General features: G+C 61.9%; 46 protein-coding genes and 2 riboswitches (1 of these 48 running past the window's edge). Of the genes, 19 read left to right on the top strand and 27 right to left on the bottom strand.

What is annotated here, in order from left to right; translation table 11 throughout:
- Nucleotides 1–213 carry the 3' end of a LodA/GoxA family CTQ-dependent oxidase gene (locus tag EKH80_RS04745; RefSeq protein WP_230473425.1) on the top strand. Its footprint begins 2,952 nt before the window's first position, so 213 of the gene's 3,165 nt are visible here — the last part of the coding sequence; its start codon lies beyond the left edge, outside the window; its stop codon occupies nt 211–213.
- Between the two features lie 4 nt (nt 214–217).
- Entirely contained in the window at nt 218–1,348 is a 1,131-nt protein-coding gene (locus EKH80_RS04740) for an NAD(P)/FAD-dependent oxidoreductase (RefSeq protein ID WP_126683595.1), read from the top strand.
- Between the two features lie 318 nt (nt 1,349–1,666).
- Here EKH80_RS04740 and EKH80_RS04735 read toward each other — a convergent pair whose 3' ends face one another.
- From EKH80_RS04735 to EKH80_RS04705, 7 genes are all read right to left on the bottom strand, one after another.
- Nucleotides 1,667–1,900: a formate dehydrogenase subunit delta gene (locus tag EKH80_RS04735; RefSeq protein WP_126683594.1), complete on the bottom strand. Its 234-nt coding sequence runs from the start codon at nt 1,898–1,900 to the stop codon at nt 1,667–1,669.
- Nucleotides 1,897–2,748: a formate dehydrogenase accessory sulfurtransferase FdhD gene (fdhD, locus tag EKH80_RS04730; RefSeq protein ID WP_126683593.1), complete on the bottom strand. Its 852-nt coding sequence runs from the start codon at nt 2,746–2,748 to the stop codon at nt 1,897–1,899. The genes EKH80_RS04735 and fdhD overlap by 4 nt, the downstream gene beginning before the upstream one ends.
- Nucleotides 2,729–5,608, bottom strand: a complete 2,880-nt coding sequence (gene fdhF, locus EKH80_RS04725; RefSeq protein WP_196240340.1) for a formate dehydrogenase subunit alpha — start codon at nt 5,606–5,608, stop codon at nt 2,729–2,731. Before fdhF ends, fdhD begins: the two co-directional genes overlap by 20 nt.
- A 73-nt stretch (nt 5,609–5,681) precedes the next feature.
- On the bottom strand, nt 5,682–7,229 hold the full coding sequence (locus EKH80_RS04720) for a formate dehydrogenase beta subunit (protein ID WP_126683591.1): 1,548 nt from the start codon (nt 7,227–7,229) through the stop codon (nt 5,682–5,684).
- Nucleotides 7,226–7,726: a formate dehydrogenase subunit gamma gene (locus EKH80_RS04715; protein ID WP_126683590.1), complete on the bottom strand. Its 501-nt coding sequence runs from the start codon at nt 7,724–7,726 to the stop codon at nt 7,226–7,228. Before EKH80_RS04715 ends, EKH80_RS04720 begins: the two co-directional genes overlap by 4 nt.
- 12 nt (nt 7,727–7,738) lie before the next feature.
- Nucleotides 7,739–8,053 carry an MFS transporter small subunit gene (locus EKH80_RS04710; protein WP_126683589.1) on the bottom strand — a complete coding sequence of 105 codons (315 nt, stop codon included), beginning with the start codon at nt 8,051–8,053 and terminating at the stop codon, nt 7,739–7,741.
- A 346-nt stretch (nt 8,054–8,399) separates the two neighbouring features.
- Complete coding sequence (locus EKH80_RS04705; RefSeq protein WP_268991828.1) at nt 8,400–9,095, bottom strand: alpha/beta hydrolase; 696 nt, start codon at nt 9,093–9,095, stop codon at nt 8,400–8,402.
- Between the two features lie 712 nt (nt 9,096–9,807).
- On the opposite strand from EKH80_RS04705, the gene EKH80_RS04700 reads away from it, so the two are divergent.
- Nucleotides 9,808–12,096: a hypothetical protein gene (locus tag EKH80_RS04700; RefSeq protein WP_126683587.1), complete on the top strand. Its 2,289-nt coding sequence runs from the start codon at nt 9,808–9,810 to the stop codon at nt 12,094–12,096.
- A gap of 163 nt (nt 12,097–12,259) precedes the next feature.
- On the opposite strand, the gene EKH80_RS04695 is transcribed toward EKH80_RS04700, so the two are convergent.
- Together EKH80_RS04695 and phbB are read right to left on the bottom strand one after the other, a co-directional pair.
- Entirely contained in the window at nt 12,260–12,520 is a 261-nt protein-coding gene (locus EKH80_RS04695; protein ID WP_126683586.1) for a hypothetical protein, read from the bottom strand.
- 28 nt (nt 12,521–12,548) lie between these two features.
- On the bottom strand, nt 12,549–13,298 hold the full coding sequence (gene phbB, locus EKH80_RS04690) for an acetoacetyl-CoA reductase (protein WP_126683585.1): 750 nt from the start codon (nt 13,296–13,298) through the stop codon (nt 12,549–12,551).
- A 376-nt stretch (nt 13,299–13,674) separates the two neighbouring features.
- Between phbB and EKH80_RS04685 the strand changes: the two genes are divergently transcribed.
- The 3 genes from EKH80_RS04685 (at nt 13,675) to EKH80_RS04675 (ending at nt 16,747) form a co-directional block, all read left to right on the top strand.
- Nucleotides 13,675–14,166, top strand: coding sequence for an Ig-like domain-containing protein (locus tag EKH80_RS04685; protein WP_329955470.1), 492 nt, complete (start codon nt 13,675–13,677; stop codon nt 14,164–14,166).
- 440 nt (nt 14,167–14,606) lie between these two features.
- A complete protein-coding gene (locus EKH80_RS04680) occupies nt 14,607–15,956 on the top strand; it encodes a hypothetical protein (RefSeq protein WP_126683583.1) in 1,350 nt (449 codons plus the stop codon).
- On the top strand, nt 15,953–16,747 hold the full coding sequence (locus EKH80_RS04675; protein ID WP_230473424.1) for an alpha/beta hydrolase family protein: 795 nt from the start codon (nt 15,953–15,955) through the stop codon (nt 16,745–16,747). The genes EKH80_RS04680 and EKH80_RS04675 overlap by 4 nt, the downstream gene beginning before the upstream one ends.
- 349 nt (nt 16,748–17,096) lie before the next feature.
- Here the strand turns inward: EKH80_RS04675 and EKH80_RS04670 are convergent, their stop codons facing one another.
- Nucleotides 17,097–20,246 (bottom strand): VPS10 domain-containing protein, encoded by a 3,150-nt coding sequence (locus tag EKH80_RS04670; protein ID WP_158628746.1) that lies wholly within the window; start codon nt 20,244–20,246, stop codon nt 17,097–17,099.
- 144 nt (nt 20,247–20,390) lie between these two features.
- A complete protein-coding gene (locus EKH80_RS04665; protein ID WP_126683581.1) occupies nt 20,391–22,559 on the bottom strand; it encodes a TonB-dependent receptor family protein in 2,169 nt (722 codons plus the stop codon).
- 225 nt (nt 22,560–22,784) lie between these two features.
- On the opposite strand from EKH80_RS04665, the gene EKH80_RS04660 reads away from it, so the two are divergent.
- Nucleotides 22,785–25,901: a WD40/YVTN/BNR-like repeat-containing protein gene (locus EKH80_RS04660; RefSeq protein ID WP_126683580.1), complete on the top strand. Its 3,117-nt coding sequence runs from the start codon at nt 22,785–22,787 to the stop codon at nt 25,899–25,901.
- Between the two features lie 125 nt (nt 25,902–26,026).
- Here EKH80_RS04660 and EKH80_RS04655 read toward each other — a convergent pair whose 3' ends face one another.
- On the bottom strand, nt 26,027–27,031 hold the full coding sequence (locus EKH80_RS04655; protein ID WP_126683579.1) for a hypothetical protein: 1,005 nt from the start codon (nt 27,029–27,031) through the stop codon (nt 26,027–26,029).
- Between the two features lie 427 nt (nt 27,032–27,458).
- A complete protein-coding gene (locus EKH80_RS04650; protein ID WP_126683578.1) occupies nt 27,459–27,878 on the bottom strand; it encodes a VOC family protein in 420 nt (139 codons plus the stop codon).
- 88 nt (nt 27,879–27,966) lie between these two features.
- Nucleotides 27,967–28,052, top strand: a riboswitch (glycine riboswitch).
- A 3-nt stretch (nt 28,053–28,055) separates the two neighbouring features.
- Nucleotides 28,056–28,150: riboswitch (glycine riboswitch) on the top strand.
- A gap of 47 nt (nt 28,151–28,197) precedes the next feature.
- On the opposite strand from EKH80_RS04650, the gene gcvP reads away from it, so the two are divergent.
- The gene (gcvP, locus tag EKH80_RS04645; RefSeq protein ID WP_126683577.1) at nt 28,198–31,068 is read left to right on the top strand and encodes an aminomethyl-transferring glycine dehydrogenase; all 2,871 of its coding nucleotides are present in this window, start codon (nt 28,198–28,200) and stop codon (nt 31,066–31,068) included.
- 229 nt (nt 31,069–31,297) lie between these two features.
- Here the strand turns inward: gcvP and EKH80_RS04640 are convergent, their stop codons facing one another.
- Both EKH80_RS04640 and EKH80_RS04635 read right to left on the bottom strand, forming a co-directional pair.
- Nucleotides 31,298–33,232, bottom strand: coding sequence for a M48 family metallopeptidase (locus EKH80_RS04640; protein ID WP_126683576.1), 1,935 nt, complete (start codon nt 33,230–33,232; stop codon nt 31,298–31,300).
- Between the two features lie 51 nt (nt 33,233–33,283).
- Nucleotides 33,284–33,871 (bottom strand): LemA family protein, encoded by a 588-nt coding sequence (locus tag EKH80_RS04635; RefSeq protein WP_126683575.1) that lies wholly within the window; start codon nt 33,869–33,871, stop codon nt 33,284–33,286.
- Nucleotides 33,872–34,496: 625 nt separating this feature from the next.
- Here EKH80_RS04635 and EKH80_RS04630 point away from each other — a divergent pair.
- The 4 genes from EKH80_RS04630 to EKH80_RS04615 are packed head-to-tail and all read left to right on the top strand — an operon-like array spanning nt 34,497 to nt 37,298.
- Nucleotides 34,497–35,387, top strand: coding sequence for a DUF6662 family protein (locus EKH80_RS04630; protein WP_196240339.1), 891 nt, complete (start codon nt 34,497–34,499; stop codon nt 35,385–35,387).
- 12 nt (nt 35,388–35,399) lie between these two features.
- The gene (locus EKH80_RS04625; RefSeq protein WP_126683573.1) at nt 35,400–35,927 is read left to right on the top strand and encodes an FMN-binding protein; all 528 of its coding nucleotides are present in this window, start codon (nt 35,400–35,402) and stop codon (nt 35,925–35,927) included.
- Nucleotides 35,902–36,798 carry an FAD:protein FMN transferase gene (locus tag EKH80_RS04620; protein WP_158628745.1) on the top strand — a complete coding sequence of 299 codons (897 nt, stop codon included), beginning with the start codon at nt 35,902–35,904 and terminating at the stop codon, nt 36,796–36,798. Before EKH80_RS04625 ends, EKH80_RS04620 begins: the two co-directional genes overlap by 26 nt.
- Nucleotides 36,795–37,298, top strand: a complete 504-nt coding sequence (locus EKH80_RS04615) for a cytochrome b family protein (protein WP_126683571.1) — start codon at nt 36,795–36,797, stop codon at nt 37,296–37,298. Before EKH80_RS04620 ends, EKH80_RS04615 begins: the two co-directional genes overlap by 4 nt.
- Before the next feature lies 1 nt (nt 37,299).
- Here EKH80_RS04615 and EKH80_RS04610 read toward each other — a convergent pair whose 3' ends face one another.
- From EKH80_RS04610 to miaA, 9 genes are all read right to left on the bottom strand, one after another.
- Nucleotides 37,300–37,689, bottom strand: a complete 390-nt coding sequence (locus EKH80_RS04610) for a hypothetical protein (protein WP_126683570.1) — start codon at nt 37,687–37,689, stop codon at nt 37,300–37,302.
- 105 nt (nt 37,690–37,794) lie between these two features.
- On the bottom strand, nt 37,795–38,496 hold the full coding sequence (locus tag EKH80_RS04605; RefSeq protein ID WP_126683569.1) for an SDR family NAD(P)-dependent oxidoreductase: 702 nt from the start codon (nt 38,494–38,496) through the stop codon (nt 37,795–37,797).
- Nucleotides 38,497–38,704: 208 nt separating this feature from the next.
- Nucleotides 38,705–39,997 (bottom strand): adenylosuccinate synthase, encoded by a 1,293-nt coding sequence (locus tag EKH80_RS04600; RefSeq protein WP_126683568.1) that lies wholly within the window; start codon nt 39,995–39,997, stop codon nt 38,705–38,707.
- Between the two features lie 89 nt (nt 39,998–40,086).
- Nucleotides 40,087–40,272, bottom strand: a complete 186-nt coding sequence (locus EKH80_RS04595; protein ID WP_126683567.1) for a DUF2065 domain-containing protein — start codon at nt 40,270–40,272, stop codon at nt 40,087–40,089.
- Nucleotides 40,273–40,282: 10 nt separating this feature from the next.
- Nucleotides 40,283–41,158 (bottom strand): protease modulator HflC, encoded by an 876-nt coding sequence (gene hflC, locus EKH80_RS04590; RefSeq protein WP_126683566.1) that lies wholly within the window; start codon nt 41,156–41,158, stop codon nt 40,283–40,285.
- A complete protein-coding gene (gene hflK / locus EKH80_RS04585) occupies nt 41,155–42,255 on the bottom strand; it encodes an FtsH protease activity modulator HflK (RefSeq protein WP_126683565.1) in 1,101 nt (366 codons plus the stop codon). Before hflK ends, hflC begins: the two co-directional genes overlap by 4 nt.
- Nucleotides 42,256–42,505: 250 nt before the next feature.
- Nucleotides 42,506–43,816 carry a ribosome rescue GTPase HflX gene (hflX, locus tag EKH80_RS04580; RefSeq protein ID WP_126683564.1) on the bottom strand — a complete coding sequence of 437 codons (1,311 nt, stop codon included), beginning with the start codon at nt 43,814–43,816 and terminating at the stop codon, nt 42,506–42,508.
- A 6-nt stretch (nt 43,817–43,822) separates the two neighbouring features.
- Nucleotides 43,823–44,104 carry an RNA chaperone Hfq gene (gene hfq / locus EKH80_RS04575; protein WP_126683563.1) on the bottom strand — a complete coding sequence of 94 codons (282 nt, stop codon included), beginning with the start codon at nt 44,102–44,104 and terminating at the stop codon, nt 43,823–43,825.
- 164 nt (nt 44,105–44,268) lie between these two features.
- On the bottom strand, nt 44,269–45,216 hold the full coding sequence (gene miaA / locus EKH80_RS04570) for a tRNA (adenosine(37)-N6)-dimethylallyltransferase MiaA (RefSeq protein WP_126683562.1): 948 nt from the start codon (nt 45,214–45,216) through the stop codon (nt 44,269–44,271).
- Nucleotides 45,217–45,361: 145 nt separating this feature from the next.
- On the opposite strand from miaA, the gene tdh reads away from it, so the two are divergent.
- The 6 genes from tdh (at nt 45,362) to kbl (ending at nt 54,858) form a co-directional block, all read left to right on the top strand.
- A complete protein-coding gene (gene tdh, locus EKH80_RS04565) occupies nt 45,362–46,384 on the top strand; it encodes an L-threonine 3-dehydrogenase (protein WP_126683850.1) in 1,023 nt (340 codons plus the stop codon).
- Between the two features lie 179 nt (nt 46,385–46,563).
- The gene (locus EKH80_RS04560; RefSeq protein WP_126683561.1) at nt 46,564–50,223 is read left to right on the top strand and encodes a DUF748 domain-containing protein; all 3,660 of its coding nucleotides are present in this window, start codon (nt 46,564–46,566) and stop codon (nt 50,221–50,223) included.
- Between the two features lie 307 nt (nt 50,224–50,530).
- A complete protein-coding gene (locus EKH80_RS04555) occupies nt 50,531–51,358 on the top strand; it encodes an SAM-dependent methyltransferase (RefSeq protein ID WP_126683560.1) in 828 nt (275 codons plus the stop codon).
- Between the two features lie 64 nt (nt 51,359–51,422).
- Entirely contained in the window at nt 51,423–51,719 is a 297-nt protein-coding gene (locus EKH80_RS04550; RefSeq protein WP_196240338.1) for a hypothetical protein, read from the top strand.
- A gap of 77 nt (nt 51,720–51,796) precedes the next feature.
- Entirely contained in the window at nt 51,797–53,530 is a 1,734-nt protein-coding gene (locus EKH80_RS04545) for a tetratricopeptide repeat-containing diguanylate cyclase (protein WP_230473423.1), read from the top strand.
- A gap of 128 nt (nt 53,531–53,658) precedes the next feature.
- Complete coding sequence (gene kbl, locus EKH80_RS04540) at nt 53,659–54,858, top strand: glycine C-acetyltransferase (protein WP_126683559.1); 1,200 nt, start codon at nt 53,659–53,661, stop codon at nt 54,856–54,858.
- Nucleotides 54,859–54,915: 57 nt separating this feature from the next.
- Here the strand turns inward: kbl and EKH80_RS04535 are convergent, their stop codons facing one another.
- The gene (locus EKH80_RS04535; RefSeq protein ID WP_126683558.1) at nt 54,916–55,641 is read right to left on the bottom strand and encodes a hypothetical protein; all 726 of its coding nucleotides are present in this window, start codon (nt 55,639–55,641) and stop codon (nt 54,916–54,918) included.
- 118 nt (nt 55,642–55,759) lie between these two features.
- On the opposite strand from EKH80_RS04535, the gene EKH80_RS04530 reads away from it, so the two are divergent.
- Nucleotides 55,760–56,638 carry a LysR family transcriptional regulator gene (locus EKH80_RS04530; protein ID WP_126683557.1) on the top strand — a complete coding sequence of 293 codons (879 nt, stop codon included), beginning with the start codon at nt 55,760–55,762 and terminating at the stop codon, nt 56,636–56,638.
- Here the strand turns inward: EKH80_RS04530 and EKH80_RS04525 are convergent.
- The gene (locus EKH80_RS04525) at nt 56,553–57,410 is read right to left on the bottom strand and encodes a pseudouridine synthase (RefSeq protein WP_126683556.1); all 858 of its coding nucleotides are present in this window, start codon (nt 57,408–57,410) and stop codon (nt 56,553–56,555) included. The genes EKH80_RS04530 and EKH80_RS04525 overlap by 86 nt on opposite strands.
- A gap of 68 nt (nt 57,411–57,478) precedes the next feature.
- Nucleotides 57,479–57,671: OmpA family protein (locus EKH80_RS04520; protein ID WP_148110420.1), on the bottom strand; the 193-nt coding region annotated here is incomplete at its 5' end.

The following is a 57,671-nucleotide window of genomic DNA, read 5'->3' as shown; positions in this document are numbered from 1 at the left end:
CATGAGGAAGCCCAGACGGCACCACTGCCAGTGTGGCACGGCAAGCTCCCCATGGGCAAAGCCAGAGCGGGCACGCCACAGAACGTAACTGCCGGCAAATTGCCGGAGGCTCATCCCAAAGCACGAATGCTGTCCGGAACGGCTAACTTTGCATCCGACGAAGAAGCACAGGCAGCGCCATTGCCGGTAAGGCACGGCAAACCCCGCCACTGAGTCGATGGGGTCACAACGCTACGACGTAGCGATCGCCGGCGGCGGCCCAGCAGGGGCCGCCGCCGCGATCATGCTTGCCCGCAGCGGCCTGCGCGTGGTGGTCGCCGATGCGCGTCGCAAGCGGGAAACATCCCGGGGTCACGGCTTTCAGGTCGGCGAAGGTCTGCCGCCTTCGGCGCGCCATTTACTGCGGGCGCTCAACGTGCACGATCAAGTGCTGCACGACGGGCATCGCGCAAGCCCTGGCACCATCGCCTTCTGGGGCAACCCAGTAGCGCATTGCAACGATTTCATCCATCAACTGCATGGCCCCGGCCTGCAACTGGATCGCATGCGATTCGACATGTCGCTGCGCGAAGCCGCCCGCAGCGCAGGAGCAACGCTGTTCGAATCCACCCGCGTGCAAGTCGATGATGCGACGAGCCGGCACACTTCCCATGCCCCGTACTCGCTGCAGCTGTGCACTAACGGCAGCCGTACACGCAGCATTGAAGCCGACTGGGTGCTAGACGCGAGCGGACGCGCTGCCTCCCTCGCACGTGCGCTCGGATCATCGCGCGTCCGCCACGACTGCTTGATCGCCCTGTATCAGCGCCTGCGCAGCAACCAGCATTCCGACCAGGATGGCCGCACCTGGATCGAGGCCGTCGAGGACGGCTGGTGGTACAGCGTGCTGCTGCCTTCGGGCGAACGATTGATCGCCTTCCTCTGCGACGCCGATGGCGGACCAGATCCATCTCTAAAGGAGCCTACCTCATTTTGGAACAGCCTCAAGCGCGCATCCAATCTCCATGCGTTGTGCGTGCAACATCAATATGTCCCGGTCGGCCGACCGAGGGGGGCGGATGCAAGCAGCAGCAGCCTCGATGTCGCGGCCGGTCCGGGCTGGCTGGCTGTCGGCGACGCGGCACTCGCCTTCGACCCACTGTCGTCCAAAGGCATTTCCAACGCGCTCTACACGGGCCTGCAGGCGGCACATACCATCATTGCGGCAAACCTCGGCGACCGCGGCGCGGTCGAGCGCTATGCCGCGCACTTGCACGGCATCCATGAGGCGTATCGCCTGCACCTGTCGCAGTTCTATGCCATGGAAACGCGCTGGCCCCAGGCAACGTTCTGGCGGCGGCGACGCTGATCGCTGCATCGAAATTCCGCCGAAAGCCCGTTGCTTTCTGGCGAAGATTGAGCGTTTGATCGCGCGACCTCACGGTGCCTCGTCGTCATTCCGGCGCAGGCCGGAATCCAGTTCAAATACATCGTGCGAAGCACTCAACATCAAGATGTTGTGTCCTTTGGACGCGTATTTAAACTGGATTCCGGCCTGCGCCGGAATGACGATGAGGTACTACAAGGCCCCGTGATCAAGTGTCGAAATTCTCCGGGCCGCAGCGGGCCTGCGCCGGAATGACGACAGGTACGGACATGCATCGCAGCAAGCCATGAAAGCTGTGCTTCAAGCCCGCAACTTGCTGTCGATCTCCATCAGCCGCTCAACTCCTTTCTTCGCCAGCGGCTCCATTCCTTCCCCGCCTGTCGCAAGATGCGCCACGATCTGCTTGCGCATTCCAGGTTCCCAGAACCGCTTCAGGTGATCGGCAATACCGATCGCCCCCGCTACCGGATCCGGCTCGGCCGCGAAGTAGCGGCTGATGTCATTGGCCATCGCCACCAGGCGTTCGATATTCATGAAGTAGTTCCTGCAGCGTGCAGCAAGCGCTGCGGATGAGTGTAGACGACGAAACTGCCCGGCCGCGCAAAGCCGACCAAGGTCACCTGCGTACTTTCGGCCAAATGGATGGCCAGCGCGGTAGGGGCGGAAATCGCAGCCATCAGGCTGATGCCGGCGCTGGCGGCCTTGGTCACCATTTCGTAGCTGGCGCGGCTGGTGACGAGCAGAAAACCCTGCTGCGGATCGACGCGTGCTTTCACCATCGCGCCAATCAGCTTATCAAGCGCATTATGCCGGCCGACGTCTTCGCGTACCGTCACGATCCTGCCGTCGACATCGATCCAAGCCGCGGCATGCACGGCCCCGGTGGCACGGTTCACGGGCTGTGCGGCCCGCAGCGCCTCAAGCGCGCGTTCCAGCGCAGCGGCTTGAATGCGTATTCCATCGCCTACGGGGGCGGGATGACGCACCGCGTCCTCCAGCATGCGCGCGCCGCAAAGGCCACAACCACTTCGCCCAGGCAGCAGGCGCTCACCGCTGCCGCCGGCGCGTTGTTCGAGACTGGCAGAAGCCACCCCCATCGCCAGTTCGATACCTTCCAGGCGATAACGCACTTCGATCGAATGCAGGTCTTCGGGCTTGGCCACCAGGCCTTCGCTGAGCGAGAAGCCCAACGCGAAATCCTCCAGGTCCAGAGGCGTCACCATCATCACGGCGAAGGGGGTTTCGTTGTACAGCATCGCCACCGGCACTTCTTCGGTAATGGCGTCGCTCACCTGCTCATGCCTGCCCTGGCGATAACGATCCACCTGGCGAATCGCGTAGCCGCGGTTGGCGTGCGCTGGATCAGGGCGTTTCGGCTGCATCCAGCAACGCCTGCTGAGCTTGGGAAAAAGCCTGGTAACGCTTCTGCCATTGCGAAGGTTGGTTGACGCGCGTCACCTGTACGGCCGTCACCTTGTATTCGGGGCAATTGGTGGCCCAGTCCGAGTTCTCGGTGGTGATGACATTGGCACCGGAGCCGGGGAAATGGAACGTGGTGTAAACCACGCCCGGTTGCATGCGCTCGGAAATGCTCGCGCGCAGAACGGTCTGCCCCGCGCGGCTCTCAATGCCTACCCAGTCGCCTTCACTGATGCCTCGCTCCTCCGCGTCGTGCGGATGGATTTCCAGGCGATCCTCGTCGTGCCACATCACATTGGCGGTACGGCGCGTCTGTGCACCCACGTTGTACTGGCTCAGGATGCGGCCGGTGGTGAGGATCAGAGGATAGGCCGAATTGACCTTCTCCGAGGTGGGCACGTATTCGGTGAGCATGAATCGGCCCTTGCCGCGCACGAATTCATCCACATGCATCACCGGCGTGCCTGCCGGATGCTCTTCATTGCAAGGCCACTGGATCGAGCCGAGGCGATCGATCTTGTCAAAGCTGACACCGCGGAAAGTGGGTGTGAGCCGGGCGATCTCGTCCATGATTTCGGACGGATGCCGGTAGTTCATGGGGTAGCCCATGGCGTTGGCCAGCCGTTGCGTTACTTCCCAATCCGCATGGCCGCTCCTGGGCTCCATGACCTTGCGCACACGGGAGACACGTCGCTCGGCATTGGTGAAGGTCCCGTCCTTTTCAAGGAAGGAGCAGCCAGGCAGGAACACGTGCGCGTATTTCGCGGTTTCGTTGAGGAAAAGGTCCTGCACCACCACGCATTCCATCGCCTCGAGCGCCGCCGTGACGTGCTGGGTGTTCGGGTCGGATTGGGCGATGTCCTCGCCTTCGATGTACAGGCCCTTGAACTGGCCGTCGATGGCGGCTTCGAACATGTTGGGAATGCGCAGGCCCGGCTCATCGTGCAGAGGCACTCCCCAGGCTTGCTCGAACGATGCGCGCACCGTGGCGTCACTCACGTGGCGATAGCCGGGAAACTCGTGCGGGAACGAGCCCATGTCGCACGAGCCTTGCACGTTGTTCTGCCCGCGCAGCGGATTCACGCCCACGCCTTCGCGGCCGATATTGCCGGTGGCCATGGCGAGGTTGGCAATCGCCATCACGGCGGTGGAGCCTTGCGAATGCTCAGTGACACCCAGGCCGTAGTAGATGGCCGCGTTGCCGCCGGTCGCGTACAAGCGGGCCGCGCCGCGGATCATGGCGGCGGGCACGCCGGTTTCCTCCTCCATCGCTTCGGGGCTGTGCTTTTCCTGCGCCACGAAAGCGCGCCACTTCTCGAAGGCAGGCTGCTCGCACCGCGAGGCCACGAAAGCTTCGTTCACCCATCCCTCGGTGACGATCACGTGCGCCAGCGCGTCGAGCACCGCCACATTGGTGCCAGGCCGGAGTTTGAGGTGATAGTCCGCCTTGACATGCGGCGTGCGCACCAGGTCGATGCGGCGTGGATCGACCACGATCAGCTTTGCGCCCGCGCGCAGGCGCCGCTTCATCTGCGAACCGAACACCGGGTGGGCGTCGGTGGGATTGGCGCCGATCACCAGCATGACATCGGTGTATTCGACGGAATCGAAATCCTGCGTGCCGGCCGATTCGCCCAGGGTGGCCTTCAAGCCGTAACCCGTGGGCGAGTGACAGACGCGTGCGCAGGTATCCACGTTGTTGTTGCCGAAGCCGGCGCGCACCAGCTTCTGCACCAGATAGGTTTCTTCGTTGGTGCAGCGGGAAGAAGTAATACCACCGACGGAGAACTTGCCGTACTGCTGCTGCAGCCGCTTGAACTCGCTGGCGACGTGCGCAATGGCCTCATCCCAGCTCGCGATCCGCCAGGGATCGGTGATCTTCTGGCGTATCATCGGCGTGTGAATGCGATCCGGATGCGTGGCGTAGCCGATGGCGAAACGCCCTTTCACGCAGGAATGGCCGTGATTGGCCTGCCCATCCTTGTTCGGCACCATGCGCACGATTTCTTCGCCCTGCATTTCGGCACGGAAGCTGCAGCCTACGCCGCAATAGGCGCAGGTGGTGACCACGCTGTGCTCGGCCTGACCGCGCTCGATCAGCGATTTCTCCGATAGCGTTGCAGTGGGACAAGCCTGCACGCAGGCGCCGCAGGATACGCACTCGGAGTCGAGGAACGGGTTGTCCTGGCTAGCGGCAACCTTTGAGTCAAAACCGCGGCCCTGGATGGTCAGCGCGAACGTGCCCTGCACTTCGTCGCAAGCGCGCACGCAGCGCGAGCAGACGATGCACTTGGAGGGATCGAAGGTGAAGTACGGATTGGATTCGTCCTTGGCCGAAAAATGCGGGTTGTCGGTGCCCGTCCTGGTTTTGGCGAGCACGTGGTTTGCGCCATCGTAGCCATAGCGCACCTCGCGCAGGCCTACCACGCCCGCCATGTCCTGCAGTTCGCAATGACCGTTGGCCGGACAGGTCAGGCAATCCAGCGGATGATCGGAGATATACAGCTCCATCACGCCACGGCGGATCTCGGCCAGCTTTGGCGTTTGCGTGCTGACTTTCATCCCTTCTGCGACCGACGTGGTGCAGGAAGCCGGATAACCCTTGCGCCCTTCGATCTCGACCAGGCACAGGCGGCAGGAGCCGAAGGCATCCAGCATGTCGGTGGCGCATAGCTTGGGGATATTGACGCCGGCCTGCGACGCGGCGCGCATCACGGATGTGCCTTCCGGCACGCGGATACTGCGGCCATCGATTTCCAGCGTGACCTGCCTGTCCGATAGGACCGCGGGCGTACCGCGGTCGATTTCGACGATGGACAGCATGATGAACTACCTCCTCAAACTTTCGTGCTCCCTCCCCCGCTTGACGGGGGAGGAACAGAGCTCATGGCGCAGCCTATTGCTTTGCACCTTCAAAATCCTCATGAAAATGATCCAGCGCGCTCAACACCGGAAACGGCGCCATGCCGCCCAGCGCACACAGCGAACCTGCAACCATCGTCTGGCACAGATCGCGCAGCAACACCTCGTTGCGGGCCTTCTCGGCCGCATCGCCGGCGACCATACGATCGATCACTTCCACGCCGCGCGTGGAACCAATGCGGCAAGGCGTGCACTTGCCGCACGACTCGATCGCACAGAACTCCATCGCAAAACGCGCCTGCGCAGCCATGTCGACCGTGTCGTCGAACACCACCACGCCGCCATGCCCCAGCATGCCGCCGATGGCGGCGAAGGCTTCATAGTCGATCGGCGTATCGAGCTGCGATGCGGGAATGTAGGCGCCCAGCGGACCACCCACCTGCACCGCGCGCACCGGCCGCCCGCTGGCAGTACCGCCGCCGTATGTCTCGATCAGCTCGCGCAGCGTTAGACCAAACGCCCGCTCCACCAGTCCGGGCCGTTTGACGTTGCCGGCCAGCTGCAGCGGCAGTGTTCCGCGCGATTTGCCCACGCCGTAATCCCGATAGTATGCCGCGCCACGATCCAGGATGATCGGCACCGTCGCCAGCGTGACCACGTTGTTGATCACCGTGGGCTTGCCAAACAAGCCCTGTATGGCCGGCAGCGGCGGTTTGAAGCGCACCTGCCCACGCTTGCCCTCCAGGCTTTCCAGCAGCGAGGTCTCCTCGCCGCAGATATAGGCGCCGGCCGCCATGCGCACTTCCAGATGGAAGGCCCTGCCGCTACCGCAGAGATTGTCGCCCAGGTAGCCGCGCGCCTTGGCCGCTTCGATCGCCGCCTCCAGCGCACGCTGCGCATGCGGGTATTCGATGCGCAAATAAATGTAGCCGCGCGTTGCGCCGACCGCCAGGCCTGCAATGGCCATGCCTTCGATCAGCACGAAGGGATCGCCTTCCATGATCATGCGATCGGAAAAGGTGCCCGAATCGCCTTCGTCCGCATTGCAGACGATGTATTTCTGATTCGCCGTGGCCTCCAGGCAGGTTTTCCACTTGATGCCGGCTGGAAACGCCGCGCCACCGCGGCCACGCAGTCCGGATTCGGTCACCGCCTGCACGATCGTCGCCGGCTCCATCTTCAATGCCCCAGCCAGCCCGCGAAAACCGGCATGCGCCAGATAGTCATCCAGGCTGCGTGGATCGACGACACCCGCACGCGCGAACGTCAGCCGTTGCTGGCTTTTCAGCCACGCAATCTCCTCTGCTAGACCCAGCTTGAGCACATCATCGCCGCCATGCAGGAACCCGGCGTCGAACAAACCCGGCACGTCGGCAGGCTGCACAGGGCCGTAAGCCACGCGTCCTTCCGGCGTTTCCACTTCAACCAGGGGTTCCAGCCAGTACAGACCACGCGAACCGTTGCGCACCGTATGCACATCGACGTGGCGCGAAACCGCCTCGGCTTCAATAGCCTTGGCGACTGCGTCCGCACCCAGCGACAAGGCGCTGGCATCGCGAGGCACGTAAACGGTGATGCTCATGGCGCCTCCGACAGCAGCCACGCATCGAAGCTCTCCGGCGTCACGCGGCCTTTCAACTCATCATCCACCAGCATGGCCGGCGAGCAGGCGCAATTGCCGAGGCAATAGACCGGTTCCAACGTCCAAGCGCCGTCGGTGGTGGTCTGGTGGAAATCCACGCCCAACCGCTGCTTGATGTGCAGTTCCAGTTTTGCCGCACCCATCGCCTGGCAGGACTCCGCGCGGCACAGGTAGATGGTGCGCTTGCCGGTCGGATGCATGCGAAAGTAGTGATAGAACGTCACCACGCCATGCACATCCGCGCGCGACAGATTCATCTCTTTTGCGATCAGTGCAATAGCGGCCTCGGGCACGTACCCCAAGGCTGCCTGCACGCCATGCAGAACAGGCAGCAATGCGCCAGGCTGATCCTTCAGCCGGCCAGCCACGTCGAGCACGGCGCCACGGATCTTATCGTCGATCGGCGGCAGTGGCGCGACGCTTTTCGCGGATTTCATAAGGGTTATTCCTCAAAACAACGCAGCAGCCTTACTCAGCGCAATCCACACGCCGATCAGGAACGGAATGCCGACCAGGGCCCACGCGGCCACGCCCACGATGTCGAAGCTGCCGCGCGCCGCCTGATCGGCGTTGGCCACGACATGAGGCGCCTCAAGCTGCAGCGAACGCTCGCGCGCGAGTCCCTCTTCGGTCATAGGGTGCTCTTCCTTGATCGGCCTGACCATTAAATTGGCGATAAGGCCAATCAGCAGGGTGCGTTCCCTGGCCAACCAATCCGACGCCACTCCCCTCGACGTCGTTACAGCAGTAGATGCCACCGTCATGCTCGTCTCCCATCGTCAGCTCGGCCACAAGAGCGGCACCCAGAAACCGCTGCGACTCTAGCAGAATGCTGAGAAAGGGCCTTCCTGCCCTTTCTCAACGCGCCAAGTCCGGCACAGGTCCGTACTTGGCTACACTTAAATCAAGCCCTTACAGCGCTTGATTCGCGGCGGGCCATCCATGGCCCGCGCTATCAGGCTGTTTCTCAACAGCCTGATAGCTCAAATACATCAGGAGAACGACTACAAACGTGAAAGTCGCAGAAAGTTGCTGCTTCGCAACATGTTTTTTGCATTCATCACGCGATTTTAGGCATTCCATGGCGCTTTGCTAATGCTTGCGACGTGCTCATCCACCGCGCAGATGAGCAGCAAAAAATTGCAGCACTTTCCTTTGATAGGCGTCACCTGCATAGCGGCATAAATCGACATGCTCGGCACTACGCACGATCCACAATTCCTTCGGTGCTCGCGCCGCCTGAACCATCGCGTAGGATTCGGCAAGCGTCGTGTGGCGGTCGCGATCGCCGACGATAAGTAGTTTGGGGCTGAGCAGACTGCCTATATGGTCGATCGGACGCAACTGCTCAGGATAAATATCCAGGTGGCCGTGCAGCGTTGCGAGCAGGACGGGCGCCAGCCACCGCCCCACCGTCCCCAACCGGATCGCCAGGCGATCCTCCAGCGCCTGCCGAATCGTCGGATACACCTGCTCCAGGACGATGGCGTCGGCTTGTGCATCAGGCCCGGCAAGAATCGTCGCAGCGCCGCCCATTGAAGTACCGATCACGCCTATGCGTTCGCCCGGCAGCTGATGACGCAAGTAGCGCAATGCTGCCTTGACGTCATCCGCTTCGCGATAACCGAAGGTAATAGCATCGCCCGGGCTTTGACCCGACGCCTGAAAGTCGATCAGCAGGACGGCATAACCTGCCGTGTGCAGAAACCTGGCGCGATCGACCATGCTCAACCGGTTGGCGCGTACGCCGTGCAAGAGCAACACGGCGCCCTGGTGTTCGACGCCAGGCACGAACCAGCCACCCATGGGATGGCCCGATGCGTCGAAAATCATCACAGACCGTGCAGGCAAGTCCGAAGGCGGTGCACCCACATCGCGCATGACCGGATGGACCAGTGCCCAACCCAAGATCCAAATGGCGAGAAAGAACAGGATGGGAAGCGACAGCAGCCATGGCAACCACGCTAATCGGCGACGGGCACGCATAATGGAGATTCCCTGCACGGCTGCCGCGCGACGCGGCCAAGCGAAATCATGCGCTGACGGGCGGCAGTTCAAATGGCCTGCCGAGGAACTCAAATGCCAATGCTGAGGCAGGAACGGGGCACAAGGACTGCGCCGCTGATCAGCATGCGCAAAGACGCAGCCCGACTACTCTGGTCGACACCTGTCGGCGAGTCGGCCCAAGCTGCCTTCAATCTGCCACTTTTGCATTTCAAGCTTCCATCCGCTGATCACAAGATGGAATGGCCAACAGGGGGACGCAATACGAATCAGGCATGGATTGAATCGACGACGCAGGGCACGCACGAGAGCGAACCGGCCTGAGCCACGATCTGCATGGTGACGACATCCCTGACCTTGTCGCTTGGGAAAGCAAAGGTCTTCCCGACCGAATAACAATCGATGGACCAATAACCTCCGAAGACCGTTGGTATCGTCTGGTGTTGATCCATATCAGCGGGGTTTGAAAGGTAATCGCAAGCGATGCCGTCAAATACGGTATGGCTCTTGCCTGGTGCGTGAAATTGGATCAGAGCATCGCTGGGCACATTCTCGCCACGCAACCTGCGTCATTCATCAGGCTGGTCTTGCTAACGGGCACATAAGCCATGGAACATATCCAATGCTTGCTTTGAGATCGCATGACCTGGGCAAGACTATCGAAAAAAAGGGGACCTTCTTGAAACTTACGCAACGATTGCCCTGGCCCTTTGCGCTGGCGGCACGCATAGTCTGCTACTCCATTGCGCTGGCGATCATCTTTTACCAGTTGCACGGCTACGCATCCTTCCAGCTTATGCAGCATACGAACGAGTGCCGCATGCACTCGTATTCAGGATCCCCGCTGACTGAGGTGAAAGGCTTTGATGCGTGCCTCGCCGAAAAAAGCGGTTTGCTTGACCGCTTCCTTCTCACACGCTTCCATAAGGCCGTGGCCGCGCTGCCCAATGCCCCCAGCCGTTTCGTCGGAAGCTGGACGTCGACGCAACCCCATTGCACTTATCGGTTTACGCTTGCGCAGACAGGCGAATTCGAGGCCGATCCAATTGCCTGCAACATCAGCTCGCAACACTACTCAGGCCTTTGGGGCGTCGACGCAGACAAGATGATTTGGATTGCCGGAGTGAACGGCCGCCTCGACTTGACGCCGGACGTCAATCCCATCGAGTCGGCTACGGACAACTCCTTTATCCTGGTTGAACAGGACGGCAGTCGCACGAAATTCGTGAGGGATGCTTCAGAGCCTTCTGCCGTGGGCAAAGATGCTTCGAATGCGGCGCCCGGCAAAAACATGCGCCTGGACGTTTGGAAGCTGCGCGAGGAGGTTGCTGCGCTGGAGGCAATCGAAGCAACCGACAATACGGATCCATGCTATCCGGAGACAGATGATTCGGCGCAAGGTCCCACGCCCAAGGAAACCGAGGAATATGAAAAGAAGGCAGCGGCTTGCGTAGAAAAGACGCAGAATTCGTATGCCGCCTACAGAAAAGCCTGGGAAGCATTCAACGCAAAATGGCTCCCTCTGTTTCGCGAAGCCATACAGCACGGCGATCAAGTCGCCGAAGTCATCATGCGGCAATGCGAAACAACCTCGGTACTCGATCGCCATGCATTCGAAACCACCTGCGACGAAGACTCCGCACGACGCAGCCTGGCTCGCAAAAGATTGGTTGAAATCGGCTTTCTGCCGGCATTGGACCTAAGCGACGAGCTCAATCCGGGAGGGCTGGTTCCAGCCGATTCGCCTCGGCAACGAGAGTTGAACCAGCTTGCGGTCATGAAAAAATTTCGCGGCGGGGCGCTCGGCTTCAATCACATGCTGGTCGATTTTACGGGCAATGCCGGGACCGACGGCGAACTGGCATTGGCTCGGCGTTGGGCGCTCATGGAAGCAATTTCCCAGGATGCACCGCGCGCCTTTACGTTCATTGCCGGGTACACCGACACTTGGAATACCGATGCATTCGCCACGCTCCGGCTCAACCGCAAGCCCACGACACCTGGGTATATGACGTGGGGACCGGCCATGTATTACGGAGGCGGCAAAGCTCCTTATACCGGCCCCCGCTATTGGCGCCTCTCGCCAGAAGAGTTTTACTCCTCCCACGACGTTGGGAGCAAAGTAGCGGTTGCCGGACGTGGCGTAGTGGACTTCGAGCAAAGCCGTACGCAACTGCTCGCTGAAATCGAATCGTACATCCATCGCTACCTGACCCAGGACCCACGTTGGGGCGTGTTCCTGATCCGTCGCATCGGCTTTCATGAGTGGGTACCCGAGGGCATGGCAAGCCAGACCGGACAGCTCGATCCGAGCTGGGAAGGCAACTGGATCCTGGAAAAGGAGGGGGCTGACTGGGCCAGGCCCCTGTCACCGGCCAGCGGTCACGCTCAAATACGGCGCCAAGGCGATCGGACCCTTATCAGCATGGCCACGGACCACCATGAGGAACCCTTGCAGGACGTGGAAGATTGCGAACTGCGCTACAGCGGCGGCTCCACCTATCTGCCCAAGGTGGAAGCCCAGGGACAAGACCTTGGCGAAACATTGCTTGGTGACTTCTATGCCAATGGTCCAACCCGGGCAGGCAGCTTCCTTGCGGTGGGCGCCAACCGGGAAGCCGTGGCCCCTTTCGATCCGCAAATGCGTTACCGGCAAGTACTCATGCAGTGCGGCAAGGCGGAAGCACCTGACGCCACGCGCGTTCGCTTTCTGCTGCTGGCGGGCGACACGCTGGTTGAATTCGCCGCGGCCCGACCCTTCGATGGAACGCTCGCAGTGCGCCACTACCGCAGAGAACACTGAATCGACCGGCCTTTCCTAGACACCTAGAAGCCATTAGGGCAACAAGAGAGGTGTACACGCGCTGTAGGCTGGGATGCTAATCCCAGCTTTCTATACGACATCCCGATGCTGGGATTGCCATCCCAGCCTACGCGCTCTGCCTCCAAGGTACGGCATCGGCTAGTCACTCAGGCGGGTCATCATGGTGGCGAAAGCATTCGTATCCCGGCTTTTTCTCAACGGCATTGCTGGGACTAGATCCCGGCCCACGCCCTGGCGCCGGTGGCAGCTCGCACGGAAAGATCATGGCGCGCACCACGGTTTCCGACCACACGCCACAAATATGGAACACTGCATTGGCCCACCAGCCTAGCGGCAACGTCATCGGCCCATAAGGTACGAACGGTCCGAATGGCGTGCCGTAACGATGGGTCGATCTATGCATGATCTTGCTCCAAGGGCGGCCGCGAGCTTCAGTACATATGCTGACCACCGTTCATCGCCACGTTGCTACCGGTCATGAAGGCGGCGGCGTCACTGCAGATAAATCCAACCAGTGCGGCGATTTCCTCGGGCTGGCCGAGCCGCCCTACGGGAATCTGCGGAATGATCTTCGACTCCAGCACTTCCTTGGGCACCGACGACACCATCTGGGTGGCGGTATAGCCGGGCGACACGGTATTGACCGTGACACCGTAGCGGGCGACTTCCAGTGCGAGTGATTTGGTAAAACCGTGCACCCCTGCCTTGGCTACGGCGTAATTGCATTGACCGAACTGCCCCTTGCTGCCGTTGACCGAACTGATATTGACGATACGTCCCCAATGTCGGTCCACCATGCCGTCACAGAACTGCTTGGTGACATTGAACATGGAATCCAAATCCGTGTGCATGACCGTTTTCCAATCGTCGCGGCTCATTTTCTGAAAGCGGACGTCGCGGGTAATGCCTGCGTTGTTGATCAGTATGTCGACGTTGTGGCCATCTGTAGCGACTGCTTCGCCCATCTGCTCGCACGACATGTAGTCGGCCACGTCCACCGGATAGGCCGTGTAGCTGTAGCCCTTGTCCGCCTGCTGTTCCAGCCACTTGCCGACACGATCATTGCCGGGGGAATGGGTAACCAGGACCGTATGGCCGGCGTCATGGAGCACCTTGGCGATTGCCTCGCCAATCCCTCCCATGCCTCCGGTCACCAGCGCCACATGTCTAACAGTGTCCATGCTTGGCCCCGATCGGGTACTGAATGCTCAGAGAGCTACGTTGCAACATGATCTGCTCCAGCAGCGCGCCTACAGCGCGACGATGTCCCTTCGTTTCATAGCTAGCGGCCAGTCAGCTGGCCGCACTCACTCAACTATTGTCGCGGTAGAACCGGCGAAAATAATGTGAATGCAGCGAAGCGGACAGGCATTTCGTGTGACCAATTGGTTACAAGAAATTCAAGCACTGGCGACGCGCAGGCATTAGCCGCCAGAAAGAACAGATCGGCAAATCCATCCCGATCTACCTGGTGCCGGACGAGCAGGCCCGCTGTGGTGACGGCGATGATCACGATGATCAAAGTGATGGCGATGGCGATGACGGCTTTTCGCTACGATTCTCGGCCAGCCGCAGCACGACAAACGGGTGCAAGACCTCGACCGCCGGTGGCCTTACACAGCGGATGCGGGCTTCATCGGTACGGACACCTTCACCTATGCCTTGAGCACCGGCGAGCTGGATTCCAAACCCGCCACCGTCACTATCACCGCGCTGCCACCGGAGCGCCTGTCTGTCGCGAACGATGTCACCGTCAGGGCGCCACCTGAAATGCCGTCGCCCGTTGATCTCCTCACCAACGCCAGCGATCCAGATGGACAGACCCTCGCTGCGCATATCGTGGATGATCCCAGCCACGGTTGCCTGCTGCGCAAAGACGATGGCAGCTATACCTGCGTGCCGCAGAATGAGTGGTTCGGGGATGACAGCTTCAGCTATTACGTTGAAGACAGCGAAGCGGCCCAACTACCCCAAACATGGCTTGCCAGCTCGGCGGCCACGCACCACCCCCAATCCGCCATCTTGATGGCGCAAACAGCTATGCGTTGATTGCAAGCTAGAATGGCCGACAAGAGGGGATTGGAAAGTCGAACAGGGGCTCAATCGAAGACCGGCCCGGACGCACATGGCCGAGTTCAGCGCTGCATTGGATCCATGCAACCTGCGCACGCCTGCACGGAGTGATCCAGATTGCCAGGGCAGCGACTCCCGCGATCCAGATCGCCTGGCGAAGTACTCCCGAGCATGTGCCGCACCCTTGGACATTACCAGCGCGTTGGCATGCGGTGACTAGCAAGGAAGGCGGTCTCGTAGTGGATACTGTGCAAGTCACACATAAGCCGGGTTGGCGCCTGATGTTCGCAAGCACCAGGGTCCCCAGTGATGGGACGGATTCCAATAAGCCCTGGACCGCAACATGCACTATTCGGTTATACAAGCGCCAAGACCAGGACTGCTAGTTAACGCAATGGAACCAAACAGGGGATAATATGGAAATCACTGCTCAAGCGCTTTGCTATTTGGCGGCCTGGGATGCTGGACTGCCCCTCTCGGGCGGAATCATCCATGAAGAACGGCTGCGCGCATGCCAGCTGGACTATTCGTGGGACAGCCTCAATCGTATCGATGCCTTTCTCGATGCACTGCGACCCGAGCTGGGCATGGATTATCGCCGCTTTCTCGACACGCAGAAAAATTACAATCTTCTGTATTTCCTAGCGTTCTATGTGGGCGAGGTACGAGCCCGCACCGCCAGAGCACCGATGCGCTGGGCGACTTGGGATGAGCTTCTGAAAGAACTCCCGGATTGCCATGTCTTTGGCGAAGGCTTTCACAGCAGCGCAGTGCAAATGTCCCCGGGCGTGTTTCTGCCGTTGGCGTCCATCGTCAGCCGGTTGTTCGACGAGGAGCAAACCAAGAGCGTGCATTTAAGCGCAGGCATCGGCATGGAGAAATTTCCCATGCCGCCAGGCAGCCAGTGCTTGCCGCCCGTATCGGCACAGACGCTAGTGCCCAATTTCCCCAAGGCATTTGGCCAACTTTCGCTGATGGAGCGCACGTCCTACCAGGAAAGGGCCTGGCCCGCATGGATTGCGCAAGACCCGCTGGACCGGCTGCGTGGCAACATGCCGCTGCTGATGCAGAAAGGGCGCGTTGTTTGGGGGCACGTCGTACAGGCCAACAACGGATTGTTCGAAGGCAAAGTAGGCGGGGCGCCGCTGGAGGTTCTATACGACCCTCGCGGCCTGTTGCCGAATGAAACCTTACGCGAGATGGCGCGGATGCTCTTTGGGCTCAAAGGCCAGCCAAGCGATGATCCAGTTTTGCAACGTTACGCCGACCACTTGCAAAAGGAGGTATCGCGCCTGTTCGACTGGCGCTTGCCATCGAGCGCCTTCCCCTACCCGCTGCATGCCTCGACCAGCTATATCAGCAGGGATTGGCTGCCAGGCGGTCGCCTGGTGAACCCGCTGATTCCCCTGGTAGTCAGCGAGCACTGCCCGGGAAGCGTCGTCATCGCTCCCTCCGGCTTGTGGCCGGTCGAATACAAGGACGCCTGGATGAGATCCATAAGCGCATCCTCGCCTGCGCCGATGCCTGCTCCCAGTCCCGCTGCTGCCAGCGCGGTTCGAGCTGCACGGCCGGCAGCGACAGCCAGAAAGCAACAGCCAGAAAGCAACAGAAAAGCGCTACTAAAACGCGCTCCGCCATGGTGCTCTACGCATTTGCCGGGCTATGTGCCGTCAGCCTGCTTCGTCATGGAATCCACTTCACTCCATCCCATCAAGACCTTGCGGAGGCGCGCAATGGCTACACAACGCAAATCTCCTATGACGTGAACTCCCAGGCGATGCTGACGCCACCGGAGTCGGTGTTCCGGGAGGTCTCGTATTCATCTCCCGCCGGTTCACTGGGCGCCTATCTCACCCCCGATCCAGCGGATGGAGCCAAGCACCCTGCCATCATCTGGCTCACCGGTGGCGACGGCAATTCCGTGGGCAATGTGTGGCGCCCGGGCACTGATGACGATGAAGAAACCGCCAGCGCGTACAGAGACGTAGGCATCGTCATGATGTTTCCCTCCCTGCGCGGCGGCAACACCAATCCCGGCCGACACGAGGGCTTCTACGGCGAGGTTGACGACGTGCTTGCCGCGTTCGACTACCTCTCCAGGCAACCTTATGTCGATCCCACGCGCATCTATCTGGGTGGCCACAGCACCGGTGGCACCTTGGCATTGCTGACCGCCGAGGTAAGAAACCCGTTTCGCGCCGTGTTCGCCTTCGGGCCGGTTTCGGACGTTAGAAGTTATTCGGAGGATGTATTCCCGGTGAACCTCAGCCGGTACGGCGAGAAAGAGGCCGAACTACGCTCCCCCGGTACCTGGCTGGCATCCATCAAGGGCAAGGTCTACATTATCGAAGGCGCCGCGCAACCGAGCAACGCGACGTCATTCGAAACCATGGAGAAGCGACTCGGCAGCCTTGGTCCCAGGGTGCCCGCACAAGGCTCACTGGAGATGATCCTGGTTCCGATGAAGAATCATTTTTCCGTTCTGGCACCCGAGAACAAGCAGATTGCCGCGAGCATTTTGCGGGACACCGCTACCAATTCCGCGTTTGAGCTTTAGAGCTGCCGCCAATGCAAGTGAAGGAGAGTGCGGCTCGATCACGAGCCGCTCGACCTGCGCACCGCACGATTTCCGTGGTTTCCCCTTTTTCATCGCGGTCATTCCCGCGAAAGCGGGAATCCATGTTGCTCTCGCGCAGAGCCATCATGGATTCCCGCTTTCGCGGGAATGACGGCCAGGGCGTTACGGGCTGCGCTCATGGATGAGCTCGGACGCGTTCCGGCATAGTTGGACGTGAGCTCCGCTCGCGCTACCCCACCCCAATCCTCCCCTGCACGCAGGGGAGGGGGTAGTTTCCGGTTAGTTCATCGATTCGGCCTGAAACAAGCTTGTTCGGCGTATCGCCAAATCAAGGGATATCGTCCGAATCGGCCGGCCCTTCGGAATGGATCTGGTTCTCTGCAGGCAACGTGATCGCCTTGATTCCTGCTGTGTGCAGATGCGCATTGAGCGTCGCTAGATCCGCGCCGCGAATCGACTGCCATTGCGCGGCGGCCTTGTCCAGGTTTGCTTTGTATTCCGCAAAAGCCTGCCGCTGCCCATCAGTCGGCGCGCGGTCGGCACCTTCCACATCGGAGGCGATGGCAGTGAGGGCGTCGTTCATGGCTTCGAGATTGGTAGTCGTTTCGCTGTCGCCGGAAACGAGCGGGTCGGTTTTTTTGCGGAATGCGTCGATCTCGTCGTGCAGAGACTTGTTGTTGGCAAGTTTCTTGTCGGCCTGGTCGAGCTGATCGCGCACGGCATCCACTTCACCATGGGTTTGCCAGACCTGTTGCAGCGCGTTACCCACTTCGCGCGAGAAAGCCAGGCCTTCGGCGAGTGCATTCTGGTCGAGCGAGACGCGCGGATCGCCAACTACGTTCAGTGGGGCGCGATACGACTTGCCGTTGACGGTGAGCACCAGCTGGTACTTGCCCGGCAGCGCCAGCGGGCCTTCGGGCGTGAGCGGTGTGTCGGAATCCCAGGTAGCCGCGATGCTGTAGCCATAAAGCAGCGCCTCGGGGCGCGGGTAATGCAGGTTCCAGACGAAGCGATGCATGCCGGCGCTGGAACCGAGCGTTTCCGGCGAGCCCAGCCAACCCTTCTGGAAGTAGCGTTCCGCAGGAAGCTTTTCCGGCTTTTCTCCGCTGGAGAAATGCCGGACTGTCTTGCCATCGCTGTCGAGAATGTCCAGCGTGATCGGGCCTTTGGCGGCGCTGGCCAGTTGGTAATCGATGATGGCACCGGCGGGCGGATTCCTGCCCAGCGGCTCATCGGGCGGCAGCGGGGTGTCTTTGTTCTCGTTGGCGCGCACACGCACGGCGTCGGCGGGCGTGTACAACACGGTCTTGCGCGCGTTGTCGGTGCTGGCCTGGCGCAGTGGTGCAATGTCATCGAGGACCCAGATCGCCCTGCCCTGCGTGCCGGCAATCAGGTCATCGCCGTGTATGGTCAAGTCGCGCACCCATGCGGTGGGCAGGTTGCGTTGCAGGGACTGCCAATGCCCACCATCATCGAAAGACACGTACACGCCGCGATCGGTACCGGCGAACAGCAGGCCTTCGCGCTGAGGATCGGCGCGCACGACGCTGACGAAGTCATCTTGCGGCAAGCCGGCGGAGATATCCGCCCAGGTCTTGCCGTAGTCGTTCGTGCGCCAGACATGCGGGCGGAAATCGTCCTGGCGGTGATTGTCGACCGCGGCATAGGCGGTGCCCGGCTTCAGCGCGGAAAGGTCGAGCGAGCTGACGATGCCCCAGCTCGGCAGGTCTTTCGGGGTGACGTTCTGCCAGTTCTTGCCAGCATCGCGAGTGAACTGGATGGTGCCGTCGTCGGTACCGATCCAGATTTCGTCATTGCTGGCGGGTGCAGGTGCGATGCTGTAAATCACACCGTAGCCGCAATCACGCGCCTGTTGCGCGTTGGGATTGCCTTCACAAGCCTCCTTGGCGCCTTGCTTCTTGGCACTGAGATCGGGGCTGATGACATCCCAGTGCTGGCCTTGGTCGGTGCTGCGGAACAACACCTGCGCGCCGAGATAGAGTGCATACGGCGGCTTGGCCGAAAACGCGATCGGCGTGATCCAGGTGTAGTGGTATTTGAAATCGGTGGGACGCTGGCCGTAGCTGTTGACCGGCCAAGCCGTGACATTCTGCACTACGCCGGTGCGGCGATCCCAGCGCGACACCCGTCCGCCCAGGCCGGAGCCGAACACGATATTGGGATCGTCCGGATACGGCAGGTCGTAGTCGCGCTCGTCACCACCCACCGGGCGCCAATCGCGATAGGAAAGGGAACCGTAGTCGCTGCGGCTAGCTATGCCCACGGTGCCGGAATCCTGCTGGCCCGAATAGATCCAGTAGGGAAACTGGTTGTCGGTGGCAACGTGATAGAACTGGCCGGTGGGCTGGTTGTACCAGCTGCTCCAGCTCATGCCGCCGTTGACGGTGACAACGGCACCCTGGTCGCTGGCGGCAATCATGCGTTGCGAATCGCGCGGATCGATCCACAGGAAGTGGTAGTCGTCGCCGCCCGGCGCACCCTTGAAAATATCCCAATGCTTGCCGCCATCGTCGGAACGCCGGATGGACTGCCCGGCTGAATAGAGCCGGTCGCGATTTTGCGGGTCGACGGTGATGCGGCTGAAATAATCATTGGGCAGCCAGGATTCGTGGCTGACTGACTGCCAGTTTGCACCGCCGTCATCGGACCGGTACAGGCCGCTGTCCTTGCGCGGATCGGTCGAATGCACCACTGCATACACCCGATTGCCGCTCGCCGTGGCGATGCCGATGCGCGCCAGTGTGCCAGCCGGCCAGCCGTGGCCGCTGATGCGCTTCCAGCTCAGGCCACCGTCGGTGGATTTGTACAGGCCGCTGCCCCGCCCCGCGTTCGGCTGAAAGTACGACAGCCATGGATAGTTGCGCACCTGCCACGCGGCGGCATAGACGATCTTCGGATCGGACGGATCGGCCGCGAGATCCACGACGCCCGTATCGGCATTGATGAACAGGGTTTGCTGCCAGGTTTTGCCGCCGTCGGTGGAGCGATAGACGCCACGCTCCTTGTTCGGCCCGAAATAATGGCCGAGCACACCCACCAGCAAGGTATTCGCGTCATGCGGATCGACCAGGATGCGGCCGATATGCTTGCTTTCGGTGAGCCCGATGTGTTGCCAGCTCTTGCCGTCGTCATCGGAGCGATACATGCCGTTGCCCGCCGCCACGTCGTAGCGCGCGGCGACCTGGCCGGAACCGGCATAGATCACATTGGGGTTGGACGGAGCGACGGCGATGGCGCCGATCGAAGCCGTCGGCATGGTGTCGGAAGTGGGCAGCCAGGTGCGGCCTGCATCGTTCGTTTTCCACACGCCGCCGCCGGCGGTGCCAATGTAAAAGGTATCCGGCTTGCTGGGATCGCCGGCAGCCATCGTCGCCCAGCCGCCGCGAAAGGGACCTAGCTGGCGCCATTGGAGGGCGTCACCGGCATGGCTGGGTGCTGGCGATGTTTCTGCGTACAAAGGTGCTGCACAGGCAAGCAGGCACGCGCAAGCAAGCTTTGAAAGTGGACGGAGGAGAGAGCGTGTCGACATGGTGAACTCCCGCTTCAGGAGAGAAAGAAATCCCCTCCGCTAGAGGAAGGGAGAGTTGTTGTTCTTGCTTCCCTAATACGTCAGGGCAAAACCCGTATACCAGGTCCTGCCAAACGCCGGTTCCAATCCATTCTGCCAAACTCGGTCGAAGTAACGCCGATTGGCCAGGTTGCTCACGCCCGCCAGCAAGCGCAAGGAATGACTGATCTGCCAATCCGAGGCCACGTCGACCACCGTGTACGCCGGAATGCGTGCCGGCATGTACGTCAGGCCGCTGCCAAACGATTTGTCGGAATCCTGCCAGTACTGCGCCGCCGAAGTGACTGCGGTGAGGCTCAACTTCACGCGCTCATTGCGCCAGGCAACGCCGGTCTTGATTAGATAGTCGGGCGAGAACGCCGGTGTCTTGCCCACCTGGCCGGGAATCGCGCTGGCGGTGAACCTGGCATTGAGCAAGCTGGCGTTGAAGAAGGTTTCCAGATGCTGGCCCGCGCCCGCCAGTTGCGTCGGCGCGAAGATATCGTAGTCGAGCTGCGCTTCCAGGCCGCGGCTGCGCGTATCGCCAGTGTTCACGTAGATGGTGTCGATGGCGTTGATGTAGCGCGTTTCCAGGCGATTGCGGAAATTGATCCAGAAGACGCTGACGTCGTAATACAGGCCGGTGACTGGCGCACCATGCACACCGGCTTCCCACGATACCGTCTTGGACAATTGCGCGGCGTGTCCCTGCATGAGGTTGCTGAAAGGCGGCGCAATGTCGAAGAAGCGCAGCGGGCGCCAGCCTTGGGAGACGTTGAAATAGGTTTCGTTGCCGTGGCCGAAATCATTGCCCAGCCCCAAGCCGAACAGCGGCATATGGCGTTTGTCGGCTTCGTGAATCAGCGGGCGCGAGAGAAACGGCGGATGCACCGTTTCATCCACGGCAACACGCTCGCGCTCCAGGCGCACAGACGGCACGATGTGGATGCGATGCGGCAAACGGAACACGTTCTCGGCAAACAGCGAGGCGTATTGCGTGCTGCGGCGCTGATTGAGGATTTGCACACCACTGTGATCGTCGCGCGCTGCGACCAGGTTGGGACTGCTCCATTGCCGGAACGGATCGCTGCCGTGATACAGCACCGTACCGATGGTGAAGGCGTTGCCGTGCCCCCAGTTCTTGCGCAGGCGCACGTCGGTGCCGTAGGTGCGGAAGGCGTCATCCTGCAGCGTGGTGCTGCCCGGCGGAGCCTGCCCGGGCAGCTGTGCTTTGGCCGCACGGCTGACCAGGTCCTGATAGGTGAACCACAGTTTCGCTTCCAACGACCACTTGCCGCCAAGGTCACGCGTGTGGCCTAGCACCAGTTGATCACGGTTCACCCAATTGCGGTTGTAGGGCGTAGTGACTGTGCGTGGGTCTTGTTGCCAGCGGGTGTAGCTCAGTCGTCCCGGGTCGCCGGAGACAGCGCTGATCGCGTGGAAATCCAGCCACCATTGCTGGCGTTCGTCTGGCGTATAGGCGAGATACAAATCCGCCTGGCGATTGCGCGAATCATCGTTCGCTCGCGTGCCGTCGCTATGTACATAGCCCGCGTCGGCGCAGAACGCCCACGCCCCCTGGTTGCGCTCGATCACGTTGTAGCTGGAAAACAGGCCGTGTTCACCGACCACGTTTTCGGTGCTCACACTGAGCGGCGTATTCGCAGCTGGGCGCCTGGAAACCAGATTGATCACCGGCGCCGGCTCCGGCCCGTACAGCAGGCTGGAACCTCCGCGGATCAGCTGCACTTCGGACAGGCTCTGCGTGATCGGAAACGCGTACAAGGTGGGAAAACCCATCCAGTCGCCTTCCAGCGGGATGCCGTCCTGCATCACCAAAACGAATTCCGATTCCTGCGGATTGCCGATGCCGCGATAGCTGAAATTGAACTGCGTGGGCGTGGGCTGTTCGGAAACCAGCACACCCGGCGTACGCGCGAGCGTCTGATTGAGGTTGTTGCCTATCACCGTGGGCTGGTCATCCAGGTGCGTCACCGTGGTTTTCTTGGTGACGGTGATCCGGGGACCGTCCACCTCCGGCAGCTGGTATTGCAGCTTGGCCTTGAGGTATTTGCGCCAGTCGTTGGCACTGACGCTCACTGCCGGAAGCTTGGTGGTTTTATGGGCACCCGTAACCCGATCGTCATCCTGGGCCATGGCGGAAAGGGAAGCCAGCGAAAGCAGCAAGGCAAGCGGTAAGGCAGCACGGCGCAATGACGTCATTTGGCATCCTGGCGGCAGCAAGTTAGCCGGCCCTTATCGCGCATTCCAGGGGCGCTGGCTATATGCCATCGGTTTACCCCGGAGGTTGGATCGTGACAGCGTTACAGTGCGATGACCGCTCCCTCTCCCCGGCACGGCTTTACGCCCTCTCCTCCCTCCGGGGAGAGAAGCACGAAGCCCGAAACCGCGGGAGCAAACCCTCTTTCCCGCAAGAGATACCGCCCCGTGCAACTGCGTCGCCTCGCTTTACTCACGCTCGGCATCACCAGCGCCTTCGCCGCCCACGCCACCGTCGATCCCTCCCTGTTCCAGGACCTGCACTGGCGCCTGATCGGCCCCTACCGCGGCGGCCGCGTGTTGGCCGTAACCGGCATCCCGGGCGATGACCGGCATTTCTATTTCGGCGCGGTCGATGGTGGCGTGTGGAAGACCAACGATGCCGGCCGCACCTGGCAGGCGATCTTCGACGATCAACATGTAGGCTCGATCGGCGCCATCGCGTTGGCGCCGTCGCAACCGGACACCCTTTACGTGGGCACCGGCGAAGCCGACATGCGCTCGGATATCGCGCACGGCAATGGCATGTACAAGTCCACCGATGGCGGCAAGCATTGGAGCAGCATCGGCCTGGAAGACAGCCGGCAGATCGGGCGCATCCTGGTCGATCCGCACCATCCCGAGCGCGTGTTCGTCGCCGCGCTGGGCCACGCCTATGGCCCGAACGCAGAGCGCGGCGTGTTCCGCTCCATCGATGGCGGCCAGCATTGGGAGAAAGTGCTGTTCAAGGACAACGACACCGGAGCGATCGATCTCGCCTTCCAGCCGGATGATCCAAACATCATCTACGCAGCGTTGTGGCAGACGCGCCGTCCGCCGTGGAGCGTTTATCCGCCCTCGAATGGACCAGGCAGCGGCTTGTATGTGTCCCATGACGGCGGTTCGCACTGGACGCAGGTCCAGGGCAACGGCTTCGCCGCACACCCGGGCCGGATCGGCCTGGCTACCGCGCCCAGCGACCCGAAGCGAGTCTATGCACTGGTCGACGCGCCGGATGGCGATGGCGGCCTTTACCGCTCCGACGATGCCGGCGCGCACTGGAAGCGCATCACCGACGACCAGCGCATTTGGCAGCGCGGCTGGTATTTCAACCGGCTCACGGTCGATCCCAAGAATGCCGACCGCATCTATGTGATGAACACCATCGTGCTGCGCTCCGACGATGGCGGCAAACAGTTCATGGCTCTGAAGGGCGACCCCACCGGCGATGATTTCCACGAGATGTGGATCGACCCGAGCAATCCGAACCGGCAGATCCTCGGCGTCGATCAAGGCACCCTGATCACGCTCAACGGCGGCACCACGTGGAGCAGTTGGTACAACCAGCCTACCGCGCAGATCTATCACGTCAGCACCGACAACCGCTTCCCGTACTGGGTCTATGGCGCACAGCAGGATTCCGGCGCGGTGGCGCTGCCCAGCCGCAGCGGCAGTCATGACGGCATCACCATGCAGCAGTTCCACGAGCTCACCCCCGGCGGCGAGAGCGACATGATCGCGCCCGATCCGGACGACCACGACATCGTCTACGGCGGCCGCGTGGACAAGCTCGACATGCGCAGCGAGCAGGTCCGCAATGTCGATCCCACACTGGCGTACCCGGCGGCGCATTACCGTGCGGCATGGACGTTGCCGCTGGAGTTCTCCAAGCGCGACCACAAGGTGCTGTACTTTGCCAATCAACGCCTGTTCCGCACGGCGGACGGTGGCGAGCACTGGGCACCGATCAGCCCCGACCTCACCCGGTCAAATGCGGACGTGCCCGCCAACCTCGACGCGCCGACGGCCGCCGACGACAACCATCCGGACAAGCAACGCGGCGTGATCTACACCATCGCACCCTCCCCGCTCAGCGTGAAGGCGCTATGGGTCGGCACGGACGACGGGCTGGTATGGCGCACTTTCGATGAAGGCGAGCATTGGAGCAACGTCACACCCGCTGCGCTCACGGCCTGGTCGAAAGTGGGCGGCATCGAGCCCTCGCACTTCAGCCCGGACGTGGCGTATCTCGCCATCGACCGCCATCGCCTGGATGACGACTCCGCCTACATCTACCGCACCATCGATGGCGGCAAGAGCTGGACGCGCATCGACAGCGGCATTCCGTCCGACAGCTTCGTCAACGTGGTGCGCGAAGATCCGGTACGCAAGGGCCTGCTCTATGCCGGCACCGAAAAAGGCATGTACGTTTCGTTCGACGATGGCGCGCATTGGCAACCGCTGCAGCAAAACCTGCCGTCGACCTCCGTGCGCGACATCGACGTGCATCAGGATGACCTGGTGATCGCCACGCATGGCCGCGGCTTCTGGATCATGGACAACGTTACGGCACTGCGGCAAATGGAAGGTGCAGGCCTTCAAGCCGCAACGCTGTTCAAACCGGCTGATGCGTACCGCGTGCGCCATCCGGAGTTCACCGGCACGCCGATGCCGAAAGACGAACCGCTGGCGGCCAATCCACCCGATGGCGCCATGATCGACTACGCCTTGCCGGAACACGTCAAAGGTCCGGTCACCTTGACCATCCTGGATGCTGAGAACAACAAGGTGCACAGTTTCAGCAGCGACGACCAGCCGCCGATGCTCGATCCGGCGAAGCTGGAATACGCGCCGGAATGGGTGCCGATCCCCACGCCGCTGGCGACCAAGCCCGGCATGCATCGGTTCGTGTGGAACCTGCGCTATGCCGGCAAGGGCGAAGAAGGACGGCACCACCAGAAGGATGGCCTGTGGGCACCGCCTGGCAACTACACCGTGGAGCTTAGCGTCGGCGGACATCGTTACCGGCAGCCGCTGGTCATCAAGCCAGATCCTCGCGTCACCGTTTCAGTGGCGGCCATGCAGCGCGAATTCGAACTGGCCGGCAAGGTAGAGACGGCATCGTCGCAGGCCTCCAAGGCCGGGGCTGAAGCAAAACAGCTGCTGCAAGCGCTGGACGATCGCCAGGCACACGCCAGCGGCGCACTGAGAGACCTGATCGCAGCGCTGATTGCGCAGACCTCCGATGTTTCCGGCATGCCGCTGCACACCGATCCGCGCAATACCATCGGCTCGCAGCCGCGCCGCACGGACAGTTTGCGTACCCTCTCGGCAAATCTGGAAAAGCTGCTCGGCGCGGTCGATGACGCGGATGCCGATCCTAGCCAGGATGCGCAGCAGTCCTATGCAACGCTATCGCAAACGCTGGCTGCGACGCTCGGCGAGTGGCAAAGGCTGAAGCAGCAGGAGCTGGCGGCGCTCAACGACAAGCTGAAGGCGGCTGGGCAGAAGGTGATTACGCTGTAATTCCCATTGGCTCCCTTCCCCGCTCACAGCGAAGGGAGCAGTTCGTAGGCTGGGATGCCAATCCCAGCATCGCGCAGCTGCATGCATGGCAATGCTGGGTTTCACAACCCAGCCTACGACCCCTGCTAACGTGCCGCCAGGCGTGCCTGTACTTCCGCATAGATCCGCGCACGCTTGGCGGAAAACCAGCCCAGTACGCCGGTCACCGGCATCGGCTGCAAACCGGTCAGGCTCACATGCGCCACGCGCAGCAGATGCGCCCGGTGAAATCCCGCAAAGGCTTCCGCCAGCACCGTCACGTGGAAAGGCGCTTCCACATATTCATCGAACAGAGTGCCCAATACCGCTGCCGCACGCCGCGCGATTTCGGTGTTGGCGTTTATCACGCTGACGTCATTGGATGGCACGCTGTAAGCCGCCTCGATGGCGCGTGCGAGCTGATGGAATTCCGCAGCATGCAGCGGACGGCAATAGATGGGCGTTTTGGCGCGCGCCAGCAGCCACGCCTGATCGCTGCGGAGCAGCGCGCCGGAGTTGTTGGTGGCAATGTCCAACGCGTCGCTGTAGCTGTAGCCGTACTCGTCCATCAGCTCGATCGCCAGTTCCTCGCGCACCATCGGCTCTGCGCGACGCACACCCTCGCGTCCGTACCAGCGGATGTATTCCGGTGTCACCTGCATGAAGCTGCCGCGAGGCGGACGATTGAACAGCCGCTCTTCCACTTCTCCCTGCAGATGCGGATGGATCGCTTTCATGCCGGAGGCGTGCGCAGCAAGCACGCGGTCCATCAGCACTTCAGCCGAGACCAGTTCGTGGTGGTAATCGCCATACAAGCTGTCGTCGTCGACATGGGCGAAGTACACGAAGCGGATGTGCCGCACCACGCGCGAAGCGCGGCGTGCCCGCTTGGCGGGATCGTGCAGGCGGCGCCTCCACGCACGGCCATCCTGCACGGTGTGGGCACCATGCGCAGACGGCAAGTCGCTGAGCAAGCGACCTACCTCGCGATCGGAAACGTGCGAGGTATCCATGGGGGCGCCATCCGCCAGGCGCGTCGAAAAATCCGATTCACACACACCGACATCCTCGAACTGCGAGCGCACGGCCACCCATGCCGTTGCTCGACGCATTGAAGAATCCCGTAGCCAAAGTCCTGCGCGCGGCCGCACGCGGCCACGCGCGCAGAAGCCTAAGCTCCCGCACGCTGCGGACAGCCTGCGAATACCTTCGCGGTGAACGGATCAACCGGTTGGGGAAGCCGGCCGATGCCTCAAACTCCATGCGCCAGGAACGGCCGGACTGCGGTGGCATGGATGCGAACGCGCCACGCGAGATCCATAAGCATCGAAAGCCGTAGTGAAATCCAACGCGAATGCCTAGGGGGATGCCTCGCGGGACTGCACACGCTTATGCACTGCGCCGTAGGACCGGCAAGCAGGCACACGCGCCCTGGGGAACGCGCATTATAACGAGAACCCGATCACAAACGTTAAATTCATGACCTATGGCCCATGCTTTTTTCAAGCATACGTATGCACAGCCTGGATGCCCCGCCCATCAAGTGGCCGGCGGCCCCTTTAGTTCCACCATATTGCCTTGCGGATCAAAGAGATAAATGGAGGGACCCTCGCCCTTGGCGCCATACCGGCTGCCGATCTCGCCAACGCGCACGCCATGCGCCTTTAGGTGCGCCAGGATGGCGGCTTCGTCGTAGCCGGCCACGCTCAGGCACAGGTGGTCCATATTGTGCCCTTCCGTCCCCGGTCCCTTGCCACCATGGCGGCCAAGCTTGCCTTCGATACTGACCAGGTCGATCAGCGAGCTGCCGGCGCGTAGCTGCACCAGCCCGATCTCGTCCTGCCGGCGCTCCAGCGTACAGCCCAGCACGTCGCAATAGAACGCCTGCATGAGGGGCAGGTCATAGGCGCGCAGGACGATGTGGTCGAGTTGTTCAAGGCGAAAAGGTGGCTTGTTCATGATTCCTACTTGAGCCGGCAGCAGTCTTGGGGAGCGTAGGCTTAGGGTGCAAACCTACACCACGCCGCGAGGTATAATCACCGGCTTGACGTACACGGTGGGAGAAGCGGGCAAACACCCGCTGCCGAAGGCGCAACGCCCGTAATCGCTCAGGCCCCATACCGCCGTGGACCAAGACTCTGGAGAGACCGGTTGAATCCGGCGCCGAAGGGGCACGAAGCAAAGGCTCGATCGAACCGGCCGCTTCCAAACTCTCAGGCAAAAGGACAGAGGGGCGCCCCGCGTGCGGCCTGCACGTTTTCTACGGACGCCCTTGCCCATGAGCCAGAATTCTCTCCCTTCCCTGCGTGAACTTGAGCACCACGACGCCTTCATCGAACGCCACATCGGCCCCAACGATGCCGAAATAGCGCAGATGCTACGCACGATCGGCCACGACTCGCTGGAGGCCATGACCGACGCCATCGTGCCGGGCCAGATCAAGTCCAAGGCGCCGCTGGCACTGCCCGAAAGCATCACGGAAGAAGAAGCGCTGGCGAAGATCCGCACCATCGCGCGCAAGAACAAAGTCTTCAAGAATTTCATCGGCCAGGGTTACCACGGCACGCTTACGCCGAACGTCATCCTGCGCAACATCCTGGAAAATCCCGCGTGGTACACGGCTTACACCCCGTACCAGGCGGAGATTTCGCAAGGCCGCATGGAAGCGCTGATCAACTTCCAGACCATGGTGGCCGATCTGACCGGCATGGACATCTCCAATGCCTCGCTGCTGGACGAAGCGACCGCCGCCGGCGAAGCGATGACGCTGGCCAAGCGTTCGGCGAAGTCCAAGAGCAACGTGTTCTTCGTCGCCAACGACGTGCATCCGCAAACGCTGGAGGTGCTGCATACCCGCGCCGACGGCATCGGTATCGAACTGCACGTGGGCATACCTGCGGAAGCCTCCAGCGTCGACAGCTTCGGCGTGCTGCTGCAATACCCCAACACGTACGGCCAGATCCACGACTACCGTGCAATGGCCGATGCGGTCCATGCCCGTGGCGGCATCGTTGCGGTGGCCACCGACCTGCTTGCACTGGCGCTGATCGCCTCGCCCGGCTCATGGGGCGCGGACATCGTGATCGGCAACAGCCAGCGCTTCGGCGTGCCGTTCGGTTTCGGCGGCCCGCATGCCGCCTATCTTGCCTGCCGCGATGCATTCAAGCGCTCGATGCCGGGCCGCCTGATCGGCGTGTCGGTGGACGCGGAAGGGAAACCGGCCTACCGCCTCACCCTGCAGACGCGCGAACAACACATTCGCCGCGAAAAGGCCACCTCCAACATCTGCACCGCGCAGGTGCTGCTGGCCGTGATGGCCAGCATGTATGCGGTGTATCACGGTCCGGACGGCCTGAAACGCATCGCGCTGCGCACCCATCGCTTTGCCGCCATCCTGGCCGCCGCGTTGCGCCGTGCCGGCATGACGGTCGGCACCGATTTCTTCGATACGCTGCACATCACCAACGTCGACGCCGATGCGATCCACGCCAAGGCGGCAAGCCTTGGACTCAACCTGCGCCAGATCCACGGCCAGAGCGTAGGCATCAGCCTGGACGAAACCACCACGCGTGCTGACGTGCTGGCGCTGGCCAAGCTGTTCGGCGCCGAGATCGTCGACATCGACGAAGCCAGCGCCACCACGCCGGACGAACTGCCGGCCGCGCTGTTGCGCAAGGATGCCTTCCTGCAGCATCCGGTGTTCAACACGCACCACAGCGAACACGAGCTGCTGCGCTACATGCGTTCGCTGGCCGACAAGGACCTGGCCATGGATCGCACCATGATCCCGCTGGGCAGCTGCACCATGAAGCTCAACGCCACCGCCGAGATGATCCCGGTGACGTGGCCGGAATTCGGAGGCATCCATCCCTTCGCTCCTGCCGACCAGACGCAAGGCTACAAGCAGCTGATCGATGAGCTGGAAGCCATGCTGGTGGAATGCACCGGCTACGATGCGGTGAGCTTGCAGCCGAATTCCGGCGCACAGGGCGAATACGCCGGCCTGCTCGCGATTCGCGCCTATCACCGCTCGCGTGGCGAAAACCAGCGCGACATCTGCCTGATTCCCGAATCGGCGCACGGCACCAACCCGGCTTCCGCGCAAATGTGCGGCATGACTGTGGTGGTCACCAAGTGCGACAGCAACGGCAACGTCGACGTCGAAGACATTCGCGCCAAGGCGGAGAAGTATTCCGACCGGCTCGCCGCACTGATGATCACCTACCCCTCCACGCACGGCGTGTTCGAGGAAGACGTGGTGCGCATCTGCGAAATCGTGCATCAGCACGGCGGCCAGGTCTACACCGACGGCGCCAACATGAATGCGCTGGTCGGCCTGGCCAAGCCGGGCAAATGGGGTTCGGACGTCTCGCACCTCAACCTGCACAAGACCTTCTGCATTCCGCACGGCGGCGGCGGCCCGGGCGTAGGTCCGTGCGCGGTCAAGTCGCATCTGGCCCCGTTCCTGCCGCGCACGCTCGGCGGCGAAGGCAAGGTCGGCATGGTGAGCGCGGCCAGCTTCGGCAGCGCCAGCATCCTGCCGATCTCGTGGATGTACATCACGCTGATGGGCCAGCAGGGTTTGCGCAAGGCCACGCAAGTGGCGCTGCTCAATGCCAATTACATCGCCAAGCGCCTGGCATCGCATTACGACACGCTGTACACCGGCCGTAACGGCCTGGTCGCGCACGAGTGCATCCTCGACCTGCGCCCGCTCAAGGACCGCACTGGCATCAGTGCCGAGGACGTGGCCAAGCGCCTGATCGACTTCGGCTTCCACGCCCCGACGCTGAGCTTCCCGGTGGCCGGCACGCTGATGGTGGAGCCGACCGAGAGCGAATCGATGCACGAGCTGGATCGCTTCATCGACGCGATGATCCAGATCCGCGACGAAATCCGCGCGATTGAAGACGGCCGCCTGGATCGCGAAGACAATCCGCTCAAGAACGCGCCGCACACCGCCACCATGGTGACCGGCACGGAATGGACGCACGCCTATCCGCGTGAGCTTGCCGCCTTCCCGCTGCCTAGCCTGAAACTGCAGAAGTACTGGTCGCCGGTAGCGCGTGTGGACAACGTCTACGGCGACAAGAACGTGATGTGCGCGTGCATTCCAGTGGATGCGTACAAGGAAGAGGCCGAGGCGTAAGCGCCTGATCCCTTGCTCCCTCCCCTGCTTGCAAGGGGAGGGCTGGGGTGGGGTTGCACGAGCTTGCTGCAGTGTTTGAGTTCCCCGCGAGATTGCTTCACCCCACCCCAACCCTCCCCTACTACACGTAGGGGAGGGAGCGGATATTCGGCAGTTCGCAGCGTAGCTGGGATGCCAATCGAATATAGCCATACATGCCGTGCCGCAATGCTGGGATTGTCATCCCAGCCTACACTTGCGCTGGTACCGCGCAATGCAGGCTCGCGCAAATCACACGCAACAATTCCGCCTCCGTGGGCGTGACCACGCCATCCGCACGAATGGCGCTCAACAAGCTCTGGATCACGATTTCCTTGGCCGCCGGCATCAAACCGTCCAGGTCATCCAGGGCCCGGTCGAAAGGAATCTGCCATTCCATGGGCAAAGTCTGCCAACTGGCCGCTGCGCCCGGAAACGCCTGATTTATCGCCAGCAGCCACGCACGACGTGCTGCAGCGTCATCATTGGCGCCGTAAGTGGCGACTACCGCACATACGAGCGCCACGCTGTCGCGGCAGGCGGGCAGCTTTTTCTGTCCGTCGACCGGAGCACTGCGCGGCCGGCAGGCTTCGCGCAAATGCATACGCAACAGCCGCACCAGGCAATAGTCGCGCAGATCTACCTGCGGATCGATGCCGACCACGGCATCCAGCGTCTCCAGCAAGGTCTGCTGGCGCCCTTGCGGCAGCTGCTTGAGCGCGGGATAGGCCAGTGACAACAACGGCAGGCGCGAGGTTGGCGGCAGCGTGGCTGCATCGGCGGCGAACTTGCCCGCGGCGAACTGCACGTCATCGCCGAAAGCGCTGGCGATCAATCTTTTCTGCTTCGATTGCAGTTCTTCGTGCCGAGAGACGGCCAGCGCAAGCATCAACGCAAGCGCGGATTCCGGTTGCCTTACGGCTTCCCTCAGCTGGGCGAAGACATCCCGCTGCGCTGCTGCAGCTTGCTGAGCGGCTTGATCGGCCGGGGCCGCCGTAACAGCCGGGGTGGCCAGCACGGCAACCCCAGCCGCCTGGCCAGGCCATTCCAAGGGAGCATGCGCTTGATCGGCTGCTTCCTCGGTCGCATTCTGGGCTTCGCTGCCTTCATCCTCAGGCGAAGACGCTTGCATCTGCGCCTCGAGCTTCGCCAGCTCCCGTTCCTTGAACCAGGGCTCCAGGTGGCGAATGCGTTCCATCAATGGCGGATGCGTAGCGAACCAGGCATTGAAGTCGTCCACATCGCCAAACATCATGTGCGCGACTTCATGGCGGTTGCCCACGTTGAGGCGCGAGCCCTCGGTCAACACGGCAATTTTCTTCAAGGCACCCGCGATGCCCTTCGTCTGACGGGTGAATTGAACAGCCGACGTATCGGCCAGGGTTTCACGCGACCTGCCCACGGCGGACTGGATCAGCCGTCCGAAGAAATACCCGATCGAGCCGATCACGACCAGCGCGAGGCCGAACAGGAAGTACGCCGGCAGCCTGCCCTCATCATCATCATCCCGCCGAAAGGAAAAGGTGCTGTCGCGTGTCCACACCATTTGGCGACCGATGACCGACAAGGCCATGATGCCGTACAGCAGACCCATCAGGCGGATGTTGAGCCGCATGTCGCCGTTCAACACGTGGCTGAACTCGTGCGCGATTACGCCCTGCAGTTCATCGCGCGTGAGATGATCCAGGCAGCCCTGGGTGACGCAGATCGCCGCGTCGGAAGCCGAATAGCCTGCTGCAAACGCGTTGATGCCCATTTCATCGGGCAGCAGATAAATGTCGGGCACGGGCGTTCCGGACGCAATCGCCACTTCCTCGATGACGTTGCGCAGCTGACGCAACTGTGGATCCTGCGTATCGGGCGGCACGACTTCTCCGCCCACATCTTCGGCCACCGCCTTGCCGCCCTCGGCAAGACTGGCTATGCGATACCACGCGCAGCCCACGATAAGCCCCACGACGGCGAGCGTGGTGATACCCAGCAATGGCTTTGCAATGGTCGACGCCTGGCCGAAATGCCAGTGACCGAACACCAGCAGCACCAGCATGTCCACCGCAAGCACGATGGCAAGCACCGCTGCGATGAACAGCGCAACCAGCATGCGGGTGCTGCCGCGTACACGCGCTTGTTCGGCAAAGAAATCCATCCAGTCCCTCCAAGGAGCCTGAGATCGATGCGTCCTAACGACGGCCAGCGATCAGCTGAAGGACACCTTGGGCACTTCGCGCACCGCGGCGTCTTCAATATGCAGCGGCTGCGCTTGCGTGAAGCTGAAGCTGTTGGCGATGAACGATGCCGGGAACACTTCGCAGCGATTGTTGTACGTCATCACTGCATCGTTATAAGCCTGCCGCGCGAAGGCTACGCGGTTTTCCGTGGAGGTCAGCTCCTCGGACAACTGCATCATGGTCTGGTTGGCCTTCAGATCCGGGTAAGCCTCGCTCAGCGCGAACAACCTGCCCAGGCTCTGGGTCAAGCCGGTTTCGCTAGCGGCCAGCTGTTCCATGGCAGCCGGGTCGCCAGGCTTGCCCTTTGCGTCAGCCAGTCCTTTGACGGCGGCATTGCGCGCCTGGATGACCGCTTCCAGGGTACCGCGCTCGTGCGCCAGATACGCTTTGGCGGTCTCCACCAGGTTGGGAATCAGGTCGTGCCGCCGTGTCAGTTGCACGTCGATCTGTGCAAAAGCGTTCTTGTAGCTGTTGCGCGCCGTGACCAGCCCGTTGTAGAGCGACACGGCATAGACCACCACGAGCACGATCAGTGCCAGAAAGACAAACAGCCCCATCGACATTCCCCCCGCTGCCATTCCATCGATCGGCGGCCAACCTCCTGGTCGGCTGCGTCTATTTGATGAGGAAGCCTAGCATGAAAAAATCACCCCGCGAGGAGTGCCTGCCGCAAGCGGTTTTTCTTCAGCCACGCGTCAAGTTCGCGCAAGCGATACCTGCGCACGCCGACGCGATACTGGATGTTTGTCGCCATCGTGTCCGCCGCGTGACACGTTCGAAGCGGTGTGCGAATCGGCGCGAAATGCAATCGCAACTTTGTAAGGCCAGCGACCAAGGATTGCAGCCAGTGCCATGGCGATCGCTGAAGGTAGACCGTGGCGCGTGAACTCCCCTCTCCAGTTTCAGTGACGGACAGTGCAGGTCGTGCGCAAGCCTTGGACTGCGCCAGAGGCCATAGATACGCCAGAGCGCTCTTAATCCGCAGGAACTCCTGATCCACTCCTGCACTCTGTCGCTGTTGGGAAGGGTGTCGTTGCTCACCGAAAATAATAATGATTCTCATTGACTGGTGCCAGCAAATGCACGAGAATGCGGCCCATTCTCATCTCTGAGGAGCCCAGGGGCCTCATGCATCGCGTTGTGAAAGCTAGACTGACAGCCTGTTTGTTTGCCGTACTTGCCATGTCCGGCATCAGCACGAAGGCACACGCGGACGAACCCCTGCTGGGTTTTCTCTACACCACCGACTTGCTGCCCAAGCATGGCCAGGAGGTCGAGCAATGGGTGACGTGGCGTCACCAGAAGGCCGGTGGGCAATTCGATCTGCTGGAAGGGCAAACCGAATATTCGTATGGCGCAACGGATTCGCTGCAATTATCTGGCTACCTGATCTACGACTGGACGCAGGCCTACCGCAATGGACCGGATGGAACGACAACGCCGCCGGAGCCGTATTCCGCCTATTTCCCGGATCCCTACCGGCATTTCCATAGCACCAAATTCATCGCTGGCGCGTTCGAGGCGATCTGGCGCGTACGCAGCCCCTATACGGACCCCGTAGGCGTAGCCTTCCTGTTCGAGCCGGAGATTGGCCCGCGCTTCCAGGAGCTGCAAGTCAGGGCTATTTTCCAGAAGAATTTCCTCGACGATCGCCTGGTGCTCGTCGGCAACGCTACATGGGCACCGGAAGTCCGCGAGCTTCCGGGCAATCCCGCCGCGGCTCCTGGCAGCGGCACCGATCGCCCCAACACCAATATCGAAACCGACGTGAATTTCGGTATCGGCGCTTCCTATCGTTTTACTTCCAACTGGGCCGTCGGCTGGGAGGTGCAGAACGAGCGGGAGATCAACCGATTCGCCTTGTTCGACCACAGCCAATGGATGGGCAACGCCGTGTATGCCGGCCCCACTATTCATTATGCCAATCAGCATTTCTTTGCGACGCTGACCTGGTGGCAGCAACTCCCGATCGCGCACAACTATATGGACCCCAGCGTGGTCGCCCGTGGCTACGACAATGACGTGGATTTCGAACACACCCGCGTTCGCCTGAAAATCGGCTACTACTTCTGACGAAAACAAGCCATGAAAGCCCAGTTCCTGTTGATACCTGCTGCTGCCATTGTCTGCGTGGCAACGCCTGCCTATGCCAAGGTGTATCTCAGCCTCGAACAAGCGCAGCAGCTCATGTTTCCCGGCGCCACCTTCGCGCAGCAAACGTTGACGCTGACGGATGACCAGGCGCGCGCCATCGAAAAAGCCAGCGGCACGGACGTGCGAAACCGCCAGGTCCAGCTCTGGAAGGTATCCACCGGCGGCTGGTTCATCGCCGATCAGGTGGTGGGCAAGCACGATTTCATTCCCATCGCCGTAGGGCTGGATGATTCAGGCGCAGTGAAGAGCATCGAGATCCTGGAGTATCGCGAGGCTTTCGGAGAGCAGGTACGCAATCCTCAATGGCTTGCTCAATTCCAGGGCAAGCGCAATGGCGCCACGCTCACGCTGACCAAGGACATCCAGAACATTTCCGGCGCCACCCTTTCGTCCAAGCACATCACGGATGGCGTGCGCAGGCTTTTGGCGACCTATGCCATTGCCATCGCCTCCCATTGAAAGAGCCAAGCCGCTCCTGGGTACGATCGTTCGTATCCGGGTCGATGGCCTGCCATCGGCACTGGCGAACGAAGTCATCAGCGGTGCGTTCGATCGCGTTGCGGAAATCCATCGGCTGATGAGTTTTCACGAACCCCAAAGCGAACTCACACGGGTGAACTGCGAGGCTGCATGTTATCCGGTGCCGGTCAGCCCGCACACCTATGCAGTGCTGAGCCATGCGCTGGAACTGGCCGAGGCTTCCACCGGGCTGTTCGACCCCACCATTGCGCCAGCCCTCGTGAGGGACGGGCTTCTTCCTGCCCTGGCGGGGGAGCCACCCGCTTCCGATGCGAGCTGGAAAGATGTCGCCCTGTCGCCCGACGGAACGGTCGCTTATGGCAAACCGTTGTGGCTGGATCTGGGCGGCATCGCAAAAGGCTATGCCGTCGACTGCGCCTTCGACTATATCGCGTCCCATCGCCCTGATCGCATCTACGTGGAAGCGGGCGGAGACTTGCGGCTTAGTGGTCCGCAGCCGGAGCCCGTGTACCTGGCCGCCCCATATAGGGAAGGCGCCGTTCCGGCGGTGATGATTGAAAACGCCTCGGTAGCCAGCTCCGGCAGCCAATGGCTGTGCGACGAAATACGCAGCCCTCAATTGGCCAGTGCCCATATCGATCCTCGCACCGGACACTATTGCAGGTTGGATCGCTTTGTGACCGTGGTGGCTCCCCGGTGCATGGATGCCGATGCGCTCACCAAGGTGGTCATGGCGGCCGGGACGGCATCGGCCCCGATCCTTGATCGTTATCAGGCGCTGGCTTTCATGCTGGATGGGGCCGGCTGGACCTCACTGGGCGCGAATGCCCCGACGGGGGCCGCCGCATGACGATGCGACCGCCGCCCCATCGCATTGTCGGCCATCACCCCATGCCGCTCAGGTTGTCGAGGCGCAGACGTTATACCGTCTACGCCGTCGGCTTCGGTCTGTGGCTTAGCGGCGCACTATGGCTGTTGTTTCACTATTTCCTGCAAAGCAAGGGCGAATTCGGCCCGAGCGAAAATCCGCTGGAGCCATGGTGGTTGCGCTTGCACGGAATCATGGCCTTCGCCGCGCTATGGACGTTCGGCCTGGTCTGGGGCGTACACATCGTGATGGGCTGGCGAACCCGCCGTCATCGGGTCTCCGGTGGCATCACCGTGGGGTTGCTCGGCTGGCTCGTCCTCAGCGGCTATTTGCTGTACTACCTCATCGACGACCAGTGGCGACAGCTAGCTGCCTGGGCTCACTGGGTCGTGGGGCTCGCCCTGCCGGTGCTGTTCATTGTGCATATGACGCGCGGAAGGCAACGCACCGCGCGGCAGCATCACGGCCCGCCTCAAGCCTAATTCACCCGCGCCGTACCGGGGCTCCCGGCGCCGGATCAAGCCAGCCCCGTCCCTTGCTCGCAATGGTGCTGCCGGACAGACGCTGCTTGCGGGTGGCTTCCTGGCGAAGGCGATTGAGGTGGGTGCCGCCGGCCTGGTAGGTATCGCCGTTTTCGGGCATGGGGAACTCCATTGCGCCACCGGCAGGGGTGCCCATGGCTACTCGGCCACCGTCCTCATGGCCGAAACCATGATGAGGAAGAGCTTGCCCGGTACCGCTGATGCCACCGGCACCACCCTCTCTGCGCATGGCCTGCCTGACGGCCTTCAACTCCCTCTCGTCGCCGTCCTGCCGGTAAGCCACCTTCCCGTGACGGCTGCTGCGCTGCTCAAGTGAACGTTGCTTGGCCATGACGTCTGCTCCGATGTCGAAGGAGACGTACAGGATGAACTCGCGCAGGTCAGCAGTTTGTGGATTTCGAGTGCATGCGGTCGACGAAAGACATCGAAGGCGGCTTCACCACGCCACGGTCTGGCCTCGATAGTTGCAGAAGCGCAGACCGCCCTTGCCGACCTCCGCTTCCACCACGTCCGCCATGCGTGGAACGCTTTCCTCGACACCTAGCGTTGCGTCGGGGCCGCCCATGTCGGTACGCACCCAACCGGGATCCATCAACAGGTACGTGCGAGGGTCGCCCGTTTGGCGTGCCACGAAGCTGCGCATCAAGGTATTGAGCGCGGCTTTGCTGGCCCGATAGGTTTCCCAGCCGCCGTCCGTATTGTTGGCAATGCTGCCGAGTCCCGACGACATGACCACAATGCTGCCCTTGGGCTGCACCAGGTCATGAAACATCTCAATGAAGTGCATCGGGCTCAACGCATTGTTGGTCATCTCGTGCGCAAACTCTTCGGCATCAACCTGCCCGATCGATGTATCAGGGGCTGTCGATATGCCTGCGCTGACAAACAGCAAATCCAACGACCTGTTGTGCAAGCGCACGTGCAGGGCAGCGACCTGGTGCGGTTCGTTGATATCGACGTGCTCGATCTCCAGCCGGCCATGAGCGTCCGCTTGCACATCGTGCAACGCTGTCTTTGCAGTAGCGCGCACGGTGGCAATGACCTGCCATCCTCGCGCCAGATACTCCTTCGCCAAACCCAGGCCCAATCCGCGCGAAGCGCCGACAATCAGCGCCGTAGGTATGTTCGAAGTTGCCATGGCAAACCTCGTCAAAAAGCCAAGGGAGTGCAAGGATACGCCGCTCTTCCAGGTGTCGAGGCCGATGCTGCGCGCGGTATAGCCCCGCGCAAATCGAAATGATCGATTCGATTTCCCGGGCCGGCCATGCCCACCCGGCCAGAGCAAACCCTGGAAAATGCAGAAGGGCCCCGCAGGGCCCTTCTTGTCATCCTGTACCTGCCGCCGATCAGGCGAACGGATCATCAAGCACGATGGTGTCATCGCGATCCGCGCCGGTCGCCACGATGGCCAGGCGGCAGCCGGAGAGTTCTTCCACGGCGCGCAGGTAAGCACGGGCAGCGGCCGGCAGCTTGTTCCAGTCGCGGATGCCAGCGGTGGATTCGCTCCAGCCCGGGAATTCCAGGTATACCGGCTGGCATTCGGCCCAGCCGTCGGCGTCGAGCGGGGCCAGTTCGCGGCGCTTGCCGCGGTATTCGTAGGCGATGCAGACCTTGATGGTCTCCAGGCCGTCGAGCACGTCGAGCTTGGTGATGGCCAGGCCGTTGATGCCGTTGATCTGCACGGCGCGCTTCAGCGCCACCAGGTCGATCCAGCCGCAGCGGCGCGGGCGGCCGGTGCTGGCGCCGAATTCGTTGCCGACCTTGCGCAGGCGTTCGCCCATTTCATCATGCAGTTCGGTAGGGAACGGGCCGCCGCCGACACGCGTGGCGTAGGCTTTGCAGATGCCGAGCACATAGTCGATGTCGCCGGCACCCACACCGGTACCAGCGAGCGCGCCACCCACGGTGGTGTTGCTGCTGGTGACGTACGGATAAGTGCCGTGGTCGATGTCGAGCAACGCGCCCTGTGCGCCTTCAAACAGGATATTGCCGCCGTCCTTGCGCACGTCGTGCAGGATGGTGGCGACGTCGTCGACCATCGGGCGGATGAATTCGCCGTAGGCGATCGCGTCTTCCAGCACCTTCTGGTACTCCACCGGCTCGGCTTTCAGCCATTGGGTGAGGATGAAATTGTGGTACTCCACCGCGCACTTGATCAGATCCGGCAGTTCGTGCGGATACATCAGGTCGGCCACGCGCACGCTGCGGCGGGCCACCTTGTCTTCATACGCGGGGCCGATGCCGCGGCCGGTGGTACCGATGGCCTTGCCGCCGGCAGCGGCTTCTCGCGCCTTATCCACGGCAATGTGGTACGGCATGATCAACGGGGTGGCCGGGCTGATCTTCAAGCGCGGACGCACGTTCACGCCCTGTGCTTCCAGTTCCTCGATTTCCTGCTTGAGCGCGGCCGGCGAAAGCACCACGCCATTGCCGATCAGGCACAACGCGTCGTCGCGCAGGATGCCGGAAGGAATCAGGTGCAGGACGGTCTTCTTGCCCTTGATGACAAGGGTATGGCCGGCGTTGTGGCCGCCCTGGAAGCGCGCCACCGCGCCCACGCGCTCGGTCAACAGGTCGACGATCTTGCCTTTGCCTTCGTCGCCCCACTGTGCGCCAAGAATTACGACTGACTTGCCCATGATGTGTCTCGCTCTAAAAGGACGTTCCGATCGGCGGAACGGGTAAAGGAAAAACTTAAAGCCGGGTGATGACCACCGCGTGAATCTTCTCAATACACCAGCTGCAGCGTGGTCAGGCCGATGCCGATGGCGATCGCGCCGACCACGCGCAAGCTGCGCGGCTCCATCTTCGAAGCTTCGCGCATGACCACCTGCCAGCCATTCGGCGCGGCGAACAGCACCAGCCCTTCGATCACCAGCACCAGGCACAATGCAGCATAGAAATCCCTTGGCATGGATGCTTGCTCAGCGCCGGGCCGGCGCGACGGCCGGGTTGCCAAAGTAGCGCAGGAATTCGGAATCGGGCTTGAGGATGATGGTGCCCCTGCCGTCGCCGAAGGATTTCCTGTACGCCTGCAGACTGCGGTAGAACGCGAAGAAATCCGGATCCTGCGCATACGCCTGCGCATAGATCTGCGCGGCCTGCGCATCGCCCGCGCCCCTGACCTTGTCGGCATCGCTTTCGGCGGTGGCGCGGATCACTTGCGCCTGTGCCTGCGTTTCGGCCTTGATCGATTCAGCCTGCTGCTTGCCCTCTGCACGGATCGCGGCGGCCTGCTGCTGGCGCTCGGTTTGCATACGCTTGTAGACAGCCGTCTTCACGTCGTCGGGAAATTCGATGCTGGTGACGCGTACGTCCACCACCGATACGCCCAGGGTCTTGCGCGTTTCGGTATTGGCCAGCTGCAGCGTGCCGGAGGCGATGTCATCCTGGCCGGCGGCAACCAGCCGATCCATGCCGTGCTCGCTTACGACATTGCGCAGCGCGTTGCTGACGATGGGGCCCAAACGCTGACCGGCCTGCAGCTCGTCGCCGCCCGTGGCGCGGTAGTAATCGGCCGCGTCGGCGATGCGCCATTTCACGTAGTAGCTGACGTTGATGCTCTGCTTGTCGGCGGTGGCATAACGCTGCGGCGCGGCATCGAAAGACAGGATGCGGTCGTCCAGCGTCAACGCCTGCTGTAGCAACGGCAGCTTGGCGTGCAGGCCAGGCTGGCGCTCGGTGCGCAAGATCTTGCCGAACTGCAGCAACAGAACGTGCTGGCCCTCGCCTACGGTATAGAAGCTGTTGAAACCGAGCAGGATGAGCAGAACGATGATGATTGCAGCGGTGGTCTTCATGGCTGCTTCCCCTTCTCCGCCTCTTCGCCCGCAGTGTTGCCCGGCTGTGCTACCGCGCCGGCAACCGGCAAGTTGGCGGCCGGCTGCGCTTCGCCGCGGTCGCCGCCGATGCTTATGACGCTGCGGCCTTCGGAGCCGTCGATGACCTTGTTACTCGCGTGCAGGATATCTTCCATCGTTTCCAGCCACAGGCGGCGGCGGGTGACTTCCGGCGCGGCGCGGTATTCCTTGAGGATAAGGTCAAAGCGCTCGGCTTCGCCCTGCGCCCGCGCGATACGCTCTGCCCTATAGGCTTGCGCCTCGGCCGCAAGGCGGCTGGCTTCGCCCTTGGCGTTGGGAATGTCCTGGCTGGTGTTGGCTTTCGCCTGGTCGATCAGGCCCGCACGGTCCTGGCGCGCAGCGATCACGTCGTCGAAGGCGTCCTTCGCCTCCTGCGGTGGCGTGACAGCCTGAAAGCTGACGTCCGTGACCCGCAAGCCGCAGTCGTAGGCATCCAGCGTGCGTTGCAGCTGGTCGCGCACTTGCTGCTGCAGGGTACCCAGATGAGGCGCGGGCGCATTGCCGTCGCTCTGGCCGGTGAGTACATCGTCCATTGCCTGCGCACCGATCACGGCACGCACGGCAGCCTGTGCGGCCGCGTTGAGCGTGCCGTCCGGATCGCGCGCACTGAACAGGTATTTCCTGGGATCAGCGACCTGGTACTGCACGTTGAAATCGACCGTGACGATGTCCTGTTCGCGCGTGAGCATCCGGACCTGGTCGGACATGGCGCGCACGCGCGAGGTCGCCACCGTCTGCGTGGTTTCGATCGGCGCCGGCAGCTTCAGATGGAATCCGGCGCCAACGGTCCGCGCATAAGCGCCGAAACGCTGCACTACACCTACCTGTCCGGTACCGATGACCGTATAGCTGGTCAGCAACAGCCAGGCCAGCAGGATGGCCACCACGATGGTGAGGATGCCGCCGGGGCCGCCCAGGCGCCCGATGCGCTTGAACAGATCCTTGAGCGCGGTCTCGACACCGGGCTTGCCAGCGGAACCGCGCTTGTTCTTGTTCCACGGATCACGTTGCCCGTTGCCGGGTTCGTTCCAGGCCATGGTCAGTCTCCTTGAGGCCGCTGGGAGGCCGGCAACAACGGCCGGAAAACGCTGGGTTCGAGTTGGTGGGACATGGTGACGGATGGTGAGCGTGCAAGCACCTCGGCAAGGTGGCGCACAAACGATCGCATTCTAGCAGAGACGGCTCGATTGGGTCCCGTCCCGGCAGGCAGCGGCGGTGTTGGCTTAGGTTGCAAACTCAGCATTGACATGCATGCCATGCATGCGATGCAGGGATTGTCATCTCAGCCTACAGCGCCGAATCAGGACTCCCCAACAAGCCCCGCAGCAGCTCCACATCGTGGCCCTGCCCGCCGGTCAACGGCGCCAGCACGCTCCGCGGAGCGTCGATACGAAGACGCCAGCCCTCTTCATCGACGGCTTCTTCGGCGATGGCGCCGGCCGCACGCAGCCGGGCATGCAGGCGCCCTGCAGACAGCGGCAGGCGCAGCTCGGACTGCACGCGCGCGCCGCCCAGGCATTCCCCCAAGGCCTCGCGCAACAAATCCAGGCCTGCGCCCGTGGCGGCCGACAGCCACACCTGCTGCGGCAAGCCTTCGGCGTTTCGCACCATCCGCGGCTCACCGCCGGCCAGGTCGAGCTTGTTCATCACATGCAATTGCGGCACGTCGCCCGCGCCGATTTCTTCCAGCACCTGGTCGACCACTTGATGCAGGCGCTCGCGCTCTTCATCCGCGGCGTCACTGACGTGCAGCAGCAAATCCGCATCGCGCGCTTCGGCCAGCGTGCCGCGGAAGGCGGCGACCAGGTCGTGCGGCAACTCGCGGATGAAACCCACGGTATCGGCCAGCACGGCGGGACCGCAGCTCAAGTCATCGAGCTTGCGCACGGTGGGATCGAGCGTGGCGAACAACTGGTCCGCCGCATAGACGTCGCCTTGCGTGAGCGCATTGAACAACGTGGACTTGCCGGCGTTGGTGTAGCCGACCAGGGCCACTCGCGGCACCGTGTTGCGCAGGCGAGCGCGACGCTGCTGGGTACGCTGGGTCTGCACTTTTTCGAGGCGCTTGGTGAGCATCTTCACGCGTTCGCCCAGCAGCCTGCGGTCGGTTTCCAGCTGCGTTTCACCCGGTCCGCGCAGGCCGATGGCACCACCGCGCTGGCGTTCCAAATGCGTCCAGCCGCGCACCAGGCGTGTCGCCAGGTGCTTGAGCTGGGCAAGCTCCACTTCCAGCTTGCCTTCGTGGGACCGGGCGCGCTGGGCGAAGATGTCGAGGATGAGACCGGCCCGATCCACCACGCGCACGTTGAGCAGCTTTTCCAGATTGCGCTCTTGCACGGGCGAAAGGAGGTGGTCGACCAGCACCACATCCGCTTCCAGCGCACGCACGGCTTCGGCCACTTCTTCGGCCTTGCCGGTGCCGATGTAGTAGCGCGGATTGGGGCTTTCTACGCGCGCGGGAATGCAGGCCAGCACTTGGGCACCAGCGGACATCACCAGCTCGACGAATTCCTCCGCTCGCTCGGCGGCATCGTCCTCCCCCCGCGAGTGCGGGAGGACCAACACAGCCCGTTCGCCTTTCTTTTGCCTATCGAACAGAGTGAATCAACCTTCGCTTTCGATCGATGCGTGCTCGAGGTGGCTTTCGTGGCCCTCGTGACCTTCGTGGCCATTGCCGACGCGCACGTTGCGGCTCGGCACCACGGTGGAAATGGCGTGTTTGTAGACCATCTGGCTGACCTGGTTGCGCAACAGCACCACGAACTGATCGAACGATTCGATCGTGCCCTGCAGCTTAATGCCATTCACCAGGTAGATGGCTACCGGTACGCGCTCTCGGCGCAGTGCGTTCAGAAATGGATCTTGCAAGGATTGCCCTTTTGACATTGTTGTTCTCCCCCTCATCCACGGATGGGCCGGAAAAAAGCGACGCCAAAGGCGCCCCGCCCCGAGTCTCTGAATGTTAACCGCTTTTAAATCAAGGATGAAAGAGTTTTGCGGGTCATGACGAGAGCATAACAAAACCACGTCAATTTCTTTACAAACAATCCTCATTTCGTGCCTAGAAACAACCCCACGGCATCCATCGCACGCCCCACCAAGTCGCTCCGCTCCGGGTCCAACACCCGCGCATCCAGCTCGCTGCGCAGCCAGGTGATCTGCCGCTTGGCGAGCTGTCGGGTGGCGAAAATGCCCCGGTCACGCAATTCATCGGCATCGTAAAGGCCATCCAGGTGTTCCCAGGCCTGGCGGTAGCCGACAGCCCGCAAGGCCGGAAGGTCTGGGCTGAGGCCGCCCCGCTGGCGCAGCGCGCGCACTTCATCGAGCAGGCCTTGGCGCAACATCTCATCGAAGCGCCGTGCGACGCGAGCGTGCAGTGCCGCACGCTCTTCCGGCACCAGCGCCAGCTTCAACACACGCCATGGGAAAGCCTGGCCGCGTCCACCGTGCTGCTGCACGCTGAGCGGCTGGCCGGTGAGCGTGACCACTTCCAGGGCGCGCTGGATGCGCTGGGCGTCACCGGGCTTGATGCGTGCAGCGGCCTGCGGATCGAGTTCCGCCAGCCGGCGGTGCATGCCGTCCCAGCCTATCGCTGCGGCCTGTCCGGCCAATTGCGCGCGCACCTCGGGATTCGCTTCCGGCAAGGTCGACAAGCCACGCTGCAGTGCGCGGAAGTACAGCCCGGTGCCACCCACCAACAAGGGAACGCGACCGGCTTCGCCGGCACGTTGCATGGCTGCCTGCGCATCTGCACTGAAATCCGCGGCCGAATACGGCGCCGCCGGATCGCGGATATCGATCAAGGCATGCGGGTAGCGCGCCAGCGTCGCTGCATCCGGCTTGGCGGAGCCGATATCCAGGCCACGATAAACCAGGGCCGAATCCACGCTGATCAAGCCAAGCGGAAAGCGCTCGCTCAACGCACAGGCCAGCGCAGTCTTGCCCGACGCGGTCGGGCCCATGAGGAAGATCGCAAGCGGGCGGTGATCGACAGGCATCGCGACAGTTTAGCGGCTTGGCTTTGTTGCGAATGGCGCCTGCCGCATGCGGCAGCGCAGTAAAGCCCGCACAGCGTGGACCGATATAATTGTCGCTTGCGTTTCCCTCCCCCGCCTGCTGTGGATGTTCCCCATGCCGCAAATGATGAAAGCCCTGGTCAAGCGCCTGCCCGAAAAGGGCCTTTGGATGGAAGAAGTGCCGGTGCCGGAAGTCGGCCCGAACGAGGTGCTGATCAAATTGGAGAAAACCGCGATCTGCGGCACCGACCTGCACATCTACAAATGGGACGAGTGGTCCCAGCGCACGATCAAGCCCGGCCTCACCATCGGCCATGAGTTCGTCGGCCGCGTGGTGGAGATCGGCCCGGGGGTGACCGGCTACAAAATCGGTGACCGCGTTTCGGCGGAAGGTCACATAGTGTGCGGCCATTGCCGCAACTGCCGCGCCGGCCGCCAGCATCTATGCCCGAACACCGTGGGCATCGGCGTGAACCGCAATGGCGCCTTCGCCGAGTACATGACCATGCCGGCCGCCAACCTGTGGCCGATTCCGGATCAGATCCCCTCCGAGCTGGCCGCCTTCTTCGATCCCTACGGCAACGCGGCACACTGCGCACTGGAGTTCGACATGGTGGGCGAAGACGTGCTGATCACCGGCGCCGGTCCGATCGGCATCATCGCCGCCGGCATCGCCAAGCACGTGGGCGCGCGCAACGTGGTGGTCACGGACGTCAACGACTACCGCCTGAAGCTCGCCGCCGACATGGGCGCCACGCGCGTGGTGAACGTGGCCAACCAGTCACTTAAGGACGTCATGAAGGACCTGCACATGGAGGGCTTCGACGTGGGCCTGGAAATGAGCGGCAACCAGCGCGCCTTCAACGACATGCTCGATTGCATGTATCACGGCGGCAAGGTCGCCCTGCTCGGCATCCTGCCCAAGGGCGCCGGCATCGACTGGGACCGGGTGATCTTCAAGGGCCTTACGCTGCAGGGCATCTACGGCCGCCGCATGTACGAGACCTGGTACAAAATGACCCAGATGGTGCTCACCGGCTTCCCGCTGCAAAAGGTGCTCACCCACCAGATCCACATCGACGATTTCCAGAAGGGCTTCGACCTGATGGACGCCGGCTTGTGCGGCAAGGTGGTCTGCTCCTGGCATTGACGCAGCGATTACGGGCGTAGGTTGGGATGCCAATCCCAGCCTACGTCTACGCAATCCGCACGCCTGAGGCTACACTCATCCTCACGGGCGTGCCGACATGAACTTCAAGCTTGGGATAGTGCACGGTCTGTTGCGCCGGCACGGTCGGTCCGCGATGTCACGGGAGGAGCATCGACGGCATGGCAAACCGGAACCTGTCACCCAATGCGCTGCTGAAGGCTGGCCGCGAGCGCGCGGTAAGCCTGTACCATTCCCGCCGCCTGCGCATCACGACGCTGGTGATCGTCATCCTGCTTGCGCTGTTCGGCCTGTTCGGCTTTTTCATTGCGCCCGGCATCATCAAGGGCCAGCTCGAAAAGCAGCTGGCAGCCCAGCTGCAGCGTCCCGTTACGATCGGCGCGGTCCACTTCAATCCGTACACGATACGGCTCACGGTGGACAAGCTGCATATCGGCGAACGCGATGGCGCGGCATCGTTCGTCGATTTCGATCAGTTGGTGGTGAACGCCTCATGGAGCTCGCTCTTTCATCTGGCCCCGGTGCTGGACGAACTGACGCTGCAGCACCCGCAGCTGCACATTACGCGCACGGGCGCACAGACGTTCAACTTCAGCGACATCCTGCAGCGCCTCGAGTCGAAGCCAGCTGATCCGAACGCATCGCCAACGCATTTCGCCATCTCCAACATCAGTGTGCACGATGGCGACATCGGCTTCGACGACAAGGTGCAGAACGCCACGCATCGCGTGGACCAACTCGAACTCGGCATCCCGTTCATCACCAATCTGCCGCATGACGTCGACATCTTCGTGCAACCCTTGCTGGCCATGCGCGTGGATGGCAGCCCATTGCGGATCGAGGGACAGACCAAGCCGTTCGCCAGCAGCCGCGAATCGGTGATCAGCTTCAACATAGATCGCCTGGACCTGGCGAAGTACCTGGCTTATGCCCCTGCGCCATTGCCCGCCGCCATTCCCAGCGGCTTGCTGTCGGGCACGCTGGACGTGCATTTCGTGCAAGCGCAGCCGACACCGCAACTGCAGCTGCAGGGTGCGCTGCAGCTGGACAACTTCAGCATGACCACCCACGACCATGCCCCGATCCTCGAACTGGGGCATGGCGCCGCCGCGCTGCAAGACGTACAGCCGCTGCAGTCACGCTATCACTTCAACACGCTGCAGCTCGACCATGCGAGCCTGCATTACACCAAATCATCCGGCGACCACACGAACTTCGACGCTTTGCTCGGCAAGAACTCAGCGCCGGCCAAACCTGGCACGCCTCCCACCGATGCGCAGATCGGCACGCTCGTCCTGCTCAACAGCACGTTCGACTACAGCGATCTCACCGGCCCGGCACCCGCGCGCCTGCAACTGGAAAACATGCAGGGCACCGTCCGCCAGCTTTCCACCCTTGCGTCCCAACCAGGCGCCGTGGATGTGAACTCCGGCCTGGCCGGCGGAACGCTGCATGCCGTCGGCAAGCTGTTCGAGAAGGACAGCCGCTTCGAAGGCCAGATCAGCGCGAACCATGTCGGTTTGCAGCCCCTGGCGGCATGGGGTCCTCCGCTCAAAGCGGACATTGCCGGCGGCGCCCTGGACGGGGAAGTGAAGCTGAAGGTCGACTGGAGCAAGGCGCTGGCCCTGACCCTCGACAACAGCAAGCTTGCCGTCAACGAATTCGCCCTGAAACAACGCGACGTCAAGTTGGTGGCGTGGCAGACGCTGACGGTGGACATTCATCATTTCGACCTTGGGAGCAGCACCGCGCAGTTCGGTGACATCACTCTGCATGGCCTGAAGATCGAAGCCCAGCGACTAAAGAACGGCAACATCGATCTTGCGAATCTGAGCAAGTCGTCGCCGCCGGCCAAGGGCAAGCAGGCTGAGTCCCCGTCATGGCATTGGAGCATCGCCCACCTGGCGATCGACGGCAGCAGCTTTGCGCTCACCGATCCCAGCCTGCCGACCCGGCAGGGACGCATTCAGATCGATGCGGAGAAATTCGGCCTGGACAGTCTTTCGGACGACATGCACAAGCCGATCAAGCTGGCACTGAGCGGCGGCATGGGCCGCGGCACGTTCAAGGTCGACGGCCAGGTCAAACCCGAACCGATGGACGCCGATCTGCGCATCGTCGCCAGCAAGCTGAATGTTGCGCCGTTTGCCTCACTGGTGAAGGTCCCGCTGAACGTCAATATCGACAGTGCAAAGCTCAGCGCGGATGGACGCGTCCGTTACCGTGATGGCAAACCGCAGGCCCTGATGGCCTATCAGGGCAGCATGGCGCTGAGCCGTGTGCGCGTCCTGGACAAGCTGACCAGCGAGGACTTCCTGCGCTGGAATTCGCTCGCGCTCAGCGGGATGAAGCTGCAAATGAACGGTGCTGCGCCGAAGGTCGACATCGCCGCCCTGGCGCTTGAAGACTTCTACGCACGCGTGATCATCAATGCCAACGGCCGGCTCAATCTGCAGGACGTGATTTCCAATCCGGCGCAGGCACCGGTTTCGGTGACCAACGCACAGGTTGGCCCGGCGCCGGCCCAGAGCGCGCCTCCCCCGCCGGAGAAAGAAACCTCGCGCACGCCGGGGGGCGGCCATACGACCACCGCGACTCTCGCCAGCGCGTCGACCTCCGCCGCACCGCCGGCTGACATCCATATCGGCCAGATCACGCTGGCCAGCGGCAATCTCAATTACACCGACAACTTCATCAAGCCCAATTACACCGCCAACATCACTCAGCTCGCCGGCAAGATCGGCGCGTTCGGCACAAATACCACCGGCAAGCCCGCCGACGTCACGCTGCAGGGCGAGCTGGACGACAGCTCACCGGTGAACATCGAAGGCAGCATCAATCCGCTCACGCCGATGGCGTTCCTGGATATCAAGGCCAAGGCCAATGATGTGGAGCTCACGCATCTGACGCCCTACTCCGGCAAGTACGCCGGCTACCCGATCACCAAGGGCCGGCTCACGATGGACGTGCACTATCAACTGGACCAGAACCAGTTGAATGCCGACAACCATATCGTGCTCAACCAGCTGACTTTCGGCGATCGCATGGAAGGCCCCGGCATCAGCCATCTGCCGGTGAAGCTCGCGGTGGCGCTGTTGAAGGATTCCAACGGCAACATCGACATCCACGTTCCCGTCTCCGGTTCTCTCAACGATCCTGAATTCAGCCTCGGCGGCGTGATCTGGCAGGCCTTCGTGAACGTGCTCAAGCGCGCGGTGACTTCGCCGTTCCGCCTGCTGGCATCGATTGGCGGCGGCGGCGGCCAGCAGGACCTGGACTACGTGGAATTCATCCCCGGATCGGCCGTGCTCGATGCGCAAGCTCAAGACCGGCTCGTGCATGTGGTGGATATCCTCAACAAGAAGCCGGACATCAAGCTGGACATCACCGGCCGTGTCGATCCCTCCGTGGACGAGGAAGGCCTGCGCAAGGTGACGGTGGATGACATGGTGCAGAAGGAAGAGGCCGACGACATCGGCAGCGCCCCCGCCAAGGCTGCACCGGTGAAACCGGGGACCGACGATTACAAAAAGTATCTGGCCAAGGCTTACAAGCACGCCAAGTTCGATAAACCGCGCGACTTCCTCGGGCTGACCAAGTCGCAGCCCCCGGAGGAAATGATCAAGATGCTGGAAGCCAACGTGACGGTCGACCAGGACGCCCTGCGTCATCTGGCTGAGCGCCGCGCCGGCGCGGTGCGCCAATACCTGCAAGGCAAGATCGCCGATAACCGCGTGTTCGTGCTGGCGTCGAAGCTGGATGCCAAGGGCATCGAAGACAAGGGTAAGACCACGCGGGCTGATTTCAGCTTGCACATGTAGCCGCGCCCTTTGCGCCTCAATGACGGGACGCCCGTAGCTTCTTGCCGTTAGCCCGCCAGGAATACCTCCAGGTCGATGCAGTCCCGATACGCCGCAGGTCAATTCTCAACCTTGCACGTCACATCACGGATAGCGCCATGGATGCTGACGCTCCGCGCAAAACGACCGCAGCAAGGCTGCTCTCGATCCCGGTCATGAACTTGCAGCACGGCTCCGATCAAGGCACAACCTTTGCTTTGCCTCGTTGTTGCTCCGCGTTCCGGCGCATTGCCTGTCCGATCATCATGTCACTAAGGAAGGTTTCACCATGAATGCGACTTCCCTACCGTCATCGAACGAGACCCGCCACGGCAGCCTGGCCTGCGTCGGCATGGGTATGACCCTCGGCTCCCACCTCACCCCCTTGTCACGCGACCACATCGAGCAAGCAGACGTGGTATTTGCGGCACTGTCCGACCACATCGTGGAATTGTGGCTGCAGCGCATGAACCCGGATGTGCGCAGCCTGCAGCCCTATTACGCGGAAGGCAAATCGCGCCTGAAGACCTATCGGGAATGGGTCGACCTGATCATGACCGAAGTGCGTGCCGGCAAGCGCGTCTGCGCCGTGTTCTATGGCCACCCCGGCATCTTCGCCTGGTCGCCGCACAAGGCCATCGAGATCGCCCGCGCCGAAGGTTTTCACGCAACCATGGAGCCGGGCATTTCCGCCGAAGACTGTCTTTATGCTGACTTAGGTCTCGACCCGGGCCGCTTCGGCTGCCAGCATTTCGAGGCCAGCCAGCTGCTGTTCTATGAGCATCGCCTCAACCCGGCCAGCTATGTGGTGCTGTGGCAGGCCGCGCTGGTCGGCGATTGGTCGTTGACGCGCTTCCATACTGGCTCGCCTTATCGCCAGGTACTCGTGGACCGATTGAGCGAAGACTATCCGCTCGATCATGAAGTGATCATCTATCACGGGGCCACGCTGCCGATCGAACAACCGCACATCCGGCGCGTGAAACTACGCGATTTGCCCGAAACCGAGCTGTCCTCGCAAGAGACGGTGGTCCTGCCGCCCGCCATCGCGTTGAAACCGAACCTCGCGATGCGCGAGCGCCTGGCGGAACTGGACAAGGAGACCGGCTTTGCATGAGGCCAACGGACGCCGCGTAAGCATTTCATGGCAACACTGACTTCACAAGGGAAAGGAGAAGCACGTGGCAGACACGATTGAATGGCTGGAAACGATCGGCAAGAACGCCAAGTTGCGGCATGCGGCGGCCGAGGAGTTAGTACACACCTTGGCCCAGGCCGGCGCCTCGGATGCTTTGAAAGTAGCCGTAGCGTCGGGAGATCGCTCGGCGCTGTCAGTCGAATTCGGCCACAAGCCGATGAAAGATGAGCACAGCACTACCGGCCCCGGGCACGAGGAGGAGCCGGATCATGACGGCGACAAACACGTTCCGACCAAGCCGCACAAACCCGATCACGACAGACCATCGCGCGATCGATAGACGGTCGCCGTATGTTGCGGTGGAAAAACCGCTCCAAGTCATGGCCCATTCTCGCGGCCATGGCTTTTTGCGTTCTCATGCAAACCGCACTCGCCGTTGCGCCGGAGCTTTCGGTCGCGGCACTGCTTACCCAAACTGAGAGCCTACGCACTTCCGATCACCCGCGATTTCTACGTCTGCTGGAAATGCTTCATCAACAAGCTTCCGGCATGTCTGCGCATGAGCGCTGGCAATTACGCTACCTGGATGGTTGGGAGGCCTCTTTTCGCGGCGACTACGCCAACGCTGACACTCTGCTGCGGGATGTCATCGGCCACTCCGGGGACGCGGTCCTGGTGACCAAGGCTTCCGCCATGCTCATGAACGATATGGGCAGCAACAAGCGCTACGAAGAGGCCTTCGAGCTGGCCAACCGGCTAACGGCGGACCTGCCCAGGACACAGGACAAGCTGGCACGCTTCCTGGTCCTGTTCTATGTCTCGCAGCAGTTCAGAAGGGCCGGGCAGTACGATCTGGCCGCGGTTTACGCTCGTGACATGATGCAGGCGCTTCCTCCGGGAGAAACATCGTGCAAACCGCAAACGATGCTCATCAGTGTCCTTTACGAAAATCACAAGCTGACCTCCTCCAGCCCGGAGCTCCAGCAAGGGATCGATGCCTGCCAGGCCGCCGGCGAACCGGTCTATTCCGACACTATCTGGCTGGTGCAGGACAGCATTTACCTGGATGAGGGCCAGCCGGACAAAGCCATAGCGTTGCTCAACCGCATTGCGCCAAGCATTCGCGCAAATCCGAGCTACTACCACATGCAGGACGCTCGAGTGCAGCTTGCCCAGGCTTATTGGAAACTGGGTGACGATGGCAAGGCCAACGCTGCGGCATTGGCCGCGCTGGCCGCCAGCCATCCAGGCGACATCGATGTAACGCTGAGAGACGCCTATGAAGTGCTATATCGCGTCGCGAAAAAGCGTCGCAATGCAAGTGCGGCGCTGAACTACTACGAGCACTATGCCGTGCAGAATCTCGGTCATCTGAATGATGTCAGTGCCAGGACACTGGCCTATGACGTGGCCCAGCAACGCATGCTTGCGCAAAAGCTCGAGACGGAAAAGCTGAGCAGGCAAAACAACATCCTTCGTTTGCAACAGACGCTGGCTCGCAAAACGATCGAGACCGGCCGCCTCTATATCGCCCTGCTGCTGATGGCCCTGGCATCCGTTATTTTCTGGCTGTTGCGCATCAAGCGTTCGCAACTCCACTTCAAGCGGCAGGCCCGTCTCGATGGGCTTACCGGCATCTTCAATCACCAGCACTTCATCAGCGAAGCGCAACGCGCTTTGCATCTGCTGGAGCGGAGGCAGGGTGCGGCCTGCCTGGTCTTCATCGACCTCGATCATTTCAAGCAGATCAACGACACCCATGGTCACGCCATCGGCGATGCCTTGCTGAAGCACACGGCTGGCCTCTGCAAGCAGCCATTGCGCGCCAACGACTTGTTCGGTCGCCTTGGCGGGGAGGAGTTCGGCATCCTGCTGCTGGGCTGCTTGCACGACCAGGGCTTGGCTATCGCCCATTGCATTCGCGCGGCGATGGAAGCCACGCCGCTCGATATGGACGGACGCGCGATAGCGTTCTCCGCCAGCATCGGCGTGGCATCCACCCAGAGCTCCGGTTTCGGGCTGCAACGGCTATGCCGGGAAGCCGATGGAGCTTTGTACAAGGCCAAGCGCAGTGGACGCAATCGTGTCGTCGCCCATACTGCTCACGAAGATCCGATCAAGCACCTGCAACCTGGAAATGCGGATCCATGACGCAGCTTGCGTAACTGGCTGGCACAAATTTCTTTCCGCCCCGGAGCTTAAGGCTGCTGCGCTGCGGGTTTCCCCGGCGGCCCGAAAAGCCGAAAATGGCCGCTTCCCCACCATCGGCAGCATGTCCCATGAGCTACCCCGGCCAGGCGCGTTACGCCCAAGAACTCCAATCCATCCGCGAGCAGGGCCTGTTCAAGGCCGAACGCATCATCACTTCGCCGCAGTCCGCCGAAATCGAACTGGAAAGCGGCCGCAAGGTGCTGAATTTCTGCGCCAACAACTACCTGGGCCTGGCCGACCACCCCGAGGTGATCAAGGCCGCCAAGGAAGCCCTGGACAGTCACGGCTTCGGCATGGCTTCCGTGCGTTTCATCTGCGGCACGCAGGACCTGCACAAGCAGCTGGAAAAGAAAATCGCCGACTTCTTCGGCACCGAGGACACCATCCTCTACGCCGCCTGCTTCGATGCGAACGGCGGCCTGTACGAGCCGCTGCTCGGTGAAGAAGATGCGATCATCTCCGACGCGCTCAATCATGCCTCGATCATCGACGGCATTCGCCTGTGCAAGGCCAAGCGCTTGCGCTACGCCAATTGCGACATGGCGGATCTGGAGAAGCAATTGCAAGCGGCCGATGCGGCGGGTGCGCGCACCAAGCTGATCTCCACCGACGGTGCGTTCTCGATGGACGGCTTCATCGCACCGCTGGACCAGATCACTGCGCTGGCTGCCAAGTACAATGCGCTGGTGCATATCGACGAATGCCACTGCACCGGCTTCCTCGGGACCCACGGCCGCGGCTCGGCGGAAGTGCACGGCGTGCTGGACAAGATCGACATCTTCACCGGCACCCTGGGCAAGGCGCTGGGCGGCGCGGTGGGCGGATTCACCACCGGACGCGCCGAAATCATCGAAATGCTGCGCCAGCGCTCGCGCCCTTACCTGTTCTCCAATTCGTTGCCACCCCATGTGGTCGCGGCCGGAATCAAGGCCTTCGACATGCTCGATTCGGCCGGCGAACTGCGGGAACGCGTGCAGGAGAATACGCGCCATTTCCGCGAGCAGATGACCAAGGCCGGCTTCGACATCAAGCCGGGCGTGCATCCGATCGTGCCAGTGATGGTCTACGACGCGAAGAAGGCACAGGCGATGGCCGCCGCCCTGCTTGAGGAAGGCATCTACGTCACCGGCTTCTTCTATCCGGTCGTCCCGCAAGGCCAGGCACGTATCCGAACACAGATGAGCGCGGCACATACTCGCGAGCATGTGGACCGGGCAATCGCGGCGTTTACCAAGGTGGGGCGTTCGCTGGGTGTGATTGGCGGATAGTCGCCTGTCATGCACAGTGCAGTTTCCTCCCCTACCTCTCGTAAGGGAGGAAATGCATCATGGCAAGTTGCTCAGATCCGGATGGTATTTCCAGCTCTCCGAACTGCTGGAACGCACTGCCTCGGTGAAATCACGCAAAGCATTCTGGTCACTCGCCAGCAAATCGGCTATATCCGCACGAAAGCCGTCATAGCTGGCCCAATTCGTACGCGCCACCATCAACATGTACCGGGGCTTATCACCGCCAGTCACCAATCGATACCAGGTATGCGGGGGCGCGCCTGGCGTTGAGACAAGCACGCGTCGCGCCGCCTGCAGGGCGTGCTCAAAGCGCAGCTCGGTGCCGGGACGCAGATCAAAATAGGTAACCTGCACCGTATCGCTAGGCTGGCGTTTTTCCAACGGCGTGCCGTAACTCAATTCGGGCAACAGCGCATAGGCGAGTTGCGCCTGCGGCGTAACAAAAGGCATCACACTGGCCGTGAAATCCGCGCCATCCTGCTCGATGTCGACGCGATGATCGAACGCCGCAAAGGGCTCACCGACACTGGCATCGATAAAGCAGCCCTCGCACCTGCCGTCCGAAACCGTCCAGCCGTACCAGACCAGCGGATCGCGATGGCTGCGGTGCCAGCCCAGATGGTGGCGATACCCTTGTTCGAACCTGGCTTGTGCGCCGGGATTTACCTGATAGGCGAAGAAATGCGCAGCAAGCCCTTGCTGAGCGCTGGCGGGCGAGATCAGCAGCAACACCAGCACAGTGGCCAGCAATCGATACGTCATGGAAGTCCTCGCGGGGCATGGGAAAGCCACGCCATACTAGGCTTGCCCAGGTTCCGAGAACCATGCGAATCTTTTTGGCGCCACCCCAAAAAATTTTTCAGGCTTAGGAAGCGCCGGCATGAACGTGGAAATGCGCTACCTGCATGTTTTTCGCGTGGTCTGCGAAGCCGGCAGCCTGCGCGCCGCAGCCGGGGTCCTGCATCGCACCGAACAAGCCGTGAGCTATCAGCTGCGCAAACTGGAGGAGGCGCTGGGCATGCCGGTGTTCCAGCGCGGAAACGGTCGATTGACGCCCAATGCCGCGGGCGAGCGACTGCTGGCGTTCTGTCGCGAAATGGGACGCGACTGGGAGCAACTGCATGAGGAAATCCGCACTGCCGCGTCACCGGTGGCAGCATTGCGCATTTCGGCGGTCAGCGGATTCGGGCGCTATCAACTGCTGCCGTTGTTCCTCGATGGCCCCCTGGCCGACGTACCCATTCGCATGCGCTATCCCACCGCGGAAGATGTCGTTCGCCATGTGGAAACGGGCGTCAGCGATCTCGGATTCGTGCATCGCAAGAATGCGCATGAGCGGCTCCGCCATATGCCAGTGGGCACGGAAGAAATCGTGCTGGTCACCGCGACGCGCGGGTCGCAACTGCCTGCACTGGATAGCGAGTCGCTGCGCCACGCGCGGTACGTGACTTATGACGAAAGCGACTACGTTTTCGCCACCTGGTTTAAGCAGGTGCTGGGCGTGAACATCACGCGCCTCAACGTGGTCGCGCATTTCGAGGAGCTGGAGGAAGTGCTGGATTGGGTGGCGGCGGGTCGCGGCGTATCCATCGTGCCCGCAGCCTGCATCGCTGATCACGCAGCGCGCGGCGACGTGATGGCTTTATGCAGACCTGAAACGCCCTGCCACAATACTATCTACGCCGTGCTGGACCCGACGCATCATCACGCAGAGATCGAACGGACTTTGCAGGTAGTGCGGGAGCACGCGCGGCTTTAGCAGCCATATGGTCGTTATCGGATGAGCCGGCGAGAGTCGCCACTTCTTCGGCCGTCAGATGACGCCATTGCCCTTTGACGAGATCACCCAGCGCAAGCTCGCCGATGGCTACGCGGATCAGACGCAATACGCCGATGCTCTGCGCCGCGAGCAGGCGGCGAATATGCCGGTTTCGCCCTTCATCTAGCACGACTTCAAGCCAGGCGTTCTTTTCGCCTGTGCGCAGCAGTGACAGGTGCTTGGCGGCAAGCTGTTCACCTTGGTCTCGCACTCCGCGCAGCATGCGATCAAGCACGCTCGGGTCCGGAATGGCATCGATCTGCACGTGATAGGTCTTGTCCACGTGATGACGCGGATCGGTGAGCCGTGCCGCCCATACGCTGTCGTTACTGAGCAACAGCAAGCCCTCGCTCGCCTTGTCGAGCCGACCGACCGGCCCCAGCCATGGCAGGCCTGCGTTCGCCAGCAGCCCGTACACCGTGTCGCGCCCGTGCTCATCGGCGGCGCTTACCACGATGCCGCGCGGCTTGTTGACGGCGATATAGACACGTTTGGTAGCGCCAACCACTTCACCGTCCAGGCATATGCGCTCACGCGCGGGATCGGTGGCACGCTCAGGGTCACGCATGATGCGGCCATCCACGCTCACCCGGCCCTCACGTACCGCCTTTTCTGCCTGGCTACGCGAGCACACGCCCAGCTTGCTGAGCACGCGCGCGAGCCCGTGGCGAGGAATTGCCGTTGTTGGAGGAGAGCGACGTGTAACGGTCATGACCTAAGACGATAAAAGAAAAGCCCGGCGAATGCCGGGCTTTTCTTGTTCTGCTTGCAGGGGTTCGATTACTGCTGAACCTGCAGTTCGGTGCGACGGTTGCGGGCGCGACCCTCGGTCGTCTTGTTGCTATCGATCGGGCTGTCCACACCGTGGCCGACCGGGCCTTCCAGGCGGCTCGCGTCGATGCCGTGCGCGGTCAGGTAGTCGTACACGATCTTCGCACGACGCTCCGACAGGTCCTGGTTGTAGGCAGCCTTG

The sequence above is a fragment of the Dyella choica genome, assembly GCF_003977665.1.
In the GTDB taxonomy this organism is placed as follows: domain Bacteria; phylum Pseudomonadota; class Gammaproteobacteria; order Xanthomonadales; family Rhodanobacteraceae; genus Dyella_B; species Dyella_B choica.
Note: the sequence above shows the minus strand (reverse complement) of the source record. Positions and strands in the feature narration are given on the sequence as shown.

What these genes read in the sequence shown, in the direction of transcription:
- EKH80_RS04740 (WP_126683595.1), top strand. Translation starts at nt 218, where the DNA reads ATGGGGTCACAACGCTACGACGTAGCGATCGCCGGCGGCGGCCCAGCA.
- EKH80_RS04735 (WP_126683594.1), bottom strand. Translation starts at nt 1,900, where the DNA reads ATGAATATCGAACGCCTGGTGGCGATGGCCAATGACATCAGCCGCTAC.
- fdhD (WP_126683593.1), bottom strand. Translation starts at nt 2,748, where the DNA reads ATGCAGCCGAAACGCCCTGATCCAGCGCACGCCAACCGCGGCTACGCG.
- fdhF (WP_196240340.1), bottom strand. Translation starts at nt 5,608, where the DNA reads ATGCTGTCCATCGTCGAAATCGACCGCGGTACGCCCGCGGTCCTATCG.
- EKH80_RS04720 (WP_126683591.1), bottom strand. Translation starts at nt 7,229, where the DNA reads ATGAGCATCACCGTTTACGTGCCTCGCGATGCCAGCGCCTTGTCGCTG.
- EKH80_RS04715 (WP_126683590.1), bottom strand. Translation starts at nt 7,726, where the DNA reads ATGAAATCCGCGAAAAGCGTCGCGCCACTGCCGCCGATCGACGATAAG.
- EKH80_RS04710 (WP_126683589.1), bottom strand. Translation starts at nt 8,053, where the DNA reads ATGACGGTGGCATCTACTGCTGTAACGACGTCGAGGGGAGTGGCGTCG.
- EKH80_RS04705 (WP_268991828.1), bottom strand. Translation starts at nt 9,095, where the DNA reads ATGGGTGGCTGGTTCGTGCCTGGCGTCGAACACCAGGGCGCCGTGTTG.
- EKH80_RS04695 (WP_126683586.1), bottom strand. Translation starts at nt 12,520, where the DNA reads ATGCATAGATCGACCCATCGTTACGGCACGCCATTCGGACCGTTCGTA.
- phbB (WP_126683585.1), bottom strand. Translation starts at nt 13,298, where the DNA reads ATGGACACTGTTAGACATGTGGCGCTGGTGACCGGAGGCATGGGAGGG.
- EKH80_RS04680 (WP_126683583.1), top strand. Translation starts at nt 14,607, where the DNA reads ATGGAAATCACTGCTCAAGCGCTTTGCTATTTGGCGGCCTGGGATGCT.
- EKH80_RS04665 (WP_126683581.1), bottom strand. Translation starts at nt 22,559, where the DNA reads ATGACGTCATTGCGCCGTGCTGCCTTACCGCTTGCCTTGCTGCTTTCG.
- EKH80_RS04655 (WP_126683579.1), bottom strand. Translation starts at nt 27,031, where the DNA reads ATGCGTCGAGCAACGGCATGGGTGGCCGTGCGCTCGCAGTTCGAGGAT.
- EKH80_RS04650 (WP_126683578.1), bottom strand. Translation starts at nt 27,878, where the DNA reads ATGAACAAGCCACCTTTTCGCCTTGAACAACTCGACCACATCGTCCTG.
- gcvP (WP_126683577.1), top strand. Translation starts at nt 28,198, where the DNA reads ATGAGCCAGAATTCTCTCCCTTCCCTGCGTGAACTTGAGCACCACGAC.
- EKH80_RS04640 (WP_126683576.1), bottom strand. Translation starts at nt 33,232, where the DNA reads ATGGATTTCTTTGCCGAACAAGCGCGTGTACGCGGCAGCACCCGCATG.
- EKH80_RS04635 (WP_126683575.1), bottom strand. Translation starts at nt 33,871, where the DNA reads ATGGGGCTGTTTGTCTTTCTGGCACTGATCGTGCTCGTGGTGGTCTAT.
- EKH80_RS04630 (WP_196240339.1), top strand. Translation starts at nt 34,497, where the DNA reads ATGTCCGGCATCAGCACGAAGGCACACGCGGACGAACCCCTGCTGGGT.
- EKH80_RS04625 (WP_126683573.1), top strand. Translation starts at nt 35,400, where the DNA reads ATGAAAGCCCAGTTCCTGTTGATACCTGCTGCTGCCATTGTCTGCGTG.
- EKH80_RS04620 (WP_158628745.1), top strand. Translation starts at nt 35,902, where the DNA reads ATGCCATTGCCATCGCCTCCCATTGAAAGAGCCAAGCCGCTCCTGGGT.
- EKH80_RS04615 (WP_126683571.1), top strand. Translation starts at nt 36,795, where the DNA reads ATGACGATGCGACCGCCGCCCCATCGCATTGTCGGCCATCACCCCATG.
- EKH80_RS04610 (WP_126683570.1), bottom strand. Translation starts at nt 37,689, where the DNA reads ATGGCCAAGCAACGTTCACTTGAGCAGCGCAGCAGCCGTCACGGGAAG.
- EKH80_RS04605 (WP_126683569.1), bottom strand. Translation starts at nt 38,496, where the DNA reads ATGGCAACTTCGAACATACCTACGGCGCTGATTGTCGGCGCTTCGCGC.
- EKH80_RS04600 (WP_126683568.1), bottom strand. Translation starts at nt 39,997, where the DNA reads ATGGGCAAGTCAGTCGTAATTCTTGGCGCACAGTGGGGCGACGAAGGC.
- EKH80_RS04595 (WP_126683567.1), bottom strand. Translation starts at nt 40,272, where the DNA reads ATGCCAAGGGATTTCTATGCTGCATTGTGCCTGGTGCTGGTGATCGAA.
- hflC (WP_126683566.1), bottom strand. Translation starts at nt 41,158, where the DNA reads ATGAAGACCACCGCTGCAATCATCATCGTTCTGCTCATCCTGCTCGGT.
- hflK (WP_126683565.1), bottom strand. Translation starts at nt 42,255, where the DNA reads ATGGCCTGGAACGAACCCGGCAACGGGCAACGTGATCCGTGGAACAAG.
- hfq (WP_126683563.1), bottom strand. Translation starts at nt 44,104, where the DNA reads ATGTCAAAAGGGCAATCCTTGCAAGATCCATTTCTGAACGCACTGCGC.
- miaA (WP_126683562.1), bottom strand. Translation starts at nt 45,216, where the DNA reads ATGCCTGTCGATCACCGCCCGCTTGCGATCTTCCTCATGGGCCCGACC.
- tdh (WP_126683850.1), top strand. Translation starts at nt 45,362, where the DNA reads ATGAAAGCCCTGGTCAAGCGCCTGCCCGAAAAGGGCCTTTGGATGGAA.
- EKH80_RS04560 (WP_126683561.1), top strand. Translation starts at nt 46,564, where the DNA reads ATGGCAAACCGGAACCTGTCACCCAATGCGCTGCTGAAGGCTGGCCGC.
- EKH80_RS04555 (WP_126683560.1), top strand. Translation starts at nt 50,531, where the DNA reads ATGAATGCGACTTCCCTACCGTCATCGAACGAGACCCGCCACGGCAGC.
- EKH80_RS04545 (WP_230473423.1), top strand. Translation starts at nt 51,797, where the DNA reads ATGCAAACCGCACTCGCCGTTGCGCCGGAGCTTTCGGTCGCGGCACTG.
- kbl (WP_126683559.1), top strand. Translation starts at nt 53,659, where the DNA reads ATGAGCTACCCCGGCCAGGCGCGTTACGCCCAAGAACTCCAATCCATC.
- EKH80_RS04535 (WP_126683558.1), bottom strand. Translation starts at nt 55,641, where the DNA reads ATGACGTATCGATTGCTGGCCACTGTGCTGGTGTTGCTGCTGATCTCG.
- EKH80_RS04530 (WP_126683557.1), top strand. Translation starts at nt 55,760, where the DNA reads ATGAACGTGGAAATGCGCTACCTGCATGTTTTTCGCGTGGTCTGCGAA.
- EKH80_RS04525 (WP_126683556.1), bottom strand. Translation starts at nt 57,410, where the DNA reads ATGACCGTTACACGTCGCTCTCCTCCAACAACGGCAATTCCTCGCCAC.